We start from the raw sequence: 56,239 nt of genomic DNA, 5'->3' as shown, positions 1-56,239 counted from the left end.
GATGTCCCCCGTGCCGCGCCGCTCCAGGTCCCCGCTGGTGCTGTGGTGGACCAGGTGCATGGCCCGCCAGTACGCGTGGGGCGCCAGCGTCAGCAGCCCCAGCACCATCCCCACCCGGTCATTCGTCGAGGGACGGCGGAACAGCGAGCGGTGCGAGCAGTCGTGCTGGAGGATGAAGACCCGGACCAGGGCGACGCCCGCGAGCACCGCCAGTGCGAGCCCTCCCGCAAGGGAGGAGGCGAGGAAGTGGTAGCTCGCGCCCAGGAGCAGGAGGTAGGCGCCCACTGTCGCCAGGACCTCGGCCACGCTCCGGGAAGGCCTGGGTTGCCAGCTTTGTGCGTTGGCAGGAGGGGTGATGTCGGGTGAAAGATGGGGTGTCATGGTGTCTCGACGCGGTGTGTCGGCCCCCCGGGACCATTGATTTCTCTTATTCCCGACATTGCCTCGCGTAACGCGACGCGACAAGAACTTCCAGGGTTGTCAGTTCATCAGGAAAATTCCGGTGTGTCGGGATTGCGGACAGTGATGCGGCGGAAGCCGTCCTCCTCGTGGCCTATCGAGAGAGCGAGGGGTCGGTTTCTACCCAGAACGGGCCATGGTGGCTCCGTTCGATGTCACGTGACGGGTAGTCCGTGGCTCGCGGGGCGTGGGGCCGCGCCCCGGAGCCGCTTCGCGCTCGAAGGGGAGCAGGACGTGCTCGACCCTTCCGAGGGCGCTGGCGGCGGACACGGTGAGGCGCCCGTCGCGCTCTTCTCATTGCCCCGCGCGGAGAGCGCGCGCGGCAGGTGACGTCAACGCCGGTCGGTCGCCGGCGAGGCCCCGGCCGGGGTGGGCGCGGGCTTCACGTCGGTGTTCTGGCCCGCGACGATGAGCCACTGGCCCCGGGTCTTCTTCAGCACGTACCGCATCCGGGTGCGGAGCACGCCGGGCTCGGTGGCCTGGACGCCCGGAGGCAGCCCCGTGAATCCGGTCACCCGGTGCTCCGTGTCGACCACCGCCACGCCTCCGTCAATGAAGCGCAGCTTCGTCACGGAGACCTCGCTGTGGCTGCCCTTGAAGAGGGTGTCGAAGACGAAGGCGTGCCGCTTCTCGATTTCGGGGCGGCCGCTGAAGACGGTGCCGACGATGTTGATGAACTCGGCATCCTCGGCGAAGTCCTTGCTCCAGGCCGCGGCATCCTGACGGTTCCAGGCCTCGGTCTGGTCAGCGACCAGCTTGCGGAGGGCTGCTTCGTCCTGTGCGCGTGCTCCGGCCGGGGCCGCATCGGCGGCGGGAGAGAGCGCGAGGGCCAGGAACAGCGCGGCGACGGTCGCGAAGGAGAGACGGGCTCGAATCACACAACCTCCAGGGGCCGGGATTTCTCTCGCGCGGGGCGTGTCCTCGGCCTGGAGCGCAGCATGCCTTCCGCTACAGGCCCGGTGAAGCAAGACCTGGTGCTGTGACGGGCCGGGGCATGGCTCGCGGCCGGGTCACCCCGACGCAGCGCGCGTGAAGTGTCACTCCAGCATGTTGATGACGGTGACGTTGTGAGAATGTAGCCTTGGTGCAATTGTCGGGTGTCGACTTCTCGACACGCGCGCTCCCATGCCCATCTCCCTCGCGCCGGCGGCGCTCCTGGTGCTGCTCGCCCGCATCTACGGCTTCATCTTCGCCTGCAGCGTCATCTCGTTCGCGCATCCCCGGCTGCGGCGTGCGGAGGCGAAGCCCATCCGGCAGGCGATCAACTCCTGGTGGCCTCCGGCGCTCGCGGGCGGGCTCTGCGTGGCGCTAGGCGCGTGGGCGACGCTGGGGGTCTTCGCGCTGACCAGCGGGTGGACCCTGCGCGAGTACCTGCGCACCCAGGGAGCGGAGCGTGACTCGCGCCTCGACGCCCTCGCGTACGTGGCGGTGCCGCTGCACTTCGGGGCCATCACAACGGGCGACGCACGCCTCGTCTCGGGGCTGTGGCTGTTCTGGACCTTTGGCCTCCTGACGCTCGCGTCGCTGCGCCTCGGGGGCGAGAGGCCCATCGCCCGCGCGGCCCGGGTGCAGCTCGGGGTGGTGTGGACGGTGTTCTCGCTCGGGCACGTGCCCTGGTTCTTCTTCCACGGGCCGCTGCCCGGCCCCTCGGGGGCAGCGGGCTTCGTGCTGCTGCTCCTCCTCTCGGTGATGACGAGCGACGCGGGGCAGTACGTGAGCGGGAAGGCGCTCGGGCGTCACAAGCTCGCGCCGGCGCTGTCACCCCGGAAGACCTGGGAGGGGCTGCTTGGCGGGATGGCGATCTCCGCGCTGGTGGCGGGGCTGGTGGCCCCCTCCATCACGCCCTTCACGCATGCGCAGGGCGCGCTGGTTGGCGCGGCGCTCTCGGGGCTCGGGCTGCTGGGCGACCTGACGGTGTCCGGGCTCAAGCGCGAGGTCGGCATCAAGGACCTGGGCGCGGCGCTGCCGGGACAGGGCGGGCTCCTGGACCGCTGCGACAGCCTCATCCTCTCGGCTCCTCTCTTCTTCACGGCGGTGCAGGCATGGTTCGGCTGAGAGCCTCCACGGACTACGCCGAGCTCAAGCGCGAGGTCCGCGCCGCGGGCTGTTACGCCTACGCGCCATGGCGCTCGGTGGTGAGCCTTCCGCTCCACCTGACCTGCGCGGCGGCCCTGTTCTGGGCCAGCTCGCGGGCGGACACGTGGGTGGCAATTCCCCTGTTCGTGCTCGCGAGCCTGGTGTTCTACCGGCTGGGCTGGCTGATGCACGACGCCGCGCACGGAGGCACGTTCCGCTCCCGCCGCGCGAACCGCTTCTTCGCGGCCCTGACGGCAGGGCTCCTGGGCGAGTTCGTCTCGGGCTGGCGCCATGGGCACGACCGGCACCACGCGGCGCCCAACGTGCGCGGTGTGGACGGGGACCAGGCGGAGCGGTGGGATGCGGAGCGCCGCTTCTCCCACGCCTGGATTGCCGCGCCCAACCTGCTGCTGCTCTCGCGCTTCCGCGGGAGGTACCTGCCCAAGTCGTTGCTGCTGCTCGGCCTGCGAGACGGCTTCTACTGCCACCGCTTCCACCGTGAGCGCTTCGTGCGCGAGCTGTGCCTGGTGGCCTGCGGCTTCTCGCTGCAGGTCGCGGGGTTCGCGCTGCTCTTCGGCCCTTGGGCGGTGCCTCTCTTCCTGGCCCACACCTGCATCGGGATGCTGTACCTGAACACGGTCTTCGCCGGGAACCACTACGACCTCGAGTCCTTCACCGAGGCCGAAGCGAGCACGCTCACCTTCGCGGAGCTGCAGATCCGCACCTGCCGCAACTACACGGGCGGCGCCTGGGCGCGCTTCGTCTTCGGCGGGCTGGAGAACCAGCTCGAGCACCATCTGTTCCCCGACCTGCCGCGCCATCAGTTGCGGCGGGCCGCGCCCATCGTCCGCGCCTTCTGTGAGCGGCGCGGGCTCCCGTATGTCCAGGAGCCGTTCTCCACGGCCATTGCGAAGGCCATCCGCTTCCACGTGGACGTGCCCGCGCCGGAGGTAGTCCCCGAATGAAGAGCTTCCCGGTGCTCGAGCAGCTCAACGCGGCCAGCCTGGTCACCAGCCTGTCGGTGGTGCTCGGCACGCTGGCGTGTCACCTCGCGCTGACGGGCCGGCTCGGAGCCGCATTCATCTGTGGCGCGCTGGCGCTTCCCTGCGACGTGTTCGATGGCCAGGTCGCGCGGAGGCTGAAGCAGGTCAGCGCCTTCGGCGGCTTCCTCGACTCGCTCGCCGATGCCGTCTCGTTCTGCCTGGTTCCGCCGATGCTCGCCCACGCGATGGGGGTCGGCGGTGTGTGGACGGTCGCCCTCGTGGCGTACTCGCTCACGGGGGTGTGGCGGCTGGCGCGCTTCATGGAGACGGGGACGGTGGTGGTGGCCGGACGCGAGTGCTTCCAGGGCCTGCCCACCGCCCATGGAGCGGCGGTCTTCTACCTGGTGGCCGCGGGTGTGGCGGGGCTGCCGGCCGGGCTGCGCGACGCGCTGGTGGGGAGCTACCTCGCGGCGGCGGCGCTCGCGATGATTCACGGCTTCTCGTTTCCGAAGCAGGGCTGGCACACCCGGCTGCTCTGGGGGCTGGTGCCCATCGCGACCGTGGCATCCGCGGTGCGATGGTGGTGACGCTGCTGCGCCGCAACGGGGCGCTGCTGCTCACCGCGTTCCTCCTCTCCGGCCTGGTGAACGTGCACGCCCAGGCCTTCTTCGCCGCGAGCGTCCCCGCGGCGAAGGAGCGTTGGCTCGCGGGCACCCTCCTGGCGGGGACCGTCGCCTCCATCGCGGCGGTTCGGCTGTCCAGGCGCTTCGGATTCCCCGGGAGCGGCGTGCGCGCCGGGACCCTGCTGGTGCTGTCGATGCTGGCGCTGAGCGCGGTGGTGTTCGGCGCGCGGGGCCCGTGGCTGTACGCGGCGGCGCACGTGGGCGTGCGCGCGGTGGCGAACTATGTGACCCAGGAACTGGACCGCCGCGCCACGGCGCTCGCTGGGGCCTCGCGAGCGAGAAACGATCAGCTGGGGAGTGCTCTGCGCTTCGGTGGGATGTTGCTCGGGCCGCTGTGGCTGGGGGCCGTCAGCGCGGGCGCGACGCAGGCGCGGGTGGCCCTGTGGAATGGCTGCGCGCTGGCGGTGCTCGGAGCCCTCGCGCTCGCCGCCTGCCGGGCGGTGGGGAGTGGGGGCGAGGCGCTGCGGCCCGCCGAGGCGCCGCGACCGCTCTCGCGGAGCGGCCGCGCGGTGTGGGGTTGCGCGCTCGCCATCTACGGCGCGTACTTCCTGCTCGCGAGCAGCGCGGTGTACGTGCTCCGGGACCTTCACGGCCGGGCGGATGCCACCGTGATGGGCAGCGCGTTGATTGCGACGGTGTACGCGAGCGCCATCGTGAGCACCGCTGTCATCGGCGTGCTCACCCGTGAGGGGCTGGCGCTTCGCTGGATGCGGGTGGCGCCGGTGACGATGGCACTCGCGGGCGCGCTCCTGGGGACGGACGCCGCCGGGGCCACTCCCGTGCTGTTCGGCGCGGGCGTGGTGCTGGGCATTGCGTTCGCGCTGTTCATGCTGGCCTTCCGCGAGCATGTCACCACGCGCGCGGCGGCCGGAGAGCCCGAGTGGCTCGCGGCCTTCAACAACCTGGGCAACAGCAGCGCGCTGGTGGGCTTCGGCGCGATGGCGGCGCTGGTGGGACTGGGCAGCGTGTGGCCGGGCAGCTACGGCGTGCGGCTCGGCGTGGGGCTGCTCGCGCTGAGCGCCGTGGCGCTGTTGCTGAGCCGAGCGCGAGTTCCCCACAAGGGGATGGCGGCGCTGCACGCGACCCAGCCTTGAGCGGTGCGCGCATCCCGCTTCGCACGACGTCCATGGGTGAGCGCTCCGTGGGGTTGACCACGGCGTGTGCGAGGCAGTGAGAGGCAACCTCGCCACACTGTCAGGGGAGGTCGGCCGCGCACGCCAGGCGCGGCCGACGCACGAAGGCCGGGTGCTACGTCACTAGCAGCCGCACTTCACCCGCTGGTAGTCCTCCAGGACCAGCCACTCCGTGCAGCTCTGCCCCTGGGGGTTGAAGCACACGCGGTACTGCTGGAGCGACTGGAAGGTCGCGCCCAGCGCGATGTTCTGGCACGGCCCTTCCGTGCAGTCCCGGCGGTAGCAGGGGCTGAGATCGTATTCGGGATCGCAGGTGGTGCTGCCGCAAGCCGCTTTGGTGGACCAGTCAAGACAAGATCCATACCCGGCGGCCACACACTGATTGTAGGTTTCCACCTGGCACCCATCCACGAGCCCCTGCTCCAGCACCATCTCCTCCGGAGTCTGGGCGGCCTCGTCAGAAAGCTGCTCATCCACGGGACCACAGCCAGCCAGCAGGGCCACTGCAACCACTCCAACCAACATTCCGAGCTGCCGCATAGGTGTCACCTCGAGGCTCCCGCCGCCAGGAGCCAGGTCAGCCCGCACCCACCGAGGGGCAGGCTGTCGTTGTCATGTCTGGGAATGCGGCCTGCCTTTGATGGGGCAGGTCCAGGTCTTCACCCTCTCATGACTTTCGTTTGTCTGACAATGATAGTTTCCAGACGTAGCGACTTTGTATGATCTGGAGAGAGTCTGACTGGATCAATCCAGCGGCATGGGATTGAGTGGGCGCACGCATGGCATTTCCTCAAGGACTCCGCATCTCCCGAGTCTGGGTATGACAGGAATGGGCGCCCGCGGAGGCGATGCTCGCGAGGCCGACCACCGCGCTGCCCCGTCCATCCCCGCGTGGCAAACGCCAGGACGCCGGGGCGGCCCGTGCCTCCCCTGTGGAGGGCCCCGAGCGCGCCGCGGTCACATCGGCCGAGCGCCGTCCGGGCGGGGCCGGCTTCGACTTTGGCAAGCTCCCGCTCTTCGTGCCCAAGGCGGGCGACCACGGTGACAGGCGGGCGGAGCTCCTCCGAGCGCGTGCGGTGGAGGGGCTCGCCGCGCCGGCCCGGCCGCTCCCCATGGCCGGGCGACTCCAGACGGCCTTCGCGCCCCATCGCGTCGATGACATCCAGGCCCACGTGGGCGGTGAGGCCGAGCGCGTGGCCCGCCGGATGGCAAGGGCGCGCACCGGGGACGGCTTCCGCCGCTCGACTCCGAGGGCGAAGCGTTCACGAATCAGTACGGCCCGCGGTGGCCGGCGATTGATTGGGCACAGCTCGACGAGGTGCGCCCTGGCGACCGGATGCAGCAGCGGCGGGCCCTCCTCGGTGGCGTGGATGCCGCGGAGGTGTGGGAGCACGAAGCGGACTTCCAGGCACGGCTCGCGCAGCTCGCGAAGACGGAGGAGGAGACCGCGCGACTTCGCACGAGGTTCCTCCTCTGGTGTGAGAGCATCCTCTTCCGCGAGGGGCCCGGCGCGGATGCGTTGATCCAGCTCGGACGAGAAGAGGATGCGCTCATCAAGGAGAAGGAGCGGCGGAAGGCGGAGCCGGGCTCCCTGCGGCTTGACGTGCTCGTGCTGCGCTCCCGGGACGCCCGAGGAGCTTGAGCTGGAGGACATGGCCGCCGAGGCGGCCATGGAGCGGGTCCACGAAGAGGCCGCCGCGAGTCGGTTCGAGGAGCTGCGCGGGAAGTTCGTGAAGTGGGGTGGACACGTCATCTTCGAGCGCAGCGTGGGCTGGGTGGCCCTGGACAAGCTCAAGGCCGCGGAGCGCGCGCTCGTCAAGCGTGAGAAGAACTCGACGACCCTCCGGTATGACATCGCCACGGCCATCGACGCGGCCGCGAGTGCCACCGGGATGAAGTGGCGCGCGCTCTACAACGACTACGAGGTGGCGCAGCGTGTCCACAAGGCGCTGGGCTCGCGCAAGATTGGCTTCCAGTGGGAGCACGGGCCCGCGCCCTACGTCCTCCACATCCACCTGGACCTGTCACCCCGGGCGCTCGATGCGCCGCCCGGCAGTGGGACGCCCTGAGCGCCACGGGCCGGTCGAGCGTTGCTCCCGGAGGAGCGACGTGGAGAGCGGTCAGCCCTTCGTGCCCACGCGGAGGGCCATGAAGCCCGAATCGGGGTCGTTGCCCGTCATCTCGATGCGGCCGCGGGTGGACCACTCATGATGTGCGTAATAGCCCTGGAAGGAGGGCTGCACGTTGGTGGGCAGGCGCACCTGGCCCTCGAACACCTTCGTCTCGTTGGGAGCGAGCGTAAAGGCGGGGGCGATGGGGACCTGCTGCTCGAAGCTGACGTGTGAGGTGTCGCCAACCCGCTGGCTCGTGCCAGACGAGAGGCTGGTGGGCAGGCGTACCGTCTCGACTGCACGCAGGTCCACGAAGACGCCACCCGACTTCACCGGCGCGCCGGTGGAGGTGGCGGTGACGCGCACGGAGAGGACGTCTCCGGGAAGTGCCACGCTCGGCTCGTACTCCAGGGAGACGCGGGCTGCGCCCCCCGACACCGAGTGGGCCGCGCCCTTCAGTTTGTCCAGGAGTCCCATGTCCATGTCCTTTGCATGAGGGTGGGAGGAGGGCGGCCAGGCTCAGGCGTTCCGCTCTCCTCAAGGGGTCGAGTCGTCAGCGCTTCGCCGTGACGTCGAATCCCGGCAGGGAGGCATGGAGGCGCAAGGGAAGGCGGAGCGCACAGCACCCAAGGCGGGTGGGGCATGTGCGGCTGGGCCCGGTGCTGGCCGTGCGCGGTGAATGGACGTGGGCCCACGGACGTCCTCGGCGCTGGTGTCCCGGTCGGCTCCCGGGCGGCAAGGCCGCTCAGGGCGCCACGGTGGTGACGAACTCCGTCTTCCCGTTGGCGACCTTGAGGACGACGGCCGACTTCACCGGGTTGCGGTTCGCGTCCAGGCTGAGGGTGCCCGTCACGCCGGGGAAGTCCTTCGTCGCGGCGAGCGCCTGGCGCAGCGCCGGGCCCGAGGTGTCCGGGGCCTTCTTCAGCGCCTCCACCGCCACGCGCGCCGCGTCATAGCCGAGCGCCGCGATGGCATCCGGCACGGTGCCGTAGGCGGCCTTGTAGTTGGCGATGAACTTCTGCGTGCGCGGCTCCGGGTTGTCCGGCGAGTAGTGGTTGGAGAAGTAGCTGCCGTCCACCGCGCTGCCGCCCAGCTCGAAGAGCTTGTCCGAGCCCCAGCCGTCACCGCCCAGCAGCGGAGCGGTGAGGCCCAGCTCGCGCACCTGCCGCGCGATGATGCCCGCGTCGCTGTAGTAGCCCGGCACGTAGACGCCCTGCGGCTTCGCCTTCTTGATGGCGGTGATCTGCGCGCGGAAGTCGGTGTCTCCCTTCGAGTAGCTCTCGTCGGCGACGACCTTTCCCCCGCGTTCGGTGAACGCCTTCACGAAGGTGTCCGCCAGCCCGATGGAGTACGCGCTCTTGTTGTCCCGGAGCACCGCCACCGTGTCGAGCTTGAGGTTGTCGCGCGCGAACTTCGCCATGACGAGCCCCTGGAACGGGTCGATGAAGCAGACGCGGAAGATGTTGTCGCCCTTCTGCGTCACCTCGGGATTCGTGGCACTCGGGGTGATGACGGGCACGCCGGCCGCCTGGGCCTTCTCCGCCACCGCCAGCGTCGCCGAGGAGCCGGTGTCGCCGAGGATGAGCGCCACCTTGTCCTGGGTGATGAGCCGCGTCGCGGCCTGTGCGGCCTCCTCCGGCCGGCCCTGGCTGTCGTAGACCCGCGCGTCCAGCTTCTTGCCCTTCACGCCGCCCTCGGCGTTCGCCTCCTGGAGCGCGAGCAGGATGCCGTTGCGCGCGGAGATGCCGTAGGTGGCCTCCCCACCCGTGAGGCTGCCCAGCACGCCGATGCGGAGCGCGTTCGGGTCCGTGGGCGTGGCCTGCGCGCCGGCCGGGGCGCTCGACTCCGTCGGCGTGGGAGTCGGGGCGGACTTCTTCTCGCACGCCACCCCGAGGGCGAGCGTGGCGAGCAGCAACGGAAGGGCATGGCGCATGATGGGCTCTGGCTCCTGGAATGAAAGGCGCACGAGCCCCTTCCGCGAAGCGCCGCCCCGAGTCAAGCGGGACGGCGGTCCGCGTTTTGGAGCACTTGTTCACGTGCCGGCGCCGTATCTGAATATTGGGGAACGCTCGAATTACGCGTGCTAGCTTCCGCGGCCATGCGCACCTCTCTCCGGTTCTCTTCTCTCCTCCTTGCCTCCTCCGTCGTTGCCGGCTGCCTTGGCGCCGAGACGGACACTGACACTGACACCCTCCAGGCCATCGAGCAGGAGGCCACGGATCCCACGTTCCGCGTCTACAACGTCGTCGAGGCCGTGCTCCCGGCCGCCAACTACGACGGTGTCGCCGGCGACGAGTGCCTCGCGCTCCTGAACCCCGAGCACCGCCTCCGCAAGGTCATCCTCGTCGAGGCCGCCGGCGCCGACGGCTCCTGCGCGCTCAACGCCTACACCGCCGGCACCGCCTTCAGCTTCACCTGGGGCGACACCTCCGTCTACCAGGGCGCGTCCGGCATCACCGCCATCCGCGCCGCGCTCTCCGATACTGACGGCGCCGTTCACCGCCTCGTCGGCTCGATCACCTCCGAGGCCGCCACCCTCGCCAACCTGCAGTCCTTCCTCACGCTGAGCGACGCGCAGCAGGCCAGCCAGCTCGTCACCTTCACCGCCAACCGCGTCCACTCCATCTACGACTTCGAGGGCGAGGAGGAAGTGCTCGCCGAGGCCGCCTACCAGGCCGTCCGCGTCACCCAGCCCTGCGAGAACCCCGGCTCGCCCCGCCTCGACGCCCGCGTCCACAACGGCTTCGTCTACGGCTACACCGCCAGCAACACCGGCAGCTGCCACAGCGGCTGGTTCTCCATGCTCCACATCTACAACCGCGACTGGCGCCTCGTCGCCAGGCAGGAGTACTCGGAGTAGCTCGCCGCAACTGGCGCCTCGTCGCCAGTCAGAAGTACTCGGAGTCGCTCGCCGAGCCGCTCACGTCCTGCCCGTGAGCGGCTCAGCGCCTCGGCCTCGCCTGATGTCATGACGCTCGCCGGCGCCTGCCACCGCGGGCTACCTGAGCATCCTGGCGGGCCAGTCGCTCGACCACGCCGTCGATGCACTTGTCGACATTCGCCCGCTCTGCACGAGCACGGGGCCTCCCAAGCCGCGCTATGGGGTGTCGGGTACTACGGCAACAGCAACCGCCCGGCCTTGGGCCGCTGGGACGTTGCTGTGGCCCGGGCGGGTCCGAACCGATGAAGCGCTCCTGGAATGGGTTGAGGCGGAGAGTGACGGTGGCGGGCCTGGCTGCCGGCGCATTCCTGTTCGCGTCCTGCGAGGCCGGGCAGGCGTCGGGGAAGGGCGCACGGGTGCTCGTCTTCACCAAGACGGCAGGCTTTCGCCACGACTCCATCCCGGCCGCCATCGCCGCCCTCCGCGAACTCGGTGCGACGCACGGCTTCGAGGTCGTCGCGACCGAGGACGCGGCCGTCTTCGAGGATTCCCACCTGGCGCAGTACAGGGCCGTCGTCTGGCTTCTCACCACCGGAGACATCCTCGACCCGGCTCAGCAGGGGGCTTTCGAGCGGTACGTGCAAGGCGGAGGCGGGTACGTAGGTGTCCACTCGGCCGCGGACACGGAATACGACTGGCACTTCTACGGCGGCCTGGTCGGGGCGTATTTCAAGAGCCATCCGCCCGGAACGCCCACCGCGACAATCCACGTGTCCGACCGACGGCATCCCTCGACGGCGCCGCTCCCCGAGCGGTGGGACCGCACGGACGAGTGGTACAACTACCAGGCGGCCCCCGCCGGGAACGTCCATGTCCTCGCCCGCCTCGACGAGCGTACGTACGCCGGAGGAGAGATGGGGGACAACCATCCGACGGCGTGGTGCCATCACTACAGCGGAGGCAGGGGCTGGTACACGGGCGGCGGACATACCATCGCCGCGTACGCTGAGCCGCTCTTTCGAGCCCACCTGCTCGGAGGCATCCAGTGGGCAGCGGGCCTCAGCGACGGCCCCTGCGGCGACGCCCCCGTGAGCGGGCCCGACAAGCCCCGCCAGGGCCACCGGTGCGGTACATCGGCCGCCACCTTCAGCTCCCTCGCTCTGCTCTCCACGCTCTTCCTCCTGCGGGAGCGAAGGTGACCCCGCGGGCAAGGGGGCCTGATCTGTCTCCGTTCTTCGGGCCATGAAGCGCGTCACCCATGAGTGCGCGTCCTCGACGAGGCGCTTCGTGCGGCTCCGAAGGAACTGGGGCCCAGGTGGAGGGCGCGGTAGCCCCCTGTGCCAGCGTAGCTGTCGCCCGGACCGCGAGGCCGGCAGAAGCACCCAGGGGGCGTGAAGGGCAGAGAGGACGTGCCGTACACGGAGCAGTTCAAGGAGCAGATGGTGCGCCGGATGATGGGGCCGGAGGCGCTGGGCGCGAGCCCGATGAGGGAATGCAAGATCCAGAACCGTCGCATCATGACTCCTCAGTCTTCCTTGAAGGAAATCTTGAAGTCCCCTTGAGGGACGATCGAACACTTCGACGCGTTCGCAAGCTGGCAGAAGCGACACATCAAGTACGCATCGACCGTCCCTGATGGCGGAACAGTCACGCTGTTGTTCAGGTTGATTCCCTCGACGCCTGGGGAACTTCCGAAGCCCACCTTGCAGCCCCCGCTATTCGGACAGGGCGAGGTCGTCGAGTGGAGATCAATCTCCATCCAGGTTGCTTCTGACGCCGGGGTCCGGGTGATCTTTCCGCTCGCCTTGATGTTGACCTTCTTGCCCTGAGCCATGTTTCGGCACCGAACATCGAAACCGATGCTTCCCGCGTGAGGCATTGCGATTCCGCGGGGATCTGCTTGGTCCGCTGTGTATTCACATTCGCGGCAGACAGTGCCATCCGCTCCCCACTTCGTGCATCCGCCTCGCGCCGAGAGGGGGAGGATGTTTGGGACCTCGGGCAGGTCGTCGGCAACGGCCGCTGCGCATGACGCGTCCGGCGACTCGATGCACTTGTCCGCCATCTCGGTGTACTCGGCGGTGAGCTTCCGAAGCCTGTCGCGGATCTTCCGCAACTCCTCAAGCTCGGCCTTCTTGCTCTCGAACGCATACTTGTTCGAGTTGTTGATGATCTGGTTCACTCTCGCGAGGCGCAGCCACGCCTCGTCGGCCGCCTCTGCGAGCGCGTTCAGCGCGCGTTGACGCGAAGAGATTGATGAGGTCCTGCGGAACCCTTGAACGAGCTGGTAGGGCGTCGTGGCGAACGAATACGGATACTCGTTACCGGATCCGGGCTTCACCAGCTCGGGCAGATTCAGCGCGTACTCAAGGAGCTTCTTCGTGTCCTGCGCCGAAGGAAGGGTTTCCGACGAGCCCTTGCGAATGATCCTCACCTCAAGGCTTGAGTAGCCACGGATCTCATTGAGCTTCCTCTCGACGTCTGCTGCGCCCGAGAAATTGCCAGCGGCCGCGCGAATTCCCGCTCGGACCTGCTCGGCGTTCTCCTCGGACTCGCTCTCGAACTTGTAGACGGCGAGGAACTCGCCGCCGAGTACGCGTGACGAGATGAAACTGTCGCCGCACTTGTCCAGAAAATCCGCAGGCTCGAGCTTCGCCGCCCACTCGTTCAACTTGTAGGGCTCCTTCACGAAGTTCGCACCGTTCTGCGCGATGGCTCGAACCAACAGGAAGGACGTGCGGTTCGAGAAGTTGCGGCTTGAGCTGTAGCTCGCGTACGCGCCGCCAGACCAAAGACCGATCCCGAAGGACATCGAAGCAGAGACGCCGAGTTCCCGGCGAAGGTCCCGGAACGACTCGACCGCGTGGAGCTCGAAGCGTGTGAGCGTCCCCGTCTGCGTGTCGGAAGCGGTTTCGACGCACGTTGCTCGCGTCCGGCCACCGAGCGAGTCGAACCCCATTCCAAGTTGGACGTTGATTCCATCCGGGATGGCGTACGTCGCCTGCTGGGCTACGGAGGGAAACGAGCCCAGGATAGCGACAAGCAGCACAACTCTCTTAGACGTCATGCAGTGCCTCCTCTGTTGAGGAGGCAACCATAGGGCGCGTTACGCGGTTCAGGGTGGAAAATGCGTCTTATTGCGCTGGGCAAGCAGAGGGCAGGCACATGGGGCTTGTGACTAGGGACGGCGGCTGGAGGATGAACGCCCTTGGGCGGGTGCGGAGCCGAAGCCGAAAGAGGCGAGTGTGCCGCCAGCGGAGCCGAAGAAGTTTAGGTTGGCACCTGCTTGATCGGTCGATGTGGCACCCCGCAAAGCGCGGTCGTCACCTCGTCCGGATGGCGCGTTGAAGCAGCAATCGTCCGCGCACTATCAGAGGGCTCGGTCTCTGCCGAAAGCTCGTCCGCACCTGCGGCCTCGGCCACGGGCTGTGTAATGCCGCCTTCGTCTTCCGGCATCTCTAGGTCCCACAGCCTGTCACCTGCTTCTACGAGTGCCCGTTGAACCTCCCTCACAGCGTCTTCGCCCGCGTAGGTCCCCAACTGCGCCAGCCGAGCACGCATGACGGTTTCCAGCTCGGCGGCTGCGGCGAAGGTCAAGGCACCGGGGCTTCCGGGCTCGGTACAGGCGGTGCGGCTGGCCGAAGTCCAGGGGGGGCTTCCGGTTCACGGCGATCGCGGAAGTGGGCTCGGTGGCTGTCCCCGCCGAGGGAGCCGTCACCATCACGCTCGCTCCTGGTGCGCTGGCCATGGCGGCACGAGGGGCGAGCGCCGGCAGCACGGCCCCGGTGGATGCGGAAGGCCCCTGGCACCACATCGCCTCCGACAAGTTCAGCACGTCCACCAACAACGGGGGGCCTGGACACCAAGGTACCAGGAGATCTTCGACCGGGAGGGCATGTCGCTCGACGATGCTGCGAACCAGATCCGCGTCCCGGGCCACAAGGGGCCACACCCGAGGGAGTCCCATGAGGAGGTCTACGAGCGGCTGGACGAAGCAACATCGACCTGCAAGAGCATCGAGCGTTGCCGGGAGGCACTGACGAAGATCCTCGGTGTGTTGGCGCGCGAGGTCTCGAAACAGGGGACCAAGCTCAATCGGCTGGTGACCCGAACCGAATGACGGAAGGATGACCTCATGCCGAAGCGGTTCTTCAAGTTGACCGATGATGTGTACCTCTCCGGCCGATGGGAGCTGGGGCATCCTCTCGATCAAGAGGGCCAGAAGCTCGATGACCCGTGGCAGTTCAGGATCGGGCAGCGGGCGCATCCGGAGGAGCGCATCAGGATCCCCATCAAGATCTCCGGCAGACCGCTCGACTATTCCCACGCGGCATTCAGCATCCCCATCGTCCACGCCAGGGTGGCCCCCATCTTCACCGAGGTGGCGCCCGACGACGTGCAGCTCATCCCGGTGGAGATCGACTCCCAGCCCGCTCAGCACTTCATCCTCAACGACATCCGGCTGGTGAAGTGCATCGACGATGCTGCGTGTGAGGAGGTGCGTTACTGGGCCCCGGAGGACGGGATGCCCGAGAAGGTGGGGACGTACTCCTCGGTATCCGGGATGCGCATCCACGGACGCTCCAGCCGCCCCGCTCCGGGTGGACGTGCAACTGGAGAAGCAGGGGCGCACGGCCCCCGTGCTCGTGGTGGCCGTGGAAGGGCCGGATGGCGAGCGGCGCTGGTGCCTGACGACGGTGCGCCCCATTGCTGCTATCGCACGCGATGAGCAGTTGGAGGAGCGCATCCTGCTCATCGCCGAGGTGACGGCGCGTTCACGTCAGCAGCGCCGCGAGCGGGAGCGGCGCAGGCGCGAGGCTTCCCTAGATAGAGGCAGCAAAACCGGAAGCGGATGCCCCTCGTGGAGACTGGGGCGGGAACGCCGGAGGTTGCTGCTCCCGCGCGAGCTTCTCCCGCTCCTCCTTGTAGTCCTCCCAATTGAACGCGTTCAGGAACGCGGCGCCCGCCTTCACTCCCCGGGCGAAGAGGTCCACCTGGGCTTCCTTGCTCAGGTTGAAATCCAGCCACCCGTGCGGGCCCGTGTCGATGGTCGTCAGCAGGTGCTTGTAGTCCCGGTGCTGGAGGATGAAGTCATAGTCGAGGCAGTGTCGCGCCGAGTCGAAGATGGCCCGCCCCAGTTCCGCCGGCTTCTGGATGGTGTGTTTCTTCCGCATTCCCAGCCGGGCGCCGAAGGTGGGGGCGCTCGGTACTCCCGGCACGTGGAACAGGTTGATGGGGAAGTTCGACATGATGCCGCCGTCGACGAGGTGGACCTTCTCCCGCGGGTGGATGTCCGCGAAGCTCGCGAGCGCCCAGCGCTGCTGGAGCTCCTCCGGGGACAGGTCCGGTAGCTCCACCGTGAGCGGATAGAAGAAGAACGGCACGGACATGGAGGCCCGCACGAAGAGGGCGGGGTTCTCCTCCTCCCAGTTCTTCCAGAAGAGCTTCGCCATGCGAGGGAACTCGACCTTGGTCTCGGTCGTCACCTCGGCGGCGATGAGCGCCAGGTGGGCCTCGCAGTCATCCGGCGAGAGCGCTTGCCCATCCCGTCGCCGCAGACCCTGGGGCTGGGCCTTCATTCGCTCGTCCAGGTCCTGGACCGTGAAAATCCCGCGCTGCTCCAGGTTGGAAACCATCCAGTCGTAGAAGGCCTGGCCCGGGTTCAGTCCCAGGTGGTGGAGGACGGCGCGCACCACCGCGGGGCCATTCAATGCGAGCAGGAGCTTCGGACGCTTCGCCAGCCACGCATTGAGGAAGCGCTTCACCCCGCCCGAGGAGTCCATGAACTCGCTGAGGTCCTTCGCGGCGAGCCGCTCCAGCAGGTAGCTGCTCTTGGGCTTGTCCTTCGTGTCCACCGCCGCCAGCAGCAGCGCGGTGATGGCGCCCGCCGAAGTCCCTCCAATATCGAGGAACCGGACCTTCGCCTGCTCCAGCGCATGCAGGTACCCCAGGAGCGCGATGCCCAGCGTGCCCCCTCCCTCCATCACGACGTCGACGTACTGGTTTCCCTCGCTGTCGATGACGTCGGAGATCTTCTTGTCCCGCAGGTGTGCTTTCAGGTCATCCACGGCCGCGACCACCTGCGGGTCCCCCGTGAAGTCCTCCGGGCGCGTCGTCTTCGTCCTGGTACGTTTCACCACACGTCCTCCCTTTGGCTGCCCAGGGGAGGGCGCGTCGCACCGATGTGGGCTCGCGCGGACCTCCCCAGAAGAGGGAGTGGGGTGCCGGAGTGATGTGACTGCAGGATGAAGAGGGGACTGGAGATGTGGCCACCCCCGATGACGTCGTCCGCGCTGCGGCACTTCAGCCGGGCGTCCTCATCGGCCGCGGCCGCCTCGCAGCTCGCATCACCATGGGCCGCCCATACCTCCTAGGGGCATCACCCTCCCGGGGTGCGCTACCCCGCTTACCTGCTCCGAGAGGGACGAGACAGGCGGACGCGGCGCACCATGCCCATGTTTCCGCCGACGAATCCCCAGGAGGAAACGGCATGTCTTTGGAGACGATTCTGCTGTGGGCGGTCATCGGCCTCATCGCGGGATGGCTCGCGTCGGCCGTGGTCGGCGGAGGTTATGGCGTCATTGGCGACATCGTGGTGGGCGTGGTGGGCGCCTTCATCGGAGGCTTCATCTTCCGGGCGCTCGACGCGGGGGAGCCCTTCGGAGGGCTCGCCGGGACCATCTTCGTGGCCTTCATCGGAGCGGTGGTGTTGCTGCTGCTGCTCAGACTCATCCACTCGTCCACGCTACGAAAGGCCTGACCGCTTCGGGGGCCGCTCCCGACAGCGCGTCAGCGGTTGCCCAGGAGCAGCAGGCTCGTCATCAGGTTGCCATGCTCGGGCCGCTCGGGCATCACGCAGCCCTGTTCGCCGAAGGTGAACAGCGACACGAAGGGCGTCTGGCCCACCGCCTGCTGGAATCGCCGCAGCATGTCGGGGACCTGCTTCTCGATGGTGAGCATGCAGCCGGCGCAGTAGACGAGCAGCGCGCCGGCGAGCTCGTCCCGGGTGAGTCCCGAGCTGCCCATCGCCCATTCCGCCACCCGTCCGCTCTGCTCCACGAGCGCCCCTGTCGTGCTGCGCATCAGGGTGACCTGCTCGCCCTCCCGCACGTCGGCGAAGAGCGTCAGCGCGCGCTCGGGCAGGAGCACCTTCTCGGGGTGCACGACGACGTGGGTCTCCAGGCCCTCCATCTTCCGGGACACCCCGAGCGGGCAGAGCGTCGTCTTGCCCAGCACCGAGCCGCCCGTCCGCAGGAACGGCTCGAGCTGACCGTCGAGCCACTCGTTGTAGACCTCCGCCGCCGGCCGCCCGTCGATGGTGTACACGGTGCGTCCCTTCGCCCGGGTGACGGTGCCCTGGCGGCGCGTGACGAGATAGCCGCCCTGGCAGATGGCGGTGAGCCGCCAGGGCCAGTCGCACACGGCGAGCACCGCGCCCGTCCGGTGGACGCCGTCCGACGACCAGACCGACCACTGTCCGCTGATGTCGTTGTCGGCGGCACTGCCTCCGATGAAGAGCGTGCGCCGTGGCAGCACGTCGGAGAGCCCGCTGAGCAGCGCCTCCTCCTCTCCCGGGGTCGCATGCACGACGGCGAAGCGCGCCGCGTCGGGCGGGATGTGGCCCTGCTGCAACGCGTGCTGGGCGAGCGCCCGGCCCTGGCCGCGGACGTCGCCGGTGCGCGCCGAGGCGCTTACGCCGAAGCGGAAGCCGTCGCCCACGAACCAGAACGCGCTCACGGCCCGCTCGGTGCGGAAGCCCTGCGTCGAGCCCACGCCCAGGCACGACGTGGCTCCGACGAAGGGCACCCCGGGCAGTTGCTCGACGAGCGCCTTCTGCAGCGCCGCCGCCTGGAAGCCAATCGTGGAGTAGACAAGGCCGCCACGCACGGGCGCGCCAGCCGCCTGCTGGCGCAGTTGCGTGACGAGCTCTCGCGCGGCGCTGGCCTCATCCGCCGCGGTTGACAGGGAAACGACGATACGGGCCGCCATGCAACCTCGCTTGAGTGTCGAGAGGAGGTGTCCTCACTTGTGGCGTGCGGGTGGGAAAAGCGCAACGGGGGGCGAGTGACCCTCCCCGTTGATGCCGCCGCCCGTGCGCCGTGTGGCCGAGGGTGGGAGTGGGGCTCGGAGGTGCGTGGGTCATCCAGGACGCGGTAACCCGGTTCGAAACGTCAGAACCGGCCCGTGAGTCCCCCCACGAAGCCCCCATGCCTCGTCGTGCCGAAGGCGGGCGCCACGGGGACGGGCGAGTCCGTCAGGGAGAAGCGCGACGCCGGCTCGGCGTCCCGCGACAGCTCGTAGCCCATCGTCGCCCCGATGGCGGGGAAGGCGAGCAGGGCGAGGCCGCCCAGCGCGTCGTCGCCCCCGGACGTAATCATCAGCAGCCCCGCGCCCGTGCCCAGGGACGCTCCAATCAGGGTGCCCACGAAGCCCCCTCGGCCCCTCATCAGGCTGCCGGCGGCGTACGTGGTGAGCGCCGTGCCGAGCGCCATGCCTCCCAGGCCCATGGCGGCCGCGCCATCGCAGCTCTCCTCGAAGAGCACGCAATCGGTGGTGACGATTCCGACGATGACGCCCAGCAGCCCTCCGGCCACCGTGCCCGCGCCGCCCGACAGCGTCTCCAGGATGATGCGGGGCGCGGTGGGCATTCCCCGGGGTTCCCTGGCCCTGACGGGCGCGTCCTCCGTGGGCCCGGGCTCCAGCGGGGAGGGCTCCACCTCGTCCGGTGCCGAGACGAGCGGCGGCGCCACCACGGGGGCGTCCGGGGACGTGGGGGACGCGGTGTCCTGGGCAAGCGCGGCCTGGGGCAGGAGCGCGCACACGAGCGCGACGGCGAGGAGGCGGTGCATGGGGGAACCGTACCTCGAAATTCGAGAGAGGCGCGCGGGCCGCGTCCAGCGACATGGAGTGCCTTGACGGCGCGGCGCAGGCCCCCCATCCTGCCGCGCCCCATGCCTGTCCTTCGTGGTGCTGTCACCTTTTCGCGCTTCCGGGTCGAACCGGCGAAAGAAGCGCCGTCCGACATCAAGCGCTGGCTCACGCGCGGCCTCAAGGCGCACGCGTTCGAGCCCATCGACCGCCGCTCCGAGGAGGAGCGCGCCGCCGGCTTCGTGGAGCTGGAGAACGCGGACTCGAGCGAGTTCCCCACCAGCCGCCTCTTCTATGGCGAGTACGCGCTGTTCGCCTTCCGCATCGACACCATCAAGGTGCCGGCCGCGGCCATGAAGGCGGAGATGACGAAGTGGGCCGCCGCCTTCGAGAAGGAGAACGACCGTCCTCCCAGCCGCGGCGAGAAGAACCAGTTCAAGGCCGAGGTCCGGCAGATGCTGCGCAACCGCGCCACGCCCCGCACCAACGTGCTGGACGTGAGCTGGAACCTGAAGACGCAGCAGGTGCAGATCTGGGCCGCGTCGCGCAAGGTGGTGGATGAAATCTGCGTGGCGCTGGAGAACGCGCTGAGCGTGAAGTTCACCGGCCTGACGCCGGCGGACGTGGCGCGGACGACGGGCATCGACGAGAAGTCGCTCGGGCCCACCGCGGAGCTGATTGGCATGGACCTGCCGGCGACGGCGGTGGAGGAGGTGCCTCATGTCGAAGCGTGAGCAGGCCCGGGCCGAGGCGGCCTTCATGCGGGGCGACGTCGGTGTGGACGGCGCCGCCACCGAGGAGAAGCAGGACGAGGCCGAAGTCGAAAAGGGCAAGGCCCGCGAGGCGCTCCTTCGCGGCCGGGCCTACCTGGGACGCGAGTTCCTCACCTGGCTGCTGTGGCGCTCGGAGTCGGGCGACGTGCTCATCGAGCACGAGGGCGAGGGCGTCACCGTGCTCTTCATGGGCCGGGTGGTGCTGCGCGGCGTGGCGGGCGACGTGACGGAGATGAGCGCCAAGGGCACGCTGGCGCCGTACTCGGAGCAGGTGAAGCACTCGCTGGACCGGGGGCTGCTGGTGGCCCAGGCGCGGCTGCGGCTCACCAACGGCGAGAAGGAGTACGAAGTCACGCTGGACTCCGAGTTCCTCGACGTCCGCGCCGCGAAGCTGCCGGCGCTGATGAGCGAGGAGGAGGACGACCAGATCACCGAGCGCCTCTTTCTCACCGAGCAGCTCTCCGCCATGGTGGACGCGCTGGTGAGCGACTTCCTCGCGGTGCGCGCCGGCCGGAGCTGGAGCAAGCAGGTGGTGCCCGCGATGAAGGAGTGGATGCGCGGCGACGAGAAGGGCGCGGACGCGCTCTCCAAGGCCGCCCGGGCCCGGGGCAAGGAAGCCCGCGCCGCCCGGAACTGATGCGGCGGCTCGGCGGGACACGGCGGGTGCGCGGCTCCGGCGGCGCCCCCCCTCCCTGGGAGAACTCCGTGCCCGCGGAGCCGTCCATCGCCCGGGTGTGTTTCATCGCACCGGGGCACCGCCCGTCCTGAATCAGTCGACTTCCACGACGACGTACTGCGAGCCGGACGCCTGGTAGTAGGTGGCGCCGCATTGGTAGAGCCCCATCCCGTTGATGGTGACCGTGGCGCAGCCATGCGGCAGCGTCGCCACGTAGGCCGAGGTGCGGCGGACGGTGCGCCGGCTGGTCCGGCGCGCGGTGCCCGCGACGCTCACCGGCGTGGCGGGACGGCCGACGACGGCCTCGGCCTGGGAGATGAGGGCGCCGTGCAGGGCGGCTCCGTCCAGTCCGAGGTCACCCATCAGCACGGCCGCGAGCGCCGCGCCCTGGAGCGCTGCCTTCCAGCGATATGCACGCGTCTTCATGGCTGCTCTCCTACGTGCAGCTCACCCACCTCGTTGGGAGTGAGCGTCTCCACCCGCTTGAAGCCCGCGGGGGGCCTGAACTCGAAGCGCCTGGCGTCCAGCCGCGGCTGGAGCTCCCAGTCGTGGAGGCGGACGGTGTACTGGGGGGCGCCGGTGGTCCACTTGGTGGTGATGACGTACTTGAGGGGGAGGGGCTTGTCACCGCGTTGTACCCAGAGCTGCCAGTCCACCTTGTCCGTGCGGAACGCGAGATGGTCGCACGCGATGCCGTCCACCACGGCGGGGCCCAGATAGGTGCCGCTCTCCACGTGGGTCATCAGTCCTTCGTAGGGTGAGGCGTACAGCAGGTCGGCGCCCGCGAGGTCCAGGCCGACCTGGCTTCGGATCGTCTCGATCATCTCGTCGAGGGTGGCGGGTCCGTTCAGCTGGAAGTAGGCGTTCTGGTTCTTGCCGAGGAGCGTAATGGTCCGCCCGTCGAAGAAGAGCTCGGCGTCGGCGAAGCCTCCGCGGCGTGTCGCATGGAGCCTGGCGGGCCTTTGCACCGCGATGCTGCCCGAGCTGCTGAACTGGAGCTTCTGGCCATCCTCGCTGATGACCTCGTTGTCCACGTCGTAGTCCGCGGTGAAGGACTTCAGGCCAGAGAGGTAGCTGGACATCGAGCGCAGGATGCGGTCGGCCTCCGGGTCCACCTTCCTGGCTTCGCGCTTCTCCTGGGCCTGTGCGGCCGAGGCGCCGGCGCCGAGGACGAGTCCGAAGACCGCCAGGGCGCGTATCGCCGCGCCAAGGATGGAGGCTCTATATCTCATGGCCGTCTCCTGCCTTCTCGAATCACCTGTGGCTCGAAGGTGGTGCCGTGCCGCGCCGCGCGCAGCATTCACGCGGGCGGCCCCCTGAGCGTGTGATGGCCTCCAGGAGGATGCGACCAGGGTCCGGGTCGGGCATCGTGCCGAACCCCTCTTCGCCTGGGTGCCCTCGCGTGGCGCTCCACGAGGTGGGTGCGGTGATGCGCGCCGGTGGAGGGATTCAGCGGGACGCGGCGGGCGCACCGCTCCGGCGGCGCACCCACGCGAGCGCCAGGCCTGGCAGCAGCACCATGCCCGCGAAGAAGACGAGGAAGGACTCCACCTCCGCCGCCGTGGCGCCCAGCGCCGCGTACGTGGCGGACACGCCCAGGTTGGACAGGGCGCAGACCGTGAAGAAAGCCCGCCGGGACATCTGGCTGGTGCCCGCGAAGACCACCGACGCTTCCGCCAGCACCGGCACCGCGCGGAACACCAGCAGGAACCAGGGCCCCAGCCGCTCGGAGGCGCGCGCCAGCCGCTCCAGCTCCGCGTCGCCCGCCATGCGCCGCAGCGCCGCCGAGCCCGCGCGGGCGCCCAGGACGTAGCCCACCGCGCAGCCCACCATCATCCCCAGCCATGCCGTGGCCAGGCCGCCCCAGAAGCCGAGCAGTCCTCCGGCCGCGGTGCCCACGAGGCTGGAGGGTACGGGCAGCAGGACGTCTCCCGCGAGCAGCCCGCCCAATACCAGCGCCACCTGCCACGCGGGTGGATGGGCCGACAGGAACCCCTGGGCGAGTGCGTCCAGCTCCGCGCCAAAGAGCGCAAAGGGCACCAGCACGCCGGCCAGCAGCAGCCCGCAGAAGGCGGCCCAGCCGGCCACCGCGCGCGCGCGTGTCATGCCACGGGTGGGCTCAAGCAGCATCGGAGAGCGGCAGCCGGGCCGCCGCGGCCATCAATGCCTGCTCTCGCTCGGCGGGGAGCTCGCCTTCCGCCATGAACGCGATGCCCACCACCGCGCGCACCTGCCCCGCGGCGTCCAGCACGGGCAGCGCCACGCCGGCGCGCGCGTTCACCGCCCTGGCCCCCGGCTTGATGCGGCCGGTGTCGTCTTCCTGCAGGTTGCACGTCTGCACCGGCACCTTGCGCACCTGCGCCAGCCCCGCCATGCCCTTGCCGTGGGGCACGAGCCGGACCGCGTTCAACACCGGCGGTGGGATGTTGAGGGCCGCCACCAGCTCCAGGTCCGTTCCACGCTGGAGGTGGACGGTGCCGGCGGCGCCGCCGTGCTCGGCGGCGAAGGACTCCAGCCACGACTGATACGAGGGGATATTCGCGTTCGCGCTCATGGCACAGTCCACTGTGCGTCCCCGTCTTTCGGGGCGTCAACGCGGCGGCGCCGGACTATACGGCAGTGGACGTTGGGGGTGGACTGGAGGGCATCCGGGCTCACGGCGGCGGCGGCGCGAGGGCGCGGAAGCCCTCCGCGATGGCGAGGCCGATGTTGCCCAGCAGGTCCTGCCGCGCGTTGACCACGTAGAGGTGCGGGGTGAGGGCCCAGACCTCGCGGAGCACGCGCCGGGGCGCGGGAGGGGGCTGGGTGCTCAGCTCGGCCTGGAGCAGCGGCAGCACCTTGTCGGAGAGGCGCAGCGCGGTGTCCATGACGAAGATGGCCACGTGCGGGCGCAGCGCGCGCACCCGGCGGAAGAAGGCGCCCACCTCGTCATGGGCGAGGTGCTTGGGCGGAGAGGACTTCATCTCCAGGTAGAGCAGGCGGCCCTCCGCCGCGGCCACCACGTCCAGGTCTCCGCCCACCTCGGGTGCGTGGAACTTCACGCCCGCGGCCACGTCGAAGCCGTACCGCCCGCGCAGCTCGCGCGCCACGTACCACTCCAGCGTGCCGCCGAAGCTGGCGGCGGGGTAGCGCAGGCGGTAGCGCCCATCCTCCTCGCGCCCGGCGAGCCCCAGCGCCACCAGGTCCTCGGCGAACGTGGCGGCCTGGGACTCCTCCAGGTACTTCGTGGCCTCCGCGGGCAGGAAGCTGCCGCGCCGGAGAATCGCGCCGCGCAGGAAGAGGCGGAAGGCGTAGTGGCCCAGCCGCTCCACCAGCCGCTCGACGCGCTCCTCCTCCAGGTCCGCCCGGAAGGGCAGGTCCAGCGGAGCGACGGAAGGCTGGAAGCCGCGGCGCACCAGCATGGCGAGCGCCTCGCTTCCGGGCGCGAGCAACTGTCGCGGCGTCGGTGGGGCTTCGGCCGCGCTCAGCTCGAGGTCCCGGGCCGTGGGCAGTTCCTTCATTCCGCAACCCTAGCCCGGCGCGAGGCGCCTGCCCAACCGGCCCATGGGCGCCGCCCGGGCGCGTGAAGCAAGGCACTCGGCATCGTCAGTGGACGAAGACGGGGCAGTAGTTCAACAGCTCCCGCAGGGGCGGCTGGCAGAGCTGCACCCCACGCCAGGACTCGATGAAGGTGTCCCGCCGAGCCTGGAGGAAGCACGTGGCGGGGTCGTTCTCGACGGTGGCGAACTGGCAGAGCTGGAGGGCCTGCGACTGCGTCAGCGAGCCCTCGTCCAGCACGCGCATGTAGCACTGCGCGGGAGCCGTCGACCGGGCTCCCCGGCAGAGCTGGGTGGCCATGTGTTCGTCCGTCAGCCCCGAGTCGCGCGCCATCTGGTAGCAGGTGAGCTGCGGCGCCCGCTCCGCGCCCCCGGCGCCTCCTGGAGCCCCGAGCCCGGAGAGGGCAGCGAGCACTGCCGAACCGCCTGCCGCCTGGCGGAAGAGCCGGGACGTGCCGCTGCCTCGCTTCATGCAGACCTCCTCCCGGGAATCTAGGTGTCCGCGCGCGGACGAACCGGCGCGACGGAGGAGGCCCGGTCCGGGGTGGGGCGGGAAGCGCTGGGCCCGCCCGGCCGCCTCCTGTCGGCTACAGTCTCCCGGGACTCGAAGGGGAGGGGGCATGACGGACGTGACATCCCACCTGGCGCCGGAGTGGCGGGCGTGGCTGGCGGAGAACCTGGTGCTGGGCGTGGCGCCGGAGCGCCTGGAGCGCATGCTGCTCCAGGAGGGAGTGGCTCCGGACCTCGCGCGGGCCGAGCTGGAGTCCGCCCGCCAGCACCCGGCGGTGGAGGCCGGGCGGCATCGCGCGCGGCTGCATGGCGGCGTGCGCTCGCTGCTGGACAGCCGGGTGGCGATCCACCGGCAGTCCGGCTGGCACCAGCGCCTGGAGCGCCGCCGAGGCGTGTCCACGCGCGAGCTGATGGAGCGCTACTACCTCGCGCACCGGCCCGTCATCCTGGAGGACTTCATGGACGGCTGGCCCGTCCTGGAGCGCTGGCAGCCCCGGGCCCTGGCGGAGCGCTACGGCGACGTCGAGGTGGAGGTGATGGCCGGCCGCGAGTCGCGCGCGGACCATGACCTGGAGCCGGATGCCTGCCGCACGGTGATGCGCTTCGGCGAGTTCATCCGCCGCCTGCTGGAGGGCGGCCCGTCCAATGACTTGTACCTCACGGCACGCAACTTCGCCCTGGAGCGGCCGGAGCTTCGCGGGCTGATGGAGGACCTGCGCTACCCCCAGGGCGTGCTGCGCGAGACGGACCTCGTCGGGGCCGTGAAGCTCTGGGTGGGGCCCGCGGGCACGCGCACGGCGCTGCATCACGACCTGGGCAACGTCTTCTTCGGGCAGATTTCCGGGCGCAAGCGCTTCCGGCTCATCCCCTCGTTCCAGACGCATCAGGTCTACAGCCACCGCGACGTGTGGAGCCAGGTGGACGCGGACCGCCCGGACCTGGAGCGCTTCCCCGCGTACCGGGAGGCGGACGTGCTGGAGACGGTGGTGGGGCCCGGGGAGATGTTGCTCATCCCCGCGGGCTGGTGGCACCAGGTGTTCGCGCTCGACGTCAGCGTGTCCGTCACCTTCCAGGAGTTCGACGTCCCCGGAGGCAACACCTGGTGGAGACTGCGGTGAGGTGCCGGGGCCCGGCGCCTACTTCTTCAGCGGCGGCGTGGTGGGCGGCGGCGTCGGCCGGGTCCGCTCCGTGTCCGGGTGCGGGTGGGTGGCCGGGTTCGGGACAATCCGCTCCCGGCGGGTCGGCGGATTGGGAGGCGGGTTCGGAACGATCTTCGGAAGCGGATCCGTTGGGCTCGTCATGAGGCTTGGGGCTCCAGTCAGACTGCGGGGCCTGCGGCAGTGATATAACGCACCGCGTGTTTGATGCGACCTGACGAGAACCTCTCGCACCATCGGCGTGCATGGATCGCGGAAAACCTGACGCGTGGAGTGCTCGCGCGCCGTCTCGTCGACGTGCTGTGGAAGACGGGCCTGACGCCCGAGGAAGCCGCCGCGGAGGTCGAGTCCGTCGCGTCCCACCCCGCGGTCCGCCATGCGAGCGCGCGCGTCCCTCGTCACCGGGCGCTGGAGGCGCTGCTGGAAGCCCGGGCCGCGCTCTACCGGCAGGAGCACGCCGGAGGCGAGGGCCCTCGCGTGGAGCGGCGGAAGCACCTGCCGCCGGAGGAGTTCTTCGAGCGCTACTACCTGCGCAACCGTCCCGTCATCGTCGAGGGGCTGCTGGAGGACTGGCCGGCCCTGTCGCGCTGGACGCCGGAGTGGCTGGCGGAGCGCTTCGGTGACGAGCCGGTGGAGGTGATGGCGGGCCGCGAGTCGGACGCGGACCCGGACTTCAACGCGGAGCGCCTGCGGCGGACGCTGCCCCTGCGCGAGTTGGTGGCCCGCATGCGCGAGGCCCGCGAGACGAATGACGTGTACCTCGTGGCGCGCAACAGCCTGCTGCTTCGCGAGGCCTTCCGGCCGCTGCTCGCGGACCTCCGGGCTCCGGCGGGCTACATCCACCCGGACATCACGACTCCGGACAGCGTGCACCTGTGGTTCGGTCCGGCCGGCACGCTGTCCAACCTCCACCACGACCACCTCAACGTCCTCTTCTGCCAGGTGCTGGGGCGCAAGCGCATCTGGCTGGTGCCCTCGTGGGAGACGCCCTGGCTTTACAACGACCGGGGCCTGTACAGCGCGGTGGACATCCTCGCGCCGGACCTCGCGCGCTTCCCAGACTTCGCGCGCGCCACGGTGCACACGTGTGAGGTGGGGCCGGGGGACGCGCTGCTCATCCCCGTGGGCTGGTGGCATGCGGTGCGGGCGCTGGACGTGAGCATGTCGGTGACCTTCGTTTGCTTCGACGCGGCGGAGCGCAACACGCACTGGCGGGACTACTGGGTCGGCCCCAGGCCGGAGAAGGTGGAGCGATGACGGAAGACAGCGGTGGCGCGCAACTCGCGCCCGAGTGGCGGCGCTGGCTGGTGGAGAACCTGGTGCGGGGCGCGGAGGAGTCGGACCTGGCCGCCGTGCTCGAAGGCGCGGGCGTGGACGCGGCGCTGGCTCGCGCCGCCGTTCGGGCCGAGGCGGAGGACCCGTGCCTCCTGGGGACGCGGAAGGCGGTGGCGTTGCACCGGAAGCTCGAGGGGCTGCTGGACCTGTACGGCGACCTCCACCGGCAGGCGGAGGGACATGCGCGGGTGGACCGCCACGAGTCCCTGTCCCGGGAGGACTTCTTCGACCGCTACTACTTCCGGAACCGGCCGGTGGTGCTGCGCGGCGCGGTGGTGGAGGAGCCGGGGCGGTTCTCCACGATGCCCCCGGGCGTACATGACGTGCCGGGCCCGCTGCGAGGCCTGCTCCGCCCGCCCACGGACTACGTGGTGGTGGACGGGAACCCGGTGCTGATGCTGGAGGCGGCGGGCCACGAGTCACCGGACCTGCCGGCCCGGGAGAACATGCTGCTCTGCCAGGTGCGCGGCCGGTGGCTTCTGCGGCTCGCCCCTGCCTTCGAGCTGCGCCGCATGGCCGGTGAGCCCGCGGAGGCGGAGGCGGTGCCGCGCCTCGAGGTCGAGCTGGGCCCCGGGGAGATGGTGCTGCTGCCCGTGGGCTGGTGGTACGGCTACCGGGTGCTGGAGGCGAGCGCGTCGCTCGGCTTCACGTCCTTCGCGGCCTCCGCGCCGAACGTCACCTGGGAGGAGGCGCCGGCGCCGCCCGAGCCCACGCCTCCTACCGTGTCCAGGAGATGCCCAGCTCCGGAACCTGCTCCGTCCTCACGGTGATGCCGAACTCGCCTCGCATCACGTCCACCTCCCAGAGCCTCCCATTCGCGCGCAGCGTGCCCATGAGCCAGGGCATGGCGTCGTGCAGGTAGCTCCGGCGGAAGGCAGCCCCCGGCCCCAGTGTCATCGGCTGGCCATCCGGCTCGGGCAGCGGCATGTCGAGCGCGACGGCCTCCGTGCGGAAGCTCGGGTCGTACAGGTAGAGCCGGCCACCTTCCTCCAGGAAGTTGAGGGAGTGGCCGTCATCCGGGCCCGCGAGGAAGCAGTACCGGGCCTCGTGCCGGCCGAGCAGCTCCACGGGCTCGTTCGGAGAGAAGGGGTAGCGGACGCAGTCGTGGAACCGGCCCAGGAAGCGCGTCAGGCGGCTCGGCTCGAACTGGTTGAGGCCCGGGGCCGCGGCCAGCATTCCCTCCCAGCGCACCTCGCCCGTCCCGGAGTCCCGCGTGGATACGAGGTGCAGCGTGCGCCCCTCCACGGTGACGCCCTGGCAGTTGGCGGCCTGCTGGAAGAGCTGCGTCCAGCCGCCGCACATGCCGCCGCCGGCCAGCAGCATGTGCCGCACCGTCCACGCGGGCAGTCCATACCGCAGCCGCGTCTCCGGCAGCCCCCGGAGGATGGCGTCGCAGATGTCCTTCCGGTTCTCCAGGCCCGCGCACCAGCGCGAGGACCAGCGGAGGATGGGCAGGTAGGCCCCGGCCGGCGGCGCTCCGGGCAGGCCGTGCTCCATGGGGGCGCCGGTGGTGTGCAGCTCGTGCCGGCTGCCGCCGAGGAAGAGCCGGTGCGCGGCGCCCCGGTCGTCCGTCCACTCCGCGTACCACTGCAGCTCCAGCGAGTGCTGGCCGATGCGGTTGGGAAGCGGGCGGTTGAAGGCCACGGGCCCGGGGAGGGGAGTCCACCCCGCCGTACGCTCCAGCTTCACGGGATGGGGGCCCACCCACCGCAACGAGCCCGGGCCCTCGAGCGCGGGGCCGAAGGCGCTCAGCTCGAACGTGTCCGGCACGAAGTGGTGGGCCAGCAGGTCGACCCGCACGGAAGGCCGGGAGCCGCGGACATAGGCGGCGGGCTCGGCGCGGTGCTCGCGAATCCACTCGGGCAGTGCCCCCAGCCGCGCGTCGGTGATGGGGTCCCACAGCGGAATCGCGCCGTTGCCGGTGTCCCCATGGTCGAAGTGCAGGCTGTACACAGCCAGCGGTTCCGCGTTCAGCATTCCACTTCCCCCTCTGCGTCCCGCCCAGGGCGCCGTCAGACTCGGCGGAGACCTCGGGCCGGACCGATTGCCTACTCGTACAGCAACACCCGGCTCACCCACCGCGCGTCGGGCTGCTCGCGCAGCCAGAGCAGGCGCTCCTGGCGAAGGGCGATGGCGGGCATGGTGCCGGCGCGGATGCGCTCACGCACGGCCTGGAAGAAGCGGCCCGCCGAGTCGGGGATGTCCACCGTCGCCGCGAACACCGCGCGCGCCCCGGCGCCGACGAAGGCCTGCGGCAGCGAGGACGTCTGGTGGAGCAGGGGAGGCAGCCTCGCCGCGCTGCACGCGCCCAGCAGCACCATGGGTGAGCCCTCCAGCCGTGTCTGGCGAATGGCCTCCGCGGTGAGGCCGTAGCGGCCGTCATGCTCCGGGGCCAGGGCAATCACCGTGGCGTCCGACAGGCTCCGGTCCACCACGCCGTGCGCGTGGAACTCGATGTCGGTGGCACGCGTCATGGCCTCCAGCACGCGCGAGGGCGTGGCATGCATTCCCGTCAGCTCCAGGGAGTGCCCGGCCGGGGCGGGGGCGGACTCCCAGGAGGACAGGCGCGCCAGCCGCAGCGAGGCCGGCGTCTCCACGTTCGCCACCACCACATGCAACGGCGGAGGGGCGGGCGAGGGTGCCTTCGGGGGCGCCGCCCCTACCCGGTAGCGCCAGGCGATGTCCGGCGGCAGCAGCCCGCCGCGGCTGTCCAGCGGGGGCGCTGCGAGCACGTCCACCTGCTCGCAGCGCCGCAGCAGCGCTACCAGCTCGCGAGGCACCAGTCCGGACAGGTCATCCCCGAGCGGCTCCCGGCGGGAGGCGTCGTGGTGGCCACGCACCGCTCCGTCCGGCCCGCGTACCACCACCACCATGCGCTCGGCCTCCATGGCGGCGGCCAGGACGCACCGCTCGGGCGCGGTGACGCCGAGCTGCTCGGCCACCACCGCCGGTACCTCCGCGAAGGCGCCCGCCACGCCGGCGCTCACCGCCAGCGTCTGGTACGCCACGGCGCGGGCATCACGCGCGTCCGCGCTGTGGCGCAGCAGCGGCTCGGCCTCGGCGATGGCCTGCCGGAGCAGGACCTTGCCCGCCTCGCGGTCGCGCTCCACCGTGAAGCGGCCCGCGATGAGGGTGGCCAGCACCCTCCGGCCCGGTGGGTCCCGGTCGGGGTGGACCTGCGCCAGCTCCCGGCGCAGCAGCTCCTCGTCGGAGGGGCGCGGGTCCAACCGGCCGAGGTCCGCCAGTATCCACGCGCCCACCAGCCCCACGGTGGGGGTGCACTCCTGGGCGCGGTCCAGCGCCAGCCGGGCCTCCGCGGGCCGCAACCGCATCATCGCCAGCGCGGCCAGGTTGCGGTGGACGTAGTTGCGCGCGTCACAGTCGCCGGGGCTCCGCTCCAGGAACTCTTCCAGGTAGGCCTTCGCGGGCGCCACGCGGAACTGGTAGCGCGCGGCCTGGCCGAGCGCGCGGATGGCGAAGCCCTCCTGGCCCCACTCGCCCAGGCGCCGCGCCTCGCGCCAGCTCGCGCGGGCCAGCTCCTCCGCCTCCGCCAGCCGGTTGGCCGTGGTGGCGTGGTGGCTCATCCGGCGTTGCAGGTCCAGGCACCGCAGCCCCAGCTCCTGCTCGCGGCAGGCGCGCAGCGTGTCCCGCAGGCGCTGCGAGGACTGCCAGGACCTTCCGGCGAGCTCCTCCAGGCGCGCCAGCTCCTCCTGCGCCAGCACGCCCATCCACGGGTCGTCCCATCCACGGGTGAGCGCCTCCACCTCCGCCGGCTCGCGTGGCACATCCAGGCGGAGCAGCAGCGCGCCCAGCAGCAGGTCCGTCTCGCCCGCCGCGCGCAGCCGCTGGATGAAGGCCGCTGGTGCCGGGTGGGCGCGCCGGACGAGCTTCGCGTACTCGACGGCCAGCGGCCCCCGGCGGGAGAAGTCACGCGCGGCCACGCGGCGGGTGTAGTCCGCCAGCACCTGGCTACCGAAGGCGCGGTCCAGCAGCTCCGCCAGCGGGAGGAGGGCGCGGACGCGCGCGGCCGTCGGCGCGGTGCGGACCGCGTCGTAGAAGTGGGCGCGGGCGGTGCCGGGCAGGCGCCGGGCATCTTCCAGCGGAATGGGCGCGGCCGGGTCTCCGACGAGCGAGAGGACGGCGTCCCGCGTCTTCAACCAGGTGTCGGCTCGCCTTCGCTCGGCGGCGCGCAGGGCGCGGGCCTGCTCCAGGGCCTCGGTGCTCCAGCCGGGCTCGTCCAGCGCCGCCACGCCCTCGAAGGCCGACGCGGCGAGCAGCGTCAGCCCCAGCTCACGCAGCACCAGCGCCCGGTTCCAGAGCGCCTGCGGGTGGCGGGGCCGGGCGTCCAGCGCGCCGTCGAGCAGCGATAGCGCGTCGTCGTGGCGCCCGAGGACGAAGGCGGCGGCGGCGCGGTCGCTGTCGCGGCTCGGAGATGGGGGCGCGAGGTTCAGGTGGGCCAGCGCCTGCTGGGGGTCTCCATGGACGAGGTACGAGGCCGCGATGCCGGAGCGGTCCCCCAGCGACTCCAGGCGGGCCAGCTCGCGCAGGGGAACGGGGATGGCCTGCTCCACTCCCCGCACGGGCGCGTAGGGCCGGTGGACGTCCGCCTCGGGCACGCTGAGGCGCGCCTCGATGGGACGCACGGGCGTCGTGGTGAGCCAGATGCGTGGGGCGCCGCGGTCCGCCGGAGGGCCGGAGCCGGGGAGGAAGAACCCGGCGAGGGCGAGCAGCGGAAGGAGGTGCCACGGGCGCATGCGCCCCGGGCTCCGCCGTCGTGGAGCGCCCGCATGCTGTGGTGTTTCCAGCTCCCCGGCCATTCGCTGGACCTCTCTGGAGTCCCGCCGTCGAGGGTTTCCCTGGCTCCATCTTGAGCCAACCCGACCTTCCGGAACAAACCGCCCGGCGGAAGACTGTCCTTCCGCCCCCTTGGCAGGGTGGGGTGGAAGGGCCCCGCGGGGCGGGCGTGCACGGGTGATACGCTTGCGTGCGCGAGGGACGCACCCCGTTCCAGCCGCACGCAGGCCAGGGGCCGCCACCTCCCTGGACCTGCTGGCCCCGGCTGGAGCGGAGCGCCTTCCCCGGCGGCATGGGCATTGCTCAAAGCCGCCAAGGTATCCGCCACCTGTCGAGGACGCCCATGAGCGATGACTCCACGCCTCCCGCCGCTTCCGGTCATCACGGCCCGCTCGGGCCCCTCGCGCTGTCACTGTCCGGTGGTGGCTACCGCGCGGCGGCGTTCCACCTGGGAACGCTGCGGTTCCTGGACGGTGTGGGGCTGCTGCCCGACGTCGTGGGGCTGTCCACCGTGTCGGGCGGTACGCTCACCGGGCTGGCCTGGGTGGTGAGCCAGCTCGACGGCAAGACGTTCCCGGAGTTCTACGAGAGCTACTCGGCCTACCTGAAGCGGACGAACGTGATTGCCGAGGCGCTGGCCGGGCTGACCTCGGACCGGGAACACGACAGCCACAACTGGGCCAGCCTCATCCGCTCCGCCGCGGACGTCTATGCCCTGCCCGACTTCCTGGGGGACCGGCGCTTCGGCGAGGTGCTGGGCGCCAGGGGACTGCGATTCCAGGAGGTCATCTTCAACTCCACCGAGTTCCACACCGGCCTGGACTTCCGCTTCCGGCGCAGCAGCGACCCGGGCGCCATCCTGGGCAACAGCAACTACAAGCTGCCGGCCTCCGTGGCCCAGCACGTCCGCCTGGCGGACGTGGCGGCCGCGTCGTCGTGCTTCCCGGGGGGCTTCGAGCCCCTGGTCTTCCCGCAGCAGTTCCACTGGTCCCGGGAGTTCCCGCTCGAGTCCGCGCTCAAGGAGCTGGGGCCGGGCTTCGACGGGGGGCTGCCGTTGATGGACGGCGGTATCTACGACAACCAGGGCGTCGACAGCCTGCTGATGGCGTTCGAAAACTCGCGGCCCACGCCCACGCTGCTCATCTCGGACGTCAGCACGCAGGAGACCCGGATGTACGACGTCCCCGAGAACCCGACGAAGCGCGGCTGGGTGACGCTGAATGGCGTCTCGTGGATGGGGTGGGGGCTGTTCTTCCTGGCCCTGGTGTCCGCGGTCTGCCTGGCGTGGCGTGGGGTCGAGGACGTGCGCGAGGGCACCTGGGGCCCGGCGGATACCTTCCTCTACCTGTTCCCCGGCGTGCTGACCGCGGCGGTGGCGGTGGCTCTGGTGTGGGGCCGCCGCCGCCTGGACGACGTCAATGCGCTGCTCCGGAAGCAGATGGACATCAATGCCTGGCCCTCGTTCCAGAAGCTCACGGTGCTGGAGTTCGTGCAGATGCTGGTGCTGCGAGGCACCTCGCTGCTGGCGTTGACGTCCAGTGTGTTCATGAAGCGGGTGCGTGGGCTCATCTACAGCCGCGTGTACCAGGACCCCAGGTTCAAGGACCGGCGCATGTCGAACCTCATCTACGCGCTCACGGTGAACCGTCCCCAGTTGTTCTCCGAGCACCCGTGGATGAAGCCCGGGCCGCATCTGGTGGCCCTGGCCCAGCAGGCCAGCCAGATGCCCACCACGCTGTGGTTCACGGACGCCAGCCAGTTCACCACGCTGGAGTCCGCCGGAGAGGCCACCGTCTGCTTCGTGCTGCTGCGCCACATCCTCCAGCACCACAAGGGCCAGTACGAGTCGGAGGGGCTCCCGCTGCATGGCCTCTTCCAGCGGCTCCGGAAGGAGTGGGCGGGGTTCAACCAGGAAGGGCGTCAGTCCGAGGCCCGGCGCCCGGTGGCGGCGTAGCAGGCGCACAGCGCCAGGGGTGGGGTAGGGGCTTGGGCTTCCCGGTGGCTGCTGCTAAGCATCCGGGTTGATAGCTCCAAGCCGCCGGTGTGGGCACTTCGTACTCCGCGTCCGTGCGGCGCCGGCCGGAGGACTCCTTGCTGCCCCCCCTCGTGCACCAGCTCGTCGAGAGGCGAGCGACCGAACTGCCCTCCCATGTCGCGGTGTTCCACGCGGGCGAGTCCCTCACCCATGCCGCGCTGAACGAGCGCGCGAACCGGCTGGCGCATGCGCTGCTCGCGCGGGGGGCCGGGCCGGACTCCGTCATCGGCATCTGCCTCCCGCGAGGCACGGAGCTCGTGGTGTCCGTCCTCGGCGTTCTCAAGGCGGGAGCGGCCTGGCTTCCGCTGGAGCCGTCCACTCCGCCCGAGCGCCTGCGATACATGGTGTCCTCCGCGGGGGTGAAATCCATCATCGGCACGGGGCCGGCCGTGGAGCGGCTCGCGTTGGAAGGCACCCAGGTCCTCACTCCCGCGGGACTGGAGCTCGCGTCGTTTCCGGCCGTGAATCCGGGCGTCCGCGTCCTGCCGGACCACCTCGCCTACGTCATCCACACCTCGGGCTCCACGGGGCTGCCCAAGGGGGTGATGATCAGCCACCGCGCCCTGTCCGCCTTCACTGCGTACCACCGCGGCACGTTCGCGCTGTCGCCGGCGGATCGCGTTGGGGTGATTGCCTCGCTGGGCTTCGACGCGTCGGTCATGTCCATCCTGCCCTCGCTGGCCGCGGGCGCACGCCTGGAGCTGCCGGCTGACGAGGAGACCCGCCTGTCGCCCGGGAAGCTGCGCGAGTGGCTGCTGGCCCGCGGCATCACCTTCGTCTTCCTGCCCACCCCGATCGCCGAGCGCGTGCTCCCGCTTCCCTGGCCCGAGGACTCTGCCCTCCGCCTGCTACTCACCGGGGGAGACCGGCTGCATGTGCGCCCCGGGCCCGGGCTGCCATTCCAGCTCGTGAATGGCTATGGCCCCGCCGAGTGCACCATCTACTGCACCTCGGGCGTCGTCCCTCCCGGCGGGGAGCCGCGCGAGGAGCGCCTGCCCTCCATCGGCCGCCCCATCGACGGAGCGGAGGTCCACCTCCTCGACCCGGAGCTGCGGCCGGTGGGCGCCGGTGAGACGGGGGAGCTCTTCATCGGAGGTCCGGGCGTGGCGCGCGGGTACGTGGGCTCGCCGGACCTCACCGCCGAGCGCTTCATCCCCAACCCCTTCTCGCGCACCGGCGGAGCGCGCCTGTATCGCACGGGTGACCTTGGCCGCTGGTTGCCGGATGGCTCGCTCGAGTTCCACGGCCGCTCGGACCGGCAGGTGAAGGTGCGCGGCATCCGCGTCGAGCCCGCGGAGATCACCGCCGCGCTGCTGACCCATCCGCACGTGGGAGCCGCGCATGTCATGGCGTGGAGCACCGGGGCCGAGGAGTCCGGCCGGGACGTCTCCTTCGTGGCGTGGTTCGCGCCGAGGGACGCGCGCGCCGTCCCCGGGACGGCACAGCTCCGCGAGCACCTCCGGGCCTGGCTTCCCGAGGCCATGATTCCGCGGACATTCGTCGTGATGGACGCGCTTCCGCTCGGCCCCATCGGCAAGGTGGACCCCCAGGCGCTCCCCGTTCCGGCCGCCCACGCGTCCCGGAGCAGTGCGTACGTCGCGCCCCGCACGGAGCTGGAGCGCGGGCTCGCGCGGGTGTGGCAGGAGGTGCTGTGCCTGGAGCAGGTCGGCATCCAGGACGACTTCTTCGAGCTCGGAGGCCACTCCCTGCTCGCCACGCGGATGACCACGCGGATCGAGGACGAGCTGAGCCTCCCCCTGTCACTGCGGGAGCTCTTCGCCCACCCACGCATCATCCAGCTCGCGGAGGTGCTGGAGGCGCGGCGAGCCGCTCCCGCCAGGGACGTGCTACCGCCCGTGGTCCCCGCCACCGGCCGCGAGCGGGCGCCGCTCTCCGTGCAGCAGGAGCAGGTCTGGTTCCTCCAGAAGCTGTCCCCCGGCAGCATCTCCTACCAGGCACAGACGACCCTCCGCGTGCTGGGCGGGCTGGACCTGGCGGTGCTCGAGCGCGCCCTGACGGAGATTTCCCGGCGCCACGAGCTGCTGCGGACGGCCTACGAGGAGGTCGATGGCCGGCCGTGGCAGGTCGTCCGGCCGGTGACGCCGGTGCGCGTTCCCCTGCTCGACCTGAGCGGGCTGCCCGGGGACGAGCGGGAACGCCGGCGGGAGGAGGCCATCCGCCAGGAGCTGCGGCGGCCCATCTCCCTCTTCGAGCCGCCGCTGGCCCGCTGGAGCGCCATCCGCCTGGCTCCGGACGAGCACGAGCTCGTCCTCGTCGAGCACCACGTCGTCCACGACGGCGCGTCCTTCTCCGTGCTGATGCGGGAGCTGGACGCGCTCTACAACGCCTACCTGCGGGGAGAAGCATCGCCGCTGCCGGAGCCTCCGGTGCAGTACCGCGACTTCGCCGCCTGGCAGCGCGCGACGCTCGACTCCCCGGCCATGAAGGCCCAGCTCGCCTTCTGGCGCGAGCGGCTGGCCGGCGCGCCCGAGGTGCTGCCGCTGCGCACCGACCACCCACGGCCGCGTGTGCAGAGCTTCAACGGCGACCTCCTCCGGCTGGAGCTGCCGCCCGCCCTGCCCGGCGCCCTGCGCACCTTCTGCCAGCAGGAGGGTGTCACCCTCTTCAACGCCCTCTTCGCCGCCTTCGCCGTGCTGCTGCACCGCTACACCGGGGAGCGGGATTTGTGCATCGGCTCGGCCTTCGCCGCCAGGGCCGGCATCCGCAACGTCGAGAACCTCATCGGCATGTTCGTCAATGCCGTCGTCCTGCGCTGTGACGTCTCCGGCGCGTCGTCGTTCCGGGCGCTGGTCCGCCAGGTGAGAGACCTCACCGCCGCTGCGGCGGAGAATCAGACGTACCCCTTCCTCAAGCTGGTCGAGGCCCTGGGCGTGAAGCGCGACCCGAGTCGCAACCCGCTCGTGCAGGCCATGTTCAGCTTCCACGACTCGGCCGTGCCAAGCCCGCAGCTCGGCGGTGCCGCCTGCACCATCTTCGAGCGTGGCAACGGCTCCTCGAAGGTGGACCTGGACGTCGTCGCCATTCCGCATGCCGGGCGGCACCTGGGGGACCCGGAGCGCGGGGATGCCCGCGTCTCGCTCATCTGGGAATACAACCGGGACCTCTTCGACCGCGCGACGATGGAGCGGATGTCCGCCCACTTCCTGCGGCTGCTCGAGGCCGCGGTGGCCAGCCCCGGCACCCCGGTGTCGCGCCTGCCGATGCTCGCCGATGCGGAGCGCCACGCCCTCCTGGTGGAACGGAACGTCCATTCCGCCGCACCGGTTTCCGAGCCCCCGGTGCATGAGCAGGTCCTGGCGCAGGCCCTGCGGACGCCCGATGCGGTGGCCGTGCGCGACGAGGCGGGGAGCCTCACCTACGCGGAGTTGGTCCGGCGCGCGACGCTGCTGGCCGGGCACCTCCGCCAGCAGGGCGCGGACGTGGAGCCGGTCGTCGGCGTCTGCGTGCCCCGCGGCGCCGGCCTGGTGACGGCGGAGCTGGGCGTGCTGCTGGCCGGAGCCGCCTTCCTGCCCCTGGACCCGGAGCACCCCGCCGAGCGGCTCGCGCTCATCCTCGCCGATGCCGGCGCCCGCCAGGTGGTCACCACCGGAAAGCTCTCCGAGCGGCTCCCCGCCACGCTGGAGCGGGTGTACGTCGAGGACTTCCACGCCCCCGGCACGCCGCCGCGCGGCCACCTCCCCATCGGCGTGCGGCCCGGCCAGCTGGCGTACGTCATGTACACCTCCGGCTCCACCGGCCGGCCCAAGGGGGTGATGGTGGAGCACCGCTCGCTGGCCCACCTCGCCGGGTGGCACCGGCGCGCCTTCGGCCTGGATGCGGACAGCCGCACCACGCTTCTCTACTCTCCCGCCTTCGACCCGTCCGCCGCGGAAATCTGGCCGGCGCTGGCGGCCGGCGCCACGCTGCACGTCCCCGGACAGGACGTGCGCCTGTCCCCGGAGCGGCTCCAGGCCTGGCTCCTCTCCGAGCGCATCACCTTCACGGACCTGCCCACGGCGCTCGCCGAGCGTCTGCTGGCCCTTCCATGGCCCGCTTCGTGTGAGCTGCGGACGGTGCTCGCGGGCGGAGACCGGCTCCACGCGCGTCCGGCGCCCGGGCTGCCCTGGCGGCTGTTCAACCAGTACGGCCCCACCGAGACCACCGTGACGGCCACCTCCGGCGAGGTCCTCCCCGCCGGCCCGGACGAGGCACTGCCCACCATCGGCGGGCCCATCGACGGAGCCACGGCGTACGTCCTGGATGCCGGGCTGCAGCCGGTGCCTCCGGGCGTCGCGGGAGAGCTGTACGTCGGCGGCGCCGGGGTGGCGCGGGGCTACCTGAACCGCCCGGACCTCACCGCCGGGTGCTTCATCCCCGACCCGTTCTCCTCGCGCCCTGGCGCGCGCCTGTACCGCACGGGAGACCGCGTCCGCTACCGGCCGGACGGTGCGCTCGAGTTCCTGGGCCGCATGGACGCGCAGGTCAAGATTCGCGGCTTCCGGGTGGAGCCGGCGGAGGTCTCCGCGCTGCTGCGCGCGTGTCCGGGACTCGCCGAGGCCCACGTCCGCGCCTGGAGCGCCCCGGGCGGGGAGCCGCGGCTGGTCGGCTATCTCGTCCCCCGGGCCGGCCTGGCCATGCCATCCCCGGCGCGGCTGCGCGAGCACCTCGCCCGCGAGCTGCCGGCCTACATGATTCCCTCCGCCTACGTGGAGCTGGACGCGCTGCCGCTCACCCACGGCGGCAAGGTGGATGAACGGGCGCTGCCCGAGCCCGCCATCGTGACGCAAGCACCCCAGGCCCCGCTCGCGAGCGAGCTGGAGCGCCAGCTCGCCAGACTCTGGTGCGAGACGCTGCGCCTGGAGCGGGTGGGCGCGGAGGACAACTTCTTCGACCTCGGCGGACACTCCCTGCTGCTGGCGCAGGTGCAACATCTCCTGATGAGCCGCCTGGGCCACGACGTGCCCATGGTGAAGCTGTTCGAGTTCCCCACCGTCCGGGCACTCGCCGGGTATCTCCAGGGCCAGGACGATGGCGGAGCGGCGGCCGCCGCGCGGGAGCAGCGCCAGGAGCAGCGGCGGAGCGGGCACGTGCGCCTGCGGGAGCGCCGGGGAGGGGTGGCGCCGGACGGCCTCGAGGAGGATGCATCCCTGGAGCTGGAGGAAGGGGCACGCTCCGCGCACGTCGCGGTGGTGGGCCTGGCGTGCCGGTTTCCCGGTGCGGCCAACGCCGAGGAGTTCTGGGCCAACCTGGCCGGCGGCGTCGAGTCCATCACCTTCTTCGGCCCGGACGGGCGCCCCTGCGAGCAGCCGCCCGGGGAGCGCGCCGTGGGCGAGGAGGTGCCCGCCTTCGGCCTGGTGGCGGACGCCGACAGGTTCGACGCGGCGGCCTTCGGCTGTACGCCCCTGGAAGCCCTCATGCTGGACCCGCAGCACCGGGTGTTCCTGGAGTGCGCGCGGGAGGCCCTGGAGGACGCCGGGTATGACCCCGCGCGCTACCGCGGCGCCATCGGGCTCTACGCCGGGGGGAGCGAGACCTCCTATCTGTCCGCGCTCCGCGCCCGGAGGGAGCTGCTCGCGGGCGCCAGCGACTGGCAGCTGCGGCTGGCCACGGGCGTGGACTTCCTCACCAGCCGGGTGGCGTACAAGCTCGGGCTGCGCGGCCCCGCCGTCACCGTGCAGACGGCCTGCTCCACGTCCCTGGTGGCCATCCACCTGGCCGCCCAGGCGCTGCTCGCGGGGGACTGCGACATCGCCCTGGCCGGAGGCGCGTCGGTGCACGTGCCGCCACGGTTCGGCCACTACAGCGAGGGAGGGCCGCTGTCCCCGGACGGCCGCTGCCGTGCGTTCGATGCGCGCGCGCAGGGCACCGTGGGCAGCAACGGCGCAGGGCTCGTGGTGCTCAAGCGGCTCGCGGACGCCCTCGCGGACGGGGACACCATCCGCGCCGTCCTCCGGGGCTCCGCCGTCAACAACGACGCCGCCGGGAAGATGGGCTTCACCGCGCCGAGCGTGGAAGGACAGGCCCACGTCATCGAGACGGCCCGGCGCGCCGCCGGGGTGGAGCCCGAGAGCATCACCTATCTCGAGGCTCACGGCACCGGCACGAGGCTGGGAGACCCCATCGAGATCGCCGCGCTGACGAAGGCGTTCGGCACCCCTCGGCGGCACTTCTGCTGGATTGGCTCGGTGAAGACGAACATCGGCCACACGGACGCGGCCGCGGGCGTGGCTGGCTTCATCAAGGTGGTCCTCGCGCTGGAGCACCGGAAGCTGCCCCCCAGCCTGAACTTCGAGCAGCCCAACCCGGAGATCGACTTCGAGCACAGTCCCTTCCGGGTGAATACGGAGCTGCGGGACTGGGACACCGGCGGCCTTCCAAGGCGGGCCGGCGTCAGCTCGCTGGGGATTGGCGGCACCAATGCCCACGCCGTGCTGGAGGAGGCGCCCGCGCCGCCCGCCCCCGAGCGCTCGCGCACCTCGCGGTTGCTGGTGCTGTCCGCCCATGGCCCCGGCGCGCTGTCCCGGGCCAGGGACCGGCTCGGTGGCCACCTGCGAAAGCACCCGGAGGTTCCCCTCGGCGACGTCGCCTGGACGCTCCAGGTGGGGCGCCCCGCGCTCGCGCACCGCTGGTTCACCGTGGGGCAGGACACCGCCGAGGTCCTCCGTGCGCTGGCGGAACAGGAGGGCGCCCCGGACGGCGCGCGGCCGGAGCCTGGGGAACGCCCGGTGGTGTTCATGTTCCCCGGCCACGGTGGCCAGCACGTGGGCATGGGCCGGGAGCTGTACGCCACGCAGCCGGCCTTCCGCGAGGCCGTGGACGCGTGCCGCGCGCACCTGACCTCCCTCCTGGGATTCGACCTCCGGACGGTGCTCCACCCCGAGCCCTCGGACGCCGCCGCGCTCGAGCAGGCCTCTGTCCGGATGGGGGACTTCGTCACCGGCCAGCTCTCCGTCTTCGTCATCGAATACGCGGTGGCGCGGTTGTGGATGCACTGGGGCGTGAAGCCCGCCGCGGTGGTGGGGCACAGCCTGGGGGCCTATGCCGCGGCCACGGTGGCCGGCGTGTTCTCCCTGGCGGATGCCCTGCACCTGGTCCTGGAGCGCTCGCGCATCCTCGCGAGCCTGCCCGCGGGCGCCATGCTGGCCGTGCGGCTGCCCGAGGCCGAGCTGGCGCCGCTGCTCCAGGCCGGGCTCTCCGTGGCGGCGGTGAATGGGCCCGCGCAGTGCACGCTGTCCGGCCCGGTGGTGGACATCGAAGCCCTCCAGGCACGGCTGACGGCGCGCGGCGTGGAGTCGCGCCTGCTGCGCATCCCGGGCGCGGGGCACTCGCACCTCGTCGAGCCGTCACTGGCCGCGTTCACCGCCTGCGTCCAGCGCATCGAGCGGCGTCCTCCCCAGCTCCCGTGGGTCTCCGACCTCACCGGCGCCGCCGTCTCCGCGGAACAGGCCGTGGACCCGGCGTACTGGGCCGCGCACCTGCGCCACACCGTCCGCTTTGGCGAGGCGCTGAGCACGCTGCTCGCCGGCCCGGCCAGCATCTTCCTGGAGGTGGGCCCCGGGCGGACCCTGGCGACGCTGGCGCGCCAGCACCCCGGTGCGGGCGCACACCTCATGGTGGCCACCCTCCCTCACCCCGCGGATGACACGTCCGACGCGGTCAGCGCGCTCACCGCCGCCGGCCGCCTGTGGGCCGCGGGAGTGCCGCTCTCCTGGCGGGAGCTGCACGCGGACGCGAGGTGCCGGCGGGTGCCCCTGCCGGCGTACTCCTTCGAGCGCCAGCGCTACCTCGTCGAGGCGCCGGACACGCCCGCTCCCGTGGCGGGGCCGGCGGGGGAGGGGAGCCTGCCCGGCGCGCTCCGGAGCGACGCGGCCTCCGTGTCCCCAGCCGCCGGGACGGAGTTGCCCGGGGACGAGGACCTGCCGGTGCGCCGCATCGCCGCCGCCTTCGCGGAGGTCCTGGGGCTGCCCCGGGTCGGTCTCCACGACAACTTCTTCGAGCTGGGGGGCGACTCGCTGATGGCGGCGCAGCTCATCACGCGGCTGCGCCCGCATGTCTCCACGCCCCTGCGGGTGAAGGCCATCTTCCGCGCCCCCACCGTGGCCCGGCTGGCCCGCCTCGTCGAGGAGGCGTCATCCTCCGCCAGCCCGTCCTCACGGCCGGATGCGCCCGCGTCCCCACCCGTACGTCCCTCCTCGAGCTGCCGATGACCCTGCCTTCTCCCTGGCTTGCATGCCGCCTGCGGCGTCCGGACGCCCCCGTGCGCCTCTTCTGCTTCCCCCACAGCGGCGGCTCCGTGGGCGAGTACGTGCGCTGGGCGGACCCTCTCCCCGGAGTCGAGGTGTGGGGCGTGCAGCTCCCCGGCCGTGGCGCTCGGGCGGAGGAGGCGCCCCTCACCCGGCTGCGCGAGCTGGTGGACACCCTGGTGGGCGCGGTGGACTTCGGGACGTCCTTCGCCTTCTTCGGGCACAGCCTGGGGGCGCTCGTCGCCTTCGAGACGGCCCGGCGCCTGCGCGGCCTGGGCCGGGCGCCGCCGGACTGGCTGTTCCTCTCCGCGGCCCCCGCCCCGCAGCTCCCTCCGCGGGGCATCCCCGCGAGCCACCTGGACGAGGACGGGCTGCTCACCGCGCTCGAGCCCATCTACGGCGAGCTGGCCCTGGAGCTCCGGGAAGACGCCGAGCTGCGCGAGCTCATCCTGCCGGGCCTGCGCGCGGACCTGGCGCTCGTGGAGTCCTACCGGCACGAGGCCGGCGCGCCCCTGGATTGCGCGATGGTCGTCACGGGCGGCACCGGGGACGACCTGACTCGCGAGGAGCTGGAGCCGTGGCGCGCCCACACCACCGGCCCCTTCGAGCTTCACCTGCTGCCCGGCGGCCACTTCTACCTGAGGGAGCAGAAGGACGCGCTCCTGCGCCTCCTGGCCCACACCGTTTCCAGAAAGGACCTGAAGCCATGAGCCAGCCTCTGCATCCCGCCACCCGAAGCCGCGAGGGCTTCCTGGGCCAGCTCTTCGCGGGGAAGCTCCGCTGGGACCTCGTCCGCGCGTTCCCCGAGCAGGACCCGGAGGAGCGGCGGCAGGGAGATGCCGTCATCGCCGAGGTCGAGCGGTTCCTGAAGGAGCATGTGGACCCGGACGAGGTGGAGCGCACGGGGAGGATTTCCCCGGAGCTGCGCGAGGCCCTGCGCGCGCGGGGCTACTACAAGCTGCAGATGGAGCGGGAGCTGGGCGGCCGGGGGCTCTCCATGCTGAACACCTTCCGCGTCATCGAGGCGGTGATGAGCTGGTGCCTCCCGGTGGGCTACACGCTGGCCATCCACAGCGGCCTGGGCGCGGGCGCCATCATCGAGGCGGTCCAGGCCGGTCCGCTCCGGGACTACGTCCGCGGCCGGATGGCCGAGGGGGCCATCTCCGGCTGGGCCGACACCGAGCCCACCGGCGCCTCCGTGCGGCGCGCGTCCACCACCGCCACGCCCACGGAAGATGGGGCGGCCTATGTCCTGAATGGAGAGAAGGTCTACATCGGGAACGGGTCCATCGCGGACCTGCTGAACGTCACCGCCACGCTCTGTGAAGGCGGCAGGGAGCAGATCAGCCTCTTCTTCGTGGAGACGGCGAGCCCCGGCTTCCGCGTCCGGGCCGAGCACGGGCTGATGGGCCTGCGCGGGCTGCCCATCGCCGCGCTGAGCCTCGACAACGTGCGGGTTCCGAGGGAGCGCATGCTGGCGATGACGCAGGAGCACTGGCGGAACACGCCGCTGCTGGAGCCGCTCAGCGCCCTGGGCCGCATGTACATCATCGTGGCGGCGTCCCTGGCGCTCTCCAAGAAGTGCCTCCAGTGGTCTCGCGAGTTCCTCCACCGGCGTCTGGCCCAGGGGCGCGCGCTCGGCGACTTCGATGAAATCCAGCGGTTGGTGTCCACCACCGCGGCCGAGGTCTTCGCCATGGAGAGCGTGGCCCGGTGGAGCCTCACGGGTGTGACGGCGGACAACCTGCCCGTGCGCTGGTTCGAGCAGGTGGCGGCCAAGAACATCGCCTCCCTGGCGTGCGCGCGCATCGTGGACCGGACCGTGTCGCTGCTCGCCGCCGAGGGTTACGAGACGGCGGAGAGCAAGGCGGCCCGGGGCGTGGCGCCGGTGCCGCTGGAGCGCGCCCTGCGCGACGCCCGGGCCTTCCGCGTGGCGGGTGGCGTGGACTTCCTCGTGGACCACAAGGCCGCGCGGGAGGGGCTCTTCTCCCTCTACTACCCGTCGCCCTCGCATGCCGCGGAGCTCGAGGCTCCCCCCTCGCCGCTTCCGGTGGAGGAGCACCTGTCGGCCCGCAACCGCGAGCACCTCCAGCTCACGGCCCGGGAGGTGCACCGGCTCGCCCGCGGGTGCCTGGAGCTGTCGCGCCGCTACCCGGACGCGGGCGTGCTGTACGCGCGCGAGCGGACGCTCATCCTGCTCAACCAGCTCAGCAACGAGCTGTTCACCATGTCCGTCACGCTGGCCCACGCCTCGGCCCTGGCCTCGCGAGGCCAGCCGCACGCCGGCGAACTGGCGGACATCTACTGCACCGCCGCGCGTTACCGCCTGGACGACCTCTGGCGGCAGGCGGACGCCGAGGCGGAGCCGGACTTCGCGGGGGTGAGCGCCCGCTGGTTGTCCGGGGGCGAGCTCGACTTCCTGCTGTGCGATGTGCTCACCCGGCCGTGAGGCCGGCGCTCAGCGCGTGGCGGTGGGGGAGGGCGGCGCCGCGTCGTTGCGGTGGATGACGCCTTCCTTCATCACGAAGAAGACCTTCCGGGTGGCGCGGATGTCCTGGAGGGGGTTGCCGGGCACGGCGACGACGTCCGCCAGCTTCCCCGGCTCCAGCGTCCCCAGCCTGTCCGACACGCCGAGCAGCTCCGCCGCGTTCACCGTGGCGGCGCGCAGCGCCTCGGCGGGCGGCAGGCCGGCCTCCACCAGCAGCGCGAACTCCTCCGCGTTGCGTCCGTGGACGAAGACGCCCGCGTCCGTGCCGAAGGCGATGCGCACCCCGAGGGCAATCGCCTTGCGCAGCACCTGCTCCCGCCGCTGGTCGACGGCTCGGAGTTTCAGGACGTTGTCGGGCGGCAGGTTGCCCTTGTCCGCCAGCTCCTTCACCCCGTGGAAGGCGAAGGCCGTGGGCACGTACCAGGTGCCCTTGCGCTTCATCAGCTCCAGGGCCTCGTCGTCCAGCAGGGTGCCATGCTCGAGGGAGTCCACGCCCGCGCGGATGGCGCGCTTCGCCCCTTCCGCGCCGTGGGCGTGCGCGGCCACCTTGCGCCGGTGCGCGTGGGCCTCGTCCACCACCGCGTCCAGCTCCGCCTGGGTGAGCTGCGGCGCATCGGCTTCCGCGTTGAAGCTCATCACGCCCCCCGTGGCGCACACCTTGATGAGGTCGGCGCCGTACTTGAGGTTCTCGCGCACGCGGGCGCGCAGCGCGTCCGGGCCATCCGCCACGCCCGGGCTGGCATCCCGGGCCAGCAGCCCCTTGCGCCACGAGTTGCCGTAGTCACAGTGCCCGCCCGTGGAGCTCAGGCTGGACGCCGCCGCGAGGATGCGCGGCCCCACCACGTTGCCGCGCGCGATGGCGTTGCGCAGCCCCACGTCGATGAAGTCCTCCGCGCCCAGGTTCCGCACCGTGGTGAAGCCCGCCATCAGCGTGGTGCGTGCCCATGGCAGCGTGTCCAGCGTGAGCTCGGGAATCGTGCGCTGGAAGCTGTCGATGACGTCCTTGCGCCAGTCCGGCCCGGGCTCCACGGTCAGGTGCGTGTGCGCGTCCATGAAGCCCGGCAGCAGCGTGGCGTCGCCCAGCTCCACCACCCTCGCGCCCTCCGGCACGGGCGCCTTCGGTCCCACTCCCACCACCTTTCCCTCCGACACCACCACCACGCCCGGGGTGACGAGCTTCCCCGTCTTCGCGTCGAAGAGGCGCGCGGCCTTGAGGACCTGGGCCCGGGAGGGCTCGGCGGCGGGGGCGGACAGGGACAGCAGGAGGGTGCCAAGGAGGAGGGCGCGTCGCATGATGACCCCATTGCCGCCCGCGCGCTCCCCGAGTCAAGCCACCCTCGCGGCCCGTGTGCCATCGCTACACCCGGGAACCGCATTCGACGGCCGGTTCGCTACCCGCTCGATGCCGGCCATGCGCATGGCCGCGAGGCACATCGGGCAGGGGTGGCCGCTCGCATAGACCGTGCAGCCGCCGAGGTGGTGCTTCCGTGCCAGCCCGCTCGGTCCGACGCGGGGGAGGGGCTGGCGCGGGGGGGCGGATTGCGCGGGACGTGAGCCGCCCACCAGTTTGTCCGGTGCAGGACTCACGACGGGGGAGGCCCACCATGTTCCCATCCAGACTGCCGCTCGTGCTCGCCGCCCTCGTGTCGCTGGCGGCCGTGGTTGGCTGCTCGAAGAGCGCGACGACGTCACAGGGGGAAGGGACGTCCACGCCCCAGCAGGCACCGCCGGAGCAGGCGGGCGAACAGCCGCCGCCACGGGCCGAGATGGAGCGGGACTGTCCCATGACGGTCCCCGGCGCCCTGGCGCGGGCGGAGGACACGCCCGACGGCGTGGCCCTCGTCTTCACCACCTCCGAGATGGACCAGGTGGAGAACCTCCGGCAGCGTGGCCGCAACATGATGCAGCGGCAGGCGGAGCACGGCGTCTCGGGACGCCGTGGCCTCGAGCAGCCTCCCGGCATCGACTACGAGGCCATGGGCGGTAGCGGGCTCCCGGGCTCGGCGGGGGCGCCGAGCGTGCCAACCTACGCCCGCGTGGAGGACACTCCCCAGGGCGTCACCATCGCCTACAAAGCCGTGGACCCCTCGGATCAGGAGAGGCTGCGCGCGGAGATTCACGAGACCGCCGGAAAGCTGACGCCGGGCCAGTGCCCGGGCATGGCTCCCCCCGTGGAGTGAAGGTCATGGCTCCAGACACCCAGACGGAACCCATGAAGCGCAAGGCCTACGAAAAGGAGCTTCGCAGGCTCCAGGCCCAGCTCTGCATCCTTCAGGATTGGGTCAAGCAGGAGGGGACGCGCGTCGTCGTGGTCTTCGAAGGGAGGGACGCGGCGGGCAAGGGCGGTACGATTCGCGCCATCACGGAGCGGGTGAGCCCCCGGGTGTTCCGGGTGGTGGCCCTCCCGGCCCCCTCGGACCGGGAGAAGAGCCAGATGTACCTCCAGCGGTACGTGCCGCATTTCCCCGCCGCGGGCGAGATCGTGCTCTTCGACCGCAGTTGGTACAACCGGGCCGGGGTGGAGTACGTGATGGGCTTCTGCACTCCCGAGGAGCACGATCGCTTCCTGGAAGGCTGTCCTGTCTTCGAGAAGTACATGGTCGAAAGTGGAATCCTCCTGCTGAAGATCTGGCTCGAGGTCGGCAAGGAGGAGCAACAGCGGAGGTTCGAAGCACGGATTGACGACCCTCTCCGGCAGTGGAAGCTGAGCCCGATGGACATCAAGTCATGGACACGCTGGAACGATTACTCCCAGGCGCGTGACAAGATGTTTGCCGCGACGGATACGCAGCATGCGCCCTGGTTCATCTTGCGCTCCGACAACAAGAAGAAGGCGCGGCTCAACTGCATCCGCTTCCTGCTGGAGAAGATTCCTCACAAGAGGGTGAAGCGTCCCAAGGTGGAGTTGCCCCGTCGTTCCAATCGGGGGGGCTATGACGACGAGGCTTCGCTCGCGGGGAGGAACTTCATCCCCGAGAGGTATTGAGCGTGGCGCCGTCCCGCCGGGCTTGATGGGCGCCGGACGGACCTGGACGGGGCAGTGTGTTCCTCTGGCGTCTCGCGCTCTACCGCAGTCGAAGCCGCCGCGCAGCGAGCCCCAGAGGAAATAGGCGGCGTAGCGGGGATGGCCGAGCACGGCCCCCCCGCCGGTTGGCCCTGGAGCCCCGGGGGCCGGGGGCTCAGAAGGGCAGCAGCCAGGGCACCAGCACCACGCTGACGACCATCACGACGAAGGTGAGGGGCACGCCGACCCGGACGAAATCAGCGAAGGTGTAGTCGCCCGGCCCCACCACCAGGGTGTTCACCGGTGACGACACCGGCGTCATGAAGGCCGAGGACGCGGCAAGGGCGACAATCATCGCGAAGGGGTAGGGCGAGGCCTGCAACTTGTCCGCGACGGCCAGGGCGACCGGGGCCATCAGCACCGCGGTCGCCGTGTTGGAGATGAACAGGCCGAACACGGCGGTGATGGCGAACAGGCCGGCGAGGATGAAATGGGGGCTCGCCCCCCCCGCTACGTCCAGCAGGGCGCGAGCCGCGAGCTCGACGCCGCCCGTCCTCTGCAGCGCGAGCGAGGAGGGGAGCATGCCGACGATCAGCACCAGGCTCTGCCAGTGGATGGCGCGGTAGGAGCTGTCGAGGTCGATGCAGCCGAGCAGCCCCAGCAGCAGGCAGCCGATCAGCGCCGCGTGCACGTTGGGGACCACGCCGGTGATCATCAGGGCAACGATGAGCGCCAGGGCAAACAGCGCATGCGGCGCGCGGCCCGCCGCCGGAACGACCTCGTCCATCTCCACCGGGAGGTTGAGGATGATCAGCTCCTTCGGGTGTGCCCGCAGCCGGTGGATGGCCTTCCAGGGGCCGATCAGCAGCAGGGTGTCGCCCAGCTTCAGGGCCTCATCCAGCAGGCTCTTCTTGAGGGGGGTGGTGCCGCGCCGCAGGCCGATGACGTGCAGCTCGTACTCCGAGCGGAACCGGGAGCGGACCACCGTCTTCCCGATGAGCTTCGAGGTCGCCGGAAGCATGACCTCGACCATGCCCAGCTCCTGCGATTGGTCCGAGAAATAGGTGCCCGTGAGCGGCAGCCTCTGGAGGTGGAGGCGCTGGGAGACCTCCTCGATGTCGATGGCGGGGGCGAACAGGTCGATGAGCAGGATGTCGCCGACGTGCAGCCGGGTCCGTGCCGTCGGGCGGACAAGACGGCTGCCGAAGCGGCCGGGGCTCTCGACCGCGATGATGCTCACGCCCGAGGTGCCGCGCAGGTCGAGCTCCTCCAGCGTCTTTCCGTCGAGCGGTGAGCCTGGGACGACGCGCAGCCGATACTCGCGCTCGGACAGGCCGTACTCCTCGATCCAGTCGGCGAGCCGCGGCCGCTTGTGGCTCGCGATGGGGTCTCTCTTCTCCGCCGTCAGCCACCGGCGCGCGAAGCTCATGTAGATGATGCTCAGTACGAGCAGCGGCAGGCCGAAGGGCGTGATGCTGAAGAAGCGGAAGCCCTCGAAGCCGTGGCGCACGAGCTCGCTGTTGACCACCAGATTGGGCGCCGTGCCGACGAGCGTCATCATGCCGCTCAGGAGCGCCGCCACGCTCAGGGACATCATCATCCGTCCCGGCGCGAGGCCGGCGTTCTGGGTGATGCGCAGGACCACCGGGATGAAGATGGCGACGACCCCGGTCGAGCTCATCACCGAGCCGATGCCGGCGACGCTCAGCATCAACAGGGCCATCAGGCGCGTCTCGCTGCGGCCGGCGCGCGAGATCAGCCAGTCGCCAATCCGTTTCGCGACACCGGTGCGCACCAGCCCTTCACCGATGACGAACAGCGCGGCGATCAACACGATGTTGGGGTCGCTGAAGCCCGCCAGCGCCTCGTTCATGGAGATGACGCCGGTGAAGGGCATCGCGGTCACCATGAGCAGGGCCACGGCGTCCATCCGCGGCCTGTTGACGGCGAACATGAAGATGGCGGCGGCGAGCAGTGTCAGGGTGGTGATAAGGTTGGAGCTCATACTTTTGCCGGTGAGATCATGCCTGAAAAGCTTCGCTCCCTCCTCATTCCCATCGACCTCTCGACAGGCTCTACGCGCGTCATCGACCGGGCCGCGCTGCTGCCGCTGGCCGAGGGCGCGCGGCTCACCTTGTTGCACGTCGTTCCGAGGGGCTTCTCGAGGGAGGCCACGAAGCGAGCGGAGGGCGATGCGCGCAATGCGCTCGAGGCCATGGCGAAGCGCCTGTCGAGGGCGCTCCCCGCGAGTTGCGCCGTCAAGCAGGTCGTCAAGGTGGGAGTGCCCGCTGACGTGATTGCCGGGCAGGCGCGAGCGGCCCGGGCCGAGCTGACCGTCATGGGGCGCGGCGGAGGCCGTGCGTTCAAGGACATCTTCCTCGGGTCAACCGCCGAGCGCGTCATCCGGCAGGGACAGTTCCCGGTGCTGGTGGTCCGGCTGCCGCCGCACGCTCCCTATCGGAAGCCGGCGGTCGCCATGGCGCTCGACCAGGCCGCTCATGACGTCCTCGCCTCGCTGCTGAGGGTGATTCCTCCGCCGCTCCCGCGGGTGGCGATCATCCACGCCTACGATGCTCCGCTCCACGGGTACCTCTATCCGAGTTTTCCGACGGACGAGGCAAGGGACCATCAGGCGCACTATGAGCGGAAGGCACTCCGCGGGCTCTCGCGGCTCCTGGCTGCTTCCCTCACCCGGGCGGGAGTTCCGCCCGGGGACGCGCCGGCCTGGAAGCTCTACGTTCGAAACGGCTCTCCGAGGTCGCTCATCGCCCAGACCGTCAAGAAGCTCAGCACGGATCTCCTGGTGCTCGGGACGCATGGTTACTCCGGCCTGGCTCATGCCTTCCTGGGAACCGTGGCCGGAGACGTGCTGCGCGAGGTGCCGTGCGACGTCCTGGTGGTGCCGCCTCGCCCGGAGGGTTCGAAGGAGACCTGACGCCGGACGGCGGGCTGAATGGAGCGCGCGCGCTCACGCCCGCGCCCGGAGCACCTTTCCGAAGCCGCGCTCGCGCCCCAGCGAGGGTGACACGGCGCCCTCCCGCACCGCCTCGCGGCCGGAGATGAGCACGCTCTTCACCGCGGCATCATTGCGGCGCACCAGCCGGACGAAGCCCCCGAAGTTCTCCATGGGCGCCTCGGCGATTTCATCCAGCTTCCCGTCCAGGCCCTCGGGGTTGATGAGGGCCAGGTCCGCCCGGCGGCCCTCCGCGAGCACTCCGGCGTCCAGCCCCATCCACTCGCCAATCTCCCCGGTGAGCCGGTGCACGGCGCGCTCCACGGACATGAAGGGCTCGCCGCGCTTCTCCGCTTCACGCACCAGCCGCAAGAGCCGCAGCGGGAAGTTGTAGTGGGCCATGTTGCGCAGGTGCGCGCCCGCGTCGGAGAAGCCCACGAGGATGTCCGGGTGCTGGCAGATGCGCTCCAGCTCCTCGCGCCGGTCATTGGCCATCACCGTGTACCAGCGCAGCGCGTCCCCGTGCGTGGCGGCCAGGTCCAGGAAGACGTCCACCGCGTGCCGGTCCTGCTCGCGCGCCACCTGGGCGAAGGACTTGCCCACCACGCTGGCGTCCGGGCACTGGAGGATGAGGGACTCGTTGAAGTCGCGGTGGAAGGCGCGCGGGAGGAAGCGGTTGGTCCACTGGCTCCGGAAGCGGGCGCGGTACGCCGGGTCCTTCAGCAGCTCCGTGCGCGACGCCGCGTCCTGGAGGTGCAGGGCCGCCGCGCCCGCGCCGAACTCCTCGAAGACGACCAGGTCGATGCCGTCCGCCCACAGGTCGAACACCTCGGGCAGGGCCTGCCAGCGGAAGTCCGCGCCCAGCACCCGGTTGGCCAGCCGCGACAGGGCTCCGATGAGGCGGTGGATGCCGCGGCTGGCGCGCGGGTCCATCATCGAGATGACGGTCGTCTTCAGCGCCCGCCGCCCCAGGCCCATGCTCTCCAGGAGGAAGAGCAGCACGTTCACCTTGGTGCTGATGTTGGGGACGCCCTGGAAGACGCGGCCGCGCTCGCGCAGCAGCCGCGTGAGGCGGCGGTACTCGCTCCAGCGGGCGTAGGTGGAGGGCAGGGGCCGGCTGCGGATGTCGCGCGTGCCGCCCATCTTGTCCCACTTGAGCGTCTGCACCGACAGGCCCAGGTAGCCCAGGTCCAACCCCTCGCGGACCAGGGCCTCCATGCGGCGTAGCTCGTCCTCGCCGGGCCGGACGCCCTTGTCCAGGCTGCGGTGCAGGCCCATGACGTGTGCGCGCAGCGCCGAGTGCCCCAGGAAGGACGCGACATGGGGCCCGAGCGGCAGTCCGTCCAGGTGCTCCAGGTAGCCGCCCAGCGAGTCCCACTGCTTGCGCTCCTCCAGCAGCGTGCGGACGGTGGCGTAGGGGATGGCCTCCACGCGGCAGAACATGTCCGCCAGGTCCTCCGGCGTGCCCAGCGCGAGGCTCAGCGAGCAGCTCCCCACCACCACGGTGGTGACACCGTGGCGGACGGACTCGGAGAGGGACGGAGCCAGCTCCACCTCCGCGTCGTAGTGTGTATGGAAGTCGATGAAGCCGGGCGTCACCCAGTGCCCGGTGGCGTCGATGACGCGTGTGTGTGGCGCGCGGGGGAGGGGAGCCTCGGACAGCGCGGCGACGGTGCCTTCGCGGATGCCCACATGGCAGCGGCGCGGCGGACTGCCCAGTCCATCGAACACCAGCCCGTTCTCGACGATGAGGTCCATGTTGGAAAGCCTACGTCCGTAGGGGGCTCTGCTTCCACTCGGGGAGCGGGTGCGTTCCGCTCGGCGCACCACTTCTTTGACCTCGTTGTAGGGCCTCACCCGCGGGCCAGCCCTGTCCAGCGTGCGACTTCACGGGTGCCACGCGGGCCCCTCCGTGCGGTGGCCAACGCGGGTACGTCCACCATCGGGCAGACTGTCCAGGGGGCACTCCCTCTCGTGAGCACTCCGATGGCAGATGGCCCCATGCACCGACGACGTTCACCCCTGCTCGTCCTGCTCGGCCTCACGGCCTTCGCGACCGGTCTGCTCCTGTCGCCCGCGGCCTGCCCGAGCTCGCCCGACGGGGGAGTGAAGCCCTCCGACGAGGCGCCCCCTCTCGACTCGGTGCAGCCGAGGGACGCCGCGGCGGATGGCGGCCCGGGAGAAGCGCCCGACGCCGGCCCGGCGGACGGGGGGCCCGACTCCGGTCCCATCTCGAGCGTCTCCCATGGGCTGGAGTCGCGGCCGGCCAATCCCACCTGCGTGGCACCCGCGCGGCCCGCGGAGGCCACCGGCGTGGCCCTCCAGCGGGCCTTCCCGAGGCTGACGTTCACCCAGCCCCTGTTCGCGCTCCAGTCCCCGGGCGACAGCCGCCGCATCTACGTGGTGGAGAAGGGCGGGCGGGTCCGCGTCTTCGCCAACGAGGCGGACCCCGCCAGCAGCTCGCTGTTCATCGACCTCTCCGGCCGGGTGAATGCCTCGCATGATGAGACCGGGCTGCTCGGCATGGCCTTCCACCCGCGCTTCGCCACCAATGGAGAGGTGTTCCTCAGCTACATCGGCGACGACAGCGAGGGGAAGCTGAACTCGTACATCGTCCGCTACCGCAGCCTGGACGGCGGCGCCACGCTGGACCCGAAGAGCGCGGAGCCCGTCCTCCAGCTCTACCAGCCGTGGTCGTACCACAACGGCGGCCACCTCGCGTTCGGCCCGGACGGCTACCTGTACATCGGCTTCGGAGACGGCGGCGGCCGCGAGGACCCGAACCGCACCGCGCAGAACAAGGAGGTGTGGCTGGGCAAGCTGCTGCGCATCGACGTGGACGGCGCGCGGCCCTACGCCATTCCTCCAGGGAATCCGTATGCGAGTGGAGGCGGGCGGAAGGAAATCTACGCGCTCGGCTTCCGGAATCCCTGGCGCTGGAGCTTCGACCGGCGCACCGGCGCGCTGTGGATGGGAGACGTGGGGGAGAAGCGCTACGAGGAGGTCAATCGCGTGGTGCTCGGGAGCAACCACGGCTGGAGCGTCCTGGAGGGCACGGCGTGCCTGCGGGGTAACACGTGTGACACGGGGGGGCTGACGCCGCCGGTGGTGTCCTACGGGCGCGGCGAGGGTGTGTCCATCACCGGCGGCTATGTGTATCGCGGAGGCGCGGTGCCGTCGCTCGCGGGCCAGTATGTGTATGGGGATTTCGGTTCAGGCCGCATCTGGACGCTTCCCGGGGACGCCATGCCCGGCGGTGGGGCGAAGCCGAAGCTCATCCTCTCCACGTCGCTCAACATCTCCTCCTTCGCGGAGCTGAATGACGGCGAGCTGCTGGTGGTGGACTTTGGGGGAGGCGGGCTGCATCGCATCGTCCCGGCTCAGCCAGCTCCGAAAGACACGTTCCCCACGCGGCTGTCGGCGACGGGGTGCGTGAATCCGGCGGACCCCACGCGGCCGGCGGCCGGGCTCATCCCGTACGACGTGAATGCCTCGCTCTGGTCGGACGGCGCGGACAAGGAGCGCTTCCTCGCGGTGCCGGACGGGAAGAAGGTGTCGGTGGGCGCGGAAGGGACGCTGGACTTTCCCCCGGGCAGCGTGACGGTGAAGAGCTTCCTCCTCGGGGGCCGGCGCGTGGAGACGCGCCTCTTCATGCGCCACCCGGACGGGAGCTGGGCCGGCTACACCTATGAGTGGAACGACGAGGGCACGGACGCGGTGCTGCTGGACGCGGGCAAGGTGAAGGACGTGGCCGGCCGGACGTGGACGTTCCCCAGCCGCGGCGAGTGCATGCAGTGCCACAACGCCGCCTCGGGGTATGTGCTGGGCCTGGAGGTGGCGCAGCTCAACGGAGACTTCATCTACCCGGGAGGCCGGCGTGCCCACCAGCTCGTCACGCTGGAGCACATCGGCCTGCTGGCGCTGCCGTCCGAGCCCGCGTTGCTTCCGCGGCTGCCCGCCTATGACGGCCCGGAGCCCCTGGAAGCGCGGGCGCGCGCGTACCTGCACGCCAACTGCGCCGTATGCCACCGGCCGGGTGGACTGGGCCGAGGAACCGCGGACCTGCGCTTCTCCACGCCGCTGGCGAGGGCCGGGGTGTGCGACGTGCTACCCGAGCTGGGCGAGCTGGGTGTCCCCGGCGCGCGGCTGGTGACGCCGGGCCATCCCGGGAAGTCGCTCCTGTCCTTGCGCATGCACGCGCTGGAGGCCGTGCGGATGCCGCCGCTCGCCACGCGGGTGGTGGACACCGAGGGCACCGCGCTGGTGGACGCGTGGATTACCTCCCTGGCCCGCTGCCCGGAGGGCCTCTGAGCGCCGCCGCCGGGCCCTCTTGGCGCCTCCTTCGCGCTGGTGCCAGGATGATTGAGGCCGGCTTCCCGGAGGCCGGGTGGGGGGTTCCATGAGTGAACTCGAGCTGGACAAGGTGTACCGCCGCGGCGAGCAGGGCCACGGCGTGAGGCGCATCCAGGAATGGCTGACGCTCCAGGGCTTCGCGGTCGCCATCGACGGGGACTTCGGCCCCGCGACGGAAGCGGCGCTGAAGCGCTTCCAGGCGAAGGCGGGCCTGCCCGTGTCGGGTGTCGCCGACGCGGTCACCTTCGACCGGCTGATTGCCCCCATGAAGGCCGCCATCGCGTCGATTCCCGCCCAGGGGCGCTCTCCAGGCGCGCTGGTGGTGGCCTATGCCTCGCAGCACCTGAAGCAGCGGCCTCGCGAAATCGGCGGTGAGAACCGGGGCCCGTGGGTGCGCCTCTACATGGACGGCAACGAGGGCGCGGCGTGGCCCTGGTCCGCGGGCTTCGCCACCTTCTGTCTCCTGCAGGCGGCGAAGACGCTCGGCGTTCCCATGCCGGTGGAGCGCACGTTCTCCTGCGACCTGCTGGCCGCCTTTGGCCGCGAGAAGGGCCGCTTCCTCTCCACCCTCACCGCGCCGCCAGACCGGACGCAGATCCGCCCCGGCAGCCTCTTCCTGCGCCGCCGCACCGCCAACGACTGGGCGCACACCGGCATCGTCACCGAGGTCGACGAGGAGACCTTCCAGACCATCGAGGGCAACACCCACGACGCGGGCGGCCGCGAGGGTTACGAGGTCTGCGCGCGCACGCGGGGCTTCAGGAACATGGACTTCGTGCTCATCTGACGGGGCCGCGCAACGTGTAGTGCGCCAGCACGGGCTGGTGGTCGGAGGACTCGGTGCTGCGGTCCACCTCGAAGAGGACGGGCACCAGGCTGGGGCTGGCGTAGAGGTTGTCGAAGCGCTTGCCCGTGGCGGGCACCACGCCCTGCTCGTCCGGTAGGGACGTGAGGGTGGCGCTGTCGGCGATGTCCTGCAGCCGCAGCCAGTGGATGCTGCCGCGCGGCACCTTCCCGGAGCGCAGCTCGGTGCAGGCCTGCGCTGGTGTCATCACCGTGCCGTCCGCCAGCCGCACCTGCGCGACGGTGGCGTGGGTGATGGTCTCCGGAAGCTCCAGCTCCAGCAGGTGCAGCTCGTGCCGCAGGCGCGGGTCGGCGATGTTGCCTACGCCCCTGTCACCGACGCTG

The 56,239-nt window shown here is 70.9% G+C and carries 48 protein-coding genes (2 of these 48 only partly in view); 25 read left to right on the top strand and 23 right to left on the bottom strand.

Annotated elements, in window-relative coordinates; translation table 11 throughout:
- Together K8638_RS08840 and K8638_RS08835 are read right to left on the bottom strand one after the other, a co-directional pair.
- Window positions 1-306, bottom strand: the 5' portion of a protein-coding gene (locus K8638_RS08840; protein ID WP_223753994.1) for a fatty acid desaturase. 705 nt of this gene lie to the left of the window's left edge; only the first 306 of its 1,011 coding nucleotides appear in the window; the start codon lies at window positions 304-306; the stop codon falls past the left edge of the window.
- A 485-nt stretch (window positions 307-791) separates the two neighbouring features.
- Entirely contained in the window at window positions 792-1,337 is a 546-nt protein-coding gene (locus tag K8638_RS08835; RefSeq protein WP_370643936.1) for an SgcJ/EcaC family oxidoreductase, read from the bottom strand.
- 247 nt (window positions 1,338-1,584) lie between these two features.
- Here K8638_RS08835 and K8638_RS08830 point away from each other — a divergent pair, with 247 nt between their 5' ends.
- From K8638_RS08830 to K8638_RS08815, 4 genes are read left to right on the top strand one after another with little or no spacing between them, the layout of a single operon-like run.
- Window positions 1,585-2,514: a phosphatidate cytidylyltransferase gene (locus K8638_RS08830; RefSeq protein ID WP_223753993.1), complete on the top strand. Its 930-nt coding sequence runs from the start codon at window positions 1,585-1,587 to the stop codon at window positions 2,512-2,514.
- Window positions 2,502-3,500, top strand: a complete 999-nt coding sequence (locus tag K8638_RS08825) for an acyl-CoA desaturase (RefSeq protein WP_223753992.1) — start codon at window positions 2,502-2,504, stop codon at window positions 3,498-3,500. The genes K8638_RS08830 and K8638_RS08825 overlap by 13 nt, the downstream gene beginning before the upstream one ends.
- A complete protein-coding gene (locus K8638_RS08820) occupies window positions 3,497-4,105 on the top strand; it encodes a phosphatidylcholine/phosphatidylserine synthase (RefSeq protein ID WP_223753991.1) in 609 nt (202 codons plus the stop codon). Before K8638_RS08825 ends, K8638_RS08820 begins: the two co-directional genes overlap by 4 nt.
- A complete protein-coding gene (locus K8638_RS08815; RefSeq protein ID WP_223753990.1) occupies window positions 4,096-5,295 on the top strand; it encodes a hypothetical protein in 1,200 nt (399 codons plus the stop codon). Before K8638_RS08820 ends, K8638_RS08815 begins: the two co-directional genes overlap by 10 nt.
- 162 nt (window positions 5,296-5,457) lie before the next feature.
- Here K8638_RS08815 and K8638_RS08810 read toward each other — a convergent pair whose 3' ends face one another.
- Complete coding sequence (locus tag K8638_RS08810) at window positions 5,458-5,838, bottom strand: hypothetical protein (RefSeq protein WP_223753989.1); 381 nt, start codon at window positions 5,836-5,838, stop codon at window positions 5,458-5,460.
- 832 nt (window positions 5,839-6,670) lie between these two features.
- Here K8638_RS08810 and K8638_RS08805 point away from each other — a divergent pair.
- A complete protein-coding gene (locus K8638_RS08805) occupies window positions 6,671-6,976 on the top strand; it encodes a hypothetical protein (protein ID WP_223753988.1) in 306 nt (101 codons plus the stop codon).
- 10 nt (window positions 6,977-6,986) lie between these two features.
- Complete coding sequence (locus K8638_RS08800) at window positions 6,987-7,403, top strand: hypothetical protein (protein ID WP_223753987.1); 417 nt, start codon at window positions 6,987-6,989, stop codon at window positions 7,401-7,403.
- Window positions 7,404-7,454: 51 nt separating this feature from the next.
- Here K8638_RS08800 and K8638_RS08795 read toward each other — a convergent pair whose 3' ends face one another.
- Window positions 7,455-7,922, bottom strand: a complete 468-nt coding sequence (locus K8638_RS08795) for a sporulation protein (RefSeq protein ID WP_223753986.1) — start codon at window positions 7,920-7,922, stop codon at window positions 7,455-7,457.
- Window positions 7,923-8,190: 268 nt separating this feature from the next.
- A complete protein-coding gene (locus K8638_RS08790; protein ID WP_223753985.1) occupies window positions 8,191-9,378 on the bottom strand; it encodes an ABC transporter substrate-binding protein in 1,188 nt (395 codons plus the stop codon).
- 165 nt (window positions 9,379-9,543) lie between these two features.
- Between K8638_RS08790 and K8638_RS08785 the strand changes: the two genes are divergently transcribed.
- Complete coding sequence (locus K8638_RS08785; protein ID WP_223753984.1) at window positions 9,544-10,305, top strand: hypothetical protein; 762 nt, start codon at window positions 9,544-9,546, stop codon at window positions 10,303-10,305.
- A 356-nt stretch (window positions 10,306-10,661) separates the two neighbouring features.
- Window positions 10,662-11,525 (top strand): ThuA domain-containing protein, encoded by an 864-nt coding sequence (locus K8638_RS08780; protein WP_223753983.1) that lies wholly within the window; start codon window positions 10,662-10,664, stop codon window positions 11,523-11,525.
- Between the two features lie 326 nt (window positions 11,526-11,851).
- On the opposite strand, the gene K8638_RS08775 is transcribed toward K8638_RS08780, so the two are convergent.
- Both K8638_RS08775 and K8638_RS08770 read right to left on the bottom strand, forming a co-directional pair.
- Complete coding sequence (locus K8638_RS08775) at window positions 11,852-13,393, bottom strand: hypothetical protein (RefSeq protein ID WP_223753982.1); 1,542 nt, start codon at window positions 13,391-13,393, stop codon at window positions 11,852-11,854.
- A gap of 203 nt (window positions 13,394-13,596) precedes the next feature.
- Window positions 13,597-13,923 carry a hypothetical protein gene (locus tag K8638_RS08770; protein WP_223754081.1) on the bottom strand — a complete coding sequence of 109 codons (327 nt, stop codon included), beginning with the start codon at window positions 13,921-13,923 and terminating at the stop codon, window positions 13,597-13,599.
- On the opposite strand from K8638_RS08770, the gene K8638_RS08765 reads away from it, so the two are divergent.
- The gene (locus K8638_RS08765) at window positions 13,886-14,446 is read left to right on the top strand and encodes an AHH domain-containing protein (protein WP_223753981.1); all 561 of its coding nucleotides are present in this window, start codon (window positions 13,886-13,888) and stop codon (window positions 14,444-14,446) included. The two genes, K8638_RS08770 and K8638_RS08765, sit on opposite strands and share 38 nt — an antisense overlap.
- Before the next feature lie 15 nt (window positions 14,447-14,461).
- Window positions 14,462-15,055: a hypothetical protein gene (locus tag K8638_RS08760; protein ID WP_223753980.1), complete on the top strand. Its 594-nt coding sequence runs from the start codon at window positions 14,462-14,464 to the stop codon at window positions 15,053-15,055.
- Window positions 15,056-15,149: 94 nt separating this feature from the next.
- On the opposite strand, the gene K8638_RS08755 is transcribed toward K8638_RS08760, so the two are convergent.
- Window positions 15,150-16,463 carry a patatin-like phospholipase family protein gene (locus tag K8638_RS08755; protein ID WP_223753979.1) on the bottom strand — a complete coding sequence of 438 codons (1,314 nt, stop codon included), beginning with the start codon at window positions 16,461-16,463 and terminating at the stop codon, window positions 15,150-15,152.
- Between the two features lie 353 nt (window positions 16,464-16,816).
- On the opposite strand from K8638_RS08755, the gene K8638_RS08750 reads away from it, so the two are divergent.
- Complete coding sequence (locus K8638_RS08750; protein ID WP_223753978.1) at window positions 16,817-17,086, top strand: GlsB/YeaQ/YmgE family stress response membrane protein; 270 nt, start codon at window positions 16,817-16,819, stop codon at window positions 17,084-17,086.
- Window positions 17,087-17,115: 29 nt separating this feature from the next.
- On the opposite strand, the gene K8638_RS08745 is transcribed toward K8638_RS08750, so the two are convergent.
- Window positions 17,116-18,315 (bottom strand): FIST signal transduction protein, encoded by a 1,200-nt coding sequence (locus K8638_RS08745; RefSeq protein ID WP_223753977.1) that lies wholly within the window; start codon window positions 18,313-18,315, stop codon window positions 17,116-17,118.
- 182 nt (window positions 18,316-18,497) lie between these two features.
- Window positions 18,498-19,175: a hypothetical protein gene (locus tag K8638_RS08740; RefSeq protein WP_223753976.1), complete on the bottom strand. Its 678-nt coding sequence runs from the start codon at window positions 19,173-19,175 to the stop codon at window positions 18,498-18,500.
- Between the two features lie 102 nt (window positions 19,176-19,277).
- Here K8638_RS08740 and rdgC point away from each other — a divergent pair, with 102 nt between their 5' ends.
- Window positions 19,278-19,928, top strand: a complete 651-nt coding sequence (rdgC, locus tag K8638_RS08735; RefSeq protein ID WP_223753975.1) for a recombination-associated protein RdgC — start codon at window positions 19,278-19,280, stop codon at window positions 19,926-19,928.
- Window positions 19,915-20,604 carry a hypothetical protein gene (locus K8638_RS08730; protein ID WP_223753974.1) on the top strand — a complete coding sequence of 230 codons (690 nt, stop codon included), beginning with the start codon at window positions 19,915-19,917 and terminating at the stop codon, window positions 20,602-20,604. The genes rdgC and K8638_RS08730 overlap by 14 nt, the downstream gene beginning before the upstream one ends.
- Before the next feature lie 132 nt (window positions 20,605-20,736).
- Here K8638_RS08730 and K8638_RS08725 read toward each other — a convergent pair whose 3' ends face one another.
- The 6 genes from K8638_RS08725 to K8638_RS08700 all read right to left on the bottom strand — a co-directional run bounded on the left by K8638_RS08725 (window position 20,737) and on the right by K8638_RS08700 (window position 24,651).
- On the bottom strand, window positions 20,737-21,069 hold the full coding sequence (locus K8638_RS08725) for a DUF6515 family protein (protein WP_223753973.1): 333 nt from the start codon (window positions 21,067-21,069) through the stop codon (window positions 20,737-20,739).
- The gene (locus tag K8638_RS08720; protein WP_223753972.1) at window positions 21,066-21,875 is read right to left on the bottom strand and encodes a DUF2092 domain-containing protein; all 810 of its coding nucleotides are present in this window, start codon (window positions 21,873-21,875) and stop codon (window positions 21,066-21,068) included. Before K8638_RS08720 ends, K8638_RS08725 begins: the two co-directional genes overlap by 4 nt.
- Before the next feature lie 217 nt (window positions 21,876-22,092).
- Window positions 22,093-22,749 carry a VTT domain-containing protein gene (locus tag K8638_RS08715; protein WP_223753971.1) on the bottom strand — a complete coding sequence of 219 codons (657 nt, stop codon included), beginning with the start codon at window positions 22,747-22,749 and terminating at the stop codon, window positions 22,093-22,095.
- Between the two features lie 13 nt (window positions 22,750-22,762).
- Window positions 22,763-23,197, bottom strand: coding sequence for a GAF domain-containing protein (locus K8638_RS08710; protein ID WP_223753970.1), 435 nt, complete (start codon window positions 23,195-23,197; stop codon window positions 22,763-22,765).
- 100 nt (window positions 23,198-23,297) lie between these two features.
- The gene (locus tag K8638_RS08705) at window positions 23,298-24,143 is read right to left on the bottom strand and encodes a hypothetical protein (RefSeq protein ID WP_223753969.1); all 846 of its coding nucleotides are present in this window, start codon (window positions 24,141-24,143) and stop codon (window positions 23,298-23,300) included.
- Between the two features lie 85 nt (window positions 24,144-24,228).
- Complete coding sequence (locus K8638_RS08700; protein WP_223753968.1) at window positions 24,229-24,651, bottom strand: hypothetical protein; 423 nt, start codon at window positions 24,649-24,651, stop codon at window positions 24,229-24,231.
- A 148-nt stretch (window positions 24,652-24,799) separates the two neighbouring features.
- Here K8638_RS08700 and K8638_RS08695 point away from each other — a divergent pair, with 148 nt between their 5' ends.
- Entirely contained in the window at window positions 24,800-25,807 is a 1,008-nt protein-coding gene (locus tag K8638_RS08695) for a cupin-like domain-containing protein (protein ID WP_223753967.1), read from the top strand.
- Window positions 25,808-25,825: 18 nt separating this feature from the next.
- On the opposite strand, the gene K8638_RS08690 is transcribed toward K8638_RS08695, so the two are convergent.
- Complete coding sequence (locus tag K8638_RS08690; protein WP_223753966.1) at window positions 25,826-25,990, bottom strand: hypothetical protein; 165 nt, start codon at window positions 25,988-25,990, stop codon at window positions 25,826-25,828.
- 129 nt (window positions 25,991-26,119) lie between these two features.
- Here K8638_RS08690 and K8638_RS08685 point away from each other — a divergent pair, with 129 nt between their 5' ends.
- Window positions 26,120-27,103 carry a cupin-like domain-containing protein gene (locus tag K8638_RS08685; protein ID WP_223753965.1) on the top strand — a complete coding sequence of 328 codons (984 nt, stop codon included), beginning with the start codon at window positions 26,120-26,122 and terminating at the stop codon, window positions 27,101-27,103.
- Window positions 27,100-27,951: a cupin-like domain-containing protein gene (locus K8638_RS08680; protein WP_223753964.1), complete on the top strand. Its 852-nt coding sequence runs from the start codon at window positions 27,100-27,102 to the stop codon at window positions 27,949-27,951. Before K8638_RS08685 ends, K8638_RS08680 begins: the two co-directional genes overlap by 4 nt.
- Here K8638_RS08680 and K8638_RS08675 read toward each other — a convergent pair.
- Together K8638_RS08675 and K8638_RS08670 are read right to left on the bottom strand one after the other, a co-directional pair.
- Window positions 27,899-29,158: a hypothetical protein gene (locus K8638_RS08675; protein WP_223753963.1), complete on the bottom strand. Its 1,260-nt coding sequence runs from the start codon at window positions 29,156-29,158 to the stop codon at window positions 27,899-27,901. The two genes, K8638_RS08680 and K8638_RS08675, sit on opposite strands and share 53 nt — an antisense overlap.
- Window positions 29,159-29,229: 71 nt before the next feature.
- A complete protein-coding gene (locus K8638_RS08670) occupies window positions 29,230-31,935 on the bottom strand; it encodes a CHAT domain-containing protein (RefSeq protein ID WP_223753962.1) in 2,706 nt (901 codons plus the stop codon).
- Window positions 31,936-32,318: 383 nt separating this feature from the next.
- Here K8638_RS08670 and K8638_RS08665 point away from each other — a divergent pair, with 383 nt between their 5' ends.
- From K8638_RS08665 to K8638_RS08650, 4 genes are all read left to right on the top strand, one after another.
- Window positions 32,319-33,929, top strand: coding sequence for a patatin-like phospholipase family protein (locus K8638_RS08665; RefSeq protein ID WP_223753961.1), 1,611 nt, complete (start codon window positions 32,319-32,321; stop codon window positions 33,927-33,929).
- Window positions 33,930-34,066: 137 nt separating this feature from the next.
- Window positions 34,067-42,217, top strand: a complete 8,151-nt coding sequence (locus tag K8638_RS08660; RefSeq protein ID WP_223753960.1) for a non-ribosomal peptide synthetase/type I polyketide synthase — start codon at window positions 34,067-34,069, stop codon at window positions 42,215-42,217.
- Complete coding sequence (locus K8638_RS08655; protein ID WP_223753959.1) at window positions 42,214-42,963, top strand: thioesterase II family protein; 750 nt, start codon at window positions 42,214-42,216, stop codon at window positions 42,961-42,963. Before K8638_RS08660 ends, K8638_RS08655 begins: the two co-directional genes overlap by 4 nt.
- A complete protein-coding gene (locus K8638_RS08650; protein ID WP_223753958.1) occupies window positions 42,960-44,702 on the top strand; it encodes an acyl-CoA dehydrogenase family protein in 1,743 nt (580 codons plus the stop codon). The genes K8638_RS08655 and K8638_RS08650 overlap by 4 nt, the downstream gene beginning before the upstream one ends.
- 9 nt (window positions 44,703-44,711) lie before the next feature.
- Here K8638_RS08650 and K8638_RS08645 read toward each other — a convergent pair whose 3' ends face one another.
- A complete protein-coding gene (locus K8638_RS08645) occupies window positions 44,712-46,034 on the bottom strand; it encodes an amidohydrolase family protein (RefSeq protein ID WP_223753957.1) in 1,323 nt (440 codons plus the stop codon).
- A 311-nt stretch (window positions 46,035-46,345) separates the two neighbouring features.
- Between K8638_RS08645 and K8638_RS08640 the strand changes: the two genes are divergently transcribed.
- Both K8638_RS08640 and ppk2 read left to right on the top strand, forming a co-directional pair.
- Complete coding sequence (locus K8638_RS08640) at window positions 46,346-46,921, top strand: hypothetical protein (protein WP_223753956.1); 576 nt, start codon at window positions 46,346-46,348, stop codon at window positions 46,919-46,921.
- Window positions 46,922-46,926: 5 nt separating this feature from the next.
- On the top strand, window positions 46,927-47,727 hold the full coding sequence (ppk2, locus tag K8638_RS08635) for a polyphosphate kinase 2 (protein WP_223753955.1): 801 nt from the start codon (window positions 46,927-46,929) through the stop codon (window positions 47,725-47,727).
- A gap of 193 nt (window positions 47,728-47,920) precedes the next feature.
- On the opposite strand, the gene K8638_RS08630 is transcribed toward ppk2, so the two are convergent.
- The gene (locus K8638_RS08630; RefSeq protein ID WP_223753954.1) at window positions 47,921-49,750 is read right to left on the bottom strand and encodes an SLC13 family permease; all 1,830 of its coding nucleotides are present in this window, start codon (window positions 49,748-49,750) and stop codon (window positions 47,921-47,923) included.
- 18 nt (window positions 49,751-49,768) lie between these two features.
- On the opposite strand from K8638_RS08630, the gene K8638_RS08625 reads away from it, so the two are divergent.
- The gene (locus tag K8638_RS08625) at window positions 49,769-50,680 is read left to right on the top strand and encodes a universal stress protein (protein WP_223753953.1); all 912 of its coding nucleotides are present in this window, start codon (window positions 49,769-49,771) and stop codon (window positions 50,678-50,680) included.
- 33 nt (window positions 50,681-50,713) lie between these two features.
- On the opposite strand, the gene K8638_RS08620 is transcribed toward K8638_RS08625, so the two are convergent.
- Window positions 50,714-52,456: an amidohydrolase family protein gene (locus K8638_RS08620; protein ID WP_223753952.1), complete on the bottom strand. Its 1,743-nt coding sequence runs from the start codon at window positions 52,454-52,456 to the stop codon at window positions 50,714-50,716.
- Between the two features lie 243 nt (window positions 52,457-52,699).
- Between K8638_RS08620 and K8638_RS08615 the strand changes: the two genes are divergently transcribed.
- Together K8638_RS08615 and K8638_RS08610 are read left to right on the top strand one after the other, a co-directional pair.
- A complete protein-coding gene (locus K8638_RS08615; RefSeq protein ID WP_223753951.1) occupies window positions 52,700-55,009 on the top strand; it encodes a PQQ-dependent sugar dehydrogenase in 2,310 nt (769 codons plus the stop codon).
- Window positions 55,010-55,097: 88 nt separating this feature from the next.
- On the top strand, window positions 55,098-55,838 hold the full coding sequence (locus K8638_RS08610) for a peptidoglycan-binding protein (protein WP_223753950.1): 741 nt from the start codon (window positions 55,098-55,100) through the stop codon (window positions 55,836-55,838).
- On the opposite strand, the gene K8638_RS08605 is transcribed toward K8638_RS08610, so the two are convergent.
- Window positions 55,831-56,239 carry the 3' portion of an endonuclease/exonuclease/phosphatase family protein gene (locus K8638_RS08605; protein ID WP_223753949.1) on the bottom strand. 833 nt of this gene lie beyond the right edge of the window, so only the last 409 of its 1,242 coding nucleotides appear in the window; its start codon lies beyond the right edge, outside the window; its stop codon occupies window positions 55,831-55,833. The two genes, K8638_RS08610 and K8638_RS08605, sit on opposite strands and share 8 nt — an antisense overlap.

The sequence above is a fragment of the Myxococcus sp. RHSTA-1-4 genome, from assembly GCF_020037125.1.
Taxonomy (GTDB): domain Bacteria; phylum Myxococcota; class Myxococcia; order Myxococcales; family Myxococcaceae; genus Myxococcus.
The sequence above is the reverse complement of the archived record's forward strand: the minus strand, read 5'-3'. Positions and strand labels throughout refer to the sequence as shown.

Coding starts and splice junctions, on each gene's coding strand:
- K8638_RS08830 (WP_223753993.1), top strand. CDS start 1,585: ATGCCCATCTCCCTCGCGCCGGCGGCGCTCCTGGTGCTGCTCGCCCGC.
- K8638_RS08825 (WP_223753992.1), top strand. CDS start 2,502: ATGGTTCGGCTGAGAGCCTCCACGGACTACGCCGAGCTCAAGCGCGAG.
- K8638_RS08820 (WP_223753991.1), top strand. CDS start 3,497: ATGAAGAGCTTCCCGGTGCTCGAGCAGCTCAACGCGGCCAGCCTGGTC.
- K8638_RS08815 (WP_223753990.1), top strand. CDS start 4,096: ATGGTGGTGACGCTGCTGCGCCGCAACGGGGCGCTGCTGCTCACCGCG.
- K8638_RS08805 (WP_223753988.1), top strand. CDS start 6,671: ATGCAGCAGCGGCGGGCCCTCCTCGGTGGCGTGGATGCCGCGGAGGTG.
- K8638_RS08800 (WP_223753987.1), top strand. CDS start 6,987: ATGGCCGCCGAGGCGGCCATGGAGCGGGTCCACGAAGAGGCCGCCGCG.
- K8638_RS08795 (WP_223753986.1), bottom strand. CDS start 7,922: ATGGGACTCCTGGACAAACTGAAGGGCGCGGCCCACTCGGTGTCGGGG.
- K8638_RS08790 (WP_223753985.1), bottom strand. CDS start 9,378: ATGCGCCATGCCCTTCCGTTGCTGCTCGCCACGCTCGCCCTCGGGGTG.
- K8638_RS08785 (WP_223753984.1), top strand. CDS start 9,544: ATGCGCACCTCTCTCCGGTTCTCTTCTCTCCTCCTTGCCTCCTCCGTC.
- K8638_RS08775 (WP_223753982.1), bottom strand. CDS start 13,393: ATGACGTCTAAGAGAGTTGTGCTGCTTGTCGCTATCCTGGGCTCGTTT.
- K8638_RS08765 (WP_223753981.1), top strand. CDS start 13,886: ATGACGGTTTCCAGCTCGGCGGCTGCGGCGAAGGTCAAGGCACCGGGG.
- K8638_RS08760 (WP_223753980.1), top strand. CDS start 14,462: ATGCCGAAGCGGTTCTTCAAGTTGACCGATGATGTGTACCTCTCCGGC.
- K8638_RS08750 (WP_223753978.1), top strand. CDS start 16,817: ATGTCTTTGGAGACGATTCTGCTGTGGGCGGTCATCGGCCTCATCGCG.
- K8638_RS08745 (WP_223753977.1), bottom strand. CDS start 18,315: ATGGCGGCCCGTATCGTCGTTTCCCTGTCAACCGCGGCGGATGAGGCC.
- K8638_RS08740 (WP_223753976.1), bottom strand. CDS start 19,175: ATGCACCGCCTCCTCGCCGTCGCGCTCGTGTGCGCGCTCCTGCCCCAG.
- rdgC (WP_223753975.1), top strand. CDS start 19,278: ATGCCTGTCCTTCGTGGTGCTGTCACCTTTTCGCGCTTCCGGGTCGAA.
- K8638_RS08730 (WP_223753974.1), top strand. CDS start 19,915: ATGTCGAAGCGTGAGCAGGCCCGGGCCGAGGCGGCCTTCATGCGGGGC.
- K8638_RS08725 (WP_223753973.1), bottom strand. CDS start 21,069: ATGAAGACGCGTGCATATCGCTGGAAGGCAGCGCTCCAGGGCGCGGCG.
- K8638_RS08720 (WP_223753972.1), bottom strand. CDS start 21,875: ATGAGATATAGAGCCTCCATCCTTGGCGCGGCGATACGCGCCCTGGCG.
- K8638_RS08715 (WP_223753971.1), bottom strand. CDS start 22,749: ATGACACGCGCGCGCGCGGTGGCCGGCTGGGCCGCCTTCTGCGGGCTG.
- K8638_RS08710 (WP_223753970.1), bottom strand. CDS start 23,197: ATGAGCGCGAACGCGAATATCCCCTCGTATCAGTCGTGGCTGGAGTCC.
- K8638_RS08705 (WP_223753969.1), bottom strand. CDS start 24,143: ATGAAGGAACTGCCCACGGCCCGGGACCTCGAGCTGAGCGCGGCCGAA.
- K8638_RS08700 (WP_223753968.1), bottom strand. CDS start 24,651: ATGAAGCGAGGCAGCGGCACGTCCCGGCTCTTCCGCCAGGCGGCAGGC.
- K8638_RS08695 (WP_223753967.1), top strand. CDS start 24,800: ATGACGGACGTGACATCCCACCTGGCGCCGGAGTGGCGGGCGTGGCTG.
- K8638_RS08690 (WP_223753966.1), bottom strand. CDS start 25,990: ATGACGAGCCCAACGGATCCGCTTCCGAAGATCGTTCCGAACCCGCCT.
- K8638_RS08680 (WP_223753964.1), top strand. CDS start 27,100: ATGACGGAAGACAGCGGTGGCGCGCAACTCGCGCCCGAGTGGCGGCGC.
- K8638_RS08675 (WP_223753963.1), bottom strand. CDS start 29,158: ATGCTGAACGCGGAACCGCTGGCTGTGTACAGCCTGCACTTCGACCAT.
- K8638_RS08670 (WP_223753962.1), bottom strand. CDS start 31,935: ATGCGCCCGTGGCACCTCCTTCCGCTGCTCGCCCTCGCCGGGTTCTTC.
- K8638_RS08665 (WP_223753961.1), top strand. CDS start 32,319: ATGAGCGATGACTCCACGCCTCCCGCCGCTTCCGGTCATCACGGCCCG.
- K8638_RS08655 (WP_223753959.1), top strand. CDS start 42,214: ATGACCCTGCCTTCTCCCTGGCTTGCATGCCGCCTGCGGCGTCCGGAC.
- K8638_RS08650 (WP_223753958.1), top strand. CDS start 42,960: ATGAGCCAGCCTCTGCATCCCGCCACCCGAAGCCGCGAGGGCTTCCTG.
- K8638_RS08645 (WP_223753957.1), bottom strand. CDS start 46,034: ATGCGACGCGCCCTCCTCCTTGGCACCCTCCTGCTGTCCCTGTCCGCC.
- K8638_RS08640 (WP_223753956.1), top strand. CDS start 46,346: ATGTTCCCATCCAGACTGCCGCTCGTGCTCGCCGCCCTCGTGTCGCTG.
- ppk2 (WP_223753955.1), top strand. CDS start 46,927: ATGGCTCCAGACACCCAGACGGAACCCATGAAGCGCAAGGCCTACGAA.
- K8638_RS08630 (WP_223753954.1), bottom strand. CDS start 49,750: ATGAGCTCCAACCTTATCACCACCCTGACACTGCTCGCCGCCGCCATC.
- K8638_RS08625 (WP_223753953.1), top strand. CDS start 49,769: ATGCCTGAAAAGCTTCGCTCCCTCCTCATTCCCATCGACCTCTCGACA.
- K8638_RS08620 (WP_223753952.1), bottom strand. CDS start 52,456: ATGGACCTCATCGTCGAGAACGGGCTGGTGTTCGATGGACTGGGCAGT.
- K8638_RS08615 (WP_223753951.1), top strand. CDS start 52,700: ATGCACCGACGACGTTCACCCCTGCTCGTCCTGCTCGGCCTCACGGCC.
- K8638_RS08610 (WP_223753950.1), top strand. CDS start 55,098: ATGAGTGAACTCGAGCTGGACAAGGTGTACCGCCGCGGCGAGCAGGGC.